Here is a 57671-nt window from a genome sequence, read left to right as displayed (position 1 = left end):
GCGCCACCGACTTGGAGACGATGTTGGAGGAGGTGTTCGGGGCCATGTGGACCATCTTGGCGCCGGCGTCCTGGTGCTGGCCCTCGCCCGCGAAGGCGATGGACAGGGTCTCGCCCTTGGCGTGCTCGCCCATGAGGTAGACGGCCGGGTACTTCATGGTGACCTTGGAGCCGATGTTGCCGTCGACCCACTCCATGGTCGCGCCCTCGTACGCCACGGCGCGCTTGGTGACCAGGTTGTAGACGTTGTTCGACCAGTTCTGGATCGTCGTGTAGCGGCAGCGGCCGCCCTTCTTGACGATGATCTCGACGACGGCGCTGTGCAGCGAGTCCGAGGAGTAGATCGGGGCGGTACAGCCCTCGACGTAGTGGACGTAGGCGTCCTCGTCGACGATGATCAGCGTCCGCTCGAACTGGCCCATGTTCTCCGTGTTGATACGGAAGTAGGCCTGCAGCGGGATGTCGACGCGCACGCCCTTCGGCACGTAGATGAACGAGCCGCCGGACCACACGGCGGAGTTCAGCGAGGCGAACTTGTTGTCGCCGACCGGGATGACGGTGCCGAAGTACTCCTGGAAGAGCTCCGGGTGCTGCTTCAGCGCGGTGTCCGTGTCGAGGAAGATGACGCCCTGCTCCTCCAGGTCCTCACGGATCTGGTGGTAGACGACCTCGGACTCGTACTGGGCGGCGACACCGGCGACCAGGCGCTGCTTCTCCGCCTCCGGGATGCCGAGCTTGTCGTACGTGTTCTTGATGTCCTCGGGCAGGTCCTCCCAGGACTCCGCCTGCTTCTCCGTGGACCGCACGAAGTACTTGATGTTGTCGAAGTCGATGCCCGACAGGTCCGAGCCCCAGCTCGGCATGGGCTTCTTGCCGAACAGCCGCAGGCCCTTCAGGCGCAGCTTCAGCATCCACTCCGGCTCGTTCTTCTTCGCCGAGATGTCGCGGACGACTGCCTCGGAGAGGCCGCGCTTGGCAGCGGCACCCGCCGCGTCGGAGTCGGCCCAGCCGAATTCGTACGTACCCAGGCCCTCGAGTTCGGGGTGGGCAGTCTCCGTGGGGAGAGTCATGCGGGGTTCCTCCCGGCCGTGCTTGTGGATGCTGATTCTGTGGTGGTCTGTGGGGCGCTGTGCGGGATGAACGTGGTGCAGACGCCGTCACCGTGGGCGATGGTGGCCAGACGCTGCACATGCGTGCCCAAGAGGCGGGAGAAGACCTCGGTCTCCGCCTCGCACAGCTGGGGGTACTGCTCGGCGACATGGGCGACCGGGCAGTGGTGCTGGCAGAGCTGTTCGCCGACCGGTGCGCTACGCGCCGTAGCAGCGTACCCGTCGGCACTCAAGGCCTTGGCCAGGGCTTCGGTGCGTTCCTCGGGGGGAGCGGCGTCGACCGCCGTGCGATAGGCCTCGGCCTGCGCTTCGAGCCGGTCCCGGGCGAAGGCGGAGACGGCCGCCTCGCCTGCCGCTCCTCCACCTGCGGTCCGCTCTATCCAGCGGAGCGCGTCGACGGCCAGCGTGTCGTACGACTGGTCGAAGGCGTCCCGGCCGCAGTCGGTCAGGGCGAACACCTTCGCGGGCCGCCCGCGCGTGCGCGCGCCGTAGACCCGCTGCTCACGGGCTTCGATGACGTTCTCGTGGACGAGCGAGTCGAGATGGCGGCGGACGGCTGCCTGGGTGAGGCCCAGGCGTCCCGCGAGATCGGCCACGGTGGACGGGCCGTGGTCCAGGATGGAGCGCGCGACCCGGTTGCGCGTAGAGCGCTCTCCGGTCGCGAGTTCCTCCTGCGGAGCCTCGCCAACGTTTTTCACAACGCCATTGTTGCGTAATTCCTCTGAGCGTGACAACTGCCGTCCAAGGCGTGAGCCGGTGCGCTTCATCACTAAGGGTCACCTAAGAACAGTGCCCGCCCGGCTGCTGCCGAACGGGCCCTGACCAGGCAATTCCCGAGAATTTAGCCTGCAAGATCGGGACGGTCGCCGACCCTGATCGAATGCACCAGAGTCCTGCCGGAATTCGCCACGAAATCTGAAGTTGAGCCGGCCGTCCGTGCCCTGAACCGTGAAGGCCCGGTCGTGGGCGGTGCGGACGCCCGCCTCCAGGGCCCCGCGATCTGCCCGTTGCGCCACTCGACGACGATTTTCCGGTGCGAGGCGGTGAGGGTGCTGTTGCTGCCGGATACGCCTCAGGCGCCAGTTCAGGCCATTCACGTCACGGCCGTCCCATGGGTCTCGGCCCCCGCTCCCGGGGGTCCTCCACCCCCGCCTAGACTCCTCGGCATGCGAAGCGAGTCCGTCGTCCAGATCCGGCGCCTGGTGAAGCGGTACGGATCCAAGACGGCCGTGAACGGCCTCGACCTCGAGGTCCCCCGGGGCTCCGTGACCGCCGTCCTCGGCCCCAACGGAGCCGGTAAGACCACCACGGTCGAGACCTGCGAGGGCTACCGCCGCGCCGACGCGGGCACAGTGCGCGTCCTCGGGCTCGACCCGGTCGCCGACGCCGCGAAGCTGCGACCGAGGATCGGCGTGATGCTCCAGTCCGGCGGCGTGTACTCGGGCGCCCGCGCGGAGGAGATGCTGCGCCACATGGCGAAACTCCACGCCCACCCGCTGGACGTGGACGCACTCATCGAGCGCCTCGGCCTCGGCAACTGCGGCCGCACCACCTACCGGCGCCTGTCCGGCGGCCAGCAGCAGCGCCTCGCGCTGGCCATGGCCGTCGTCGGCCGCCCCGAACTGGTCTTCCTCGACGAGCCGACCGCCGGTCTCGACCCGCAGGCCCGGCGCTCCACCTGGGAGCTCGTACGCGAACTCCGCCAGGACGGCGTCTCCACCGTCCTGACCACGCACTTCATGGACGAGGCCGAAGCGCTCGCCGACGATGTCGCGATCATCGACGCGGGCAAGGTCATCGCCCAGGGCAGCCCGGAACAGCTCTGCCGCGGCGGCGCCGAGAACACCCTGCGCTTCACCGGGCGGCCCGGCCTCGACGTCGGCTCGCTGCTCAAGGCACTGCCCGACGGGACGGAGGCGGTCGAGCTCACCCCGGGCGCGTACCGCATCACCGGCCAGGTCGACCCGCAGCTGCTGGCGACCGTGACCTCCTGGTGCGCGCAGCACGGCGTGATGCCCGACGGCATCTCGGTCGAGCGCCACACCCTGGAGGACGTGTTTTTGGAGCTGACCGGCAAGGAGCTGCGCTGATGAGCGCCGGTACGTACACACCGCGGCCCGGCGCCGCTCCGGTCGGGCGGATGATCGCGGCGCAGGCCGCGTTCGAGACGAAGATGCTGCTGCGCAACGGCGAGCAGCTGCTGCTCACCGTGATCATCCCGTCGCTGCTGCTCGTCCTCTTCTCGACGGTCGATGTCGTCGACACAGGCAGTGGCGAGCCCGTCGACTTCCTGGCCCCGGGCGTCCTCGCGCTGGCCGTGATGTCCACCGCCTTCACCGGCCAGGCCATCGCGACCGGCTTCGAGCGGCGGTACGGAGTCCTCAAGAGGCTCGGCGCGTCGCCGCTCCCCCGCTGGGCGCTGATGGCCGCGAAGACCCTCTCCGTACTGGTCACCGAAGTGCTGCAGATCGTCCTGCTGACGGTCATCGCCTTCGGGCTCGGCTGGTCGCCGCACGGAAACCCCTTCGCCGTCCTGCTGCTGCTCGTCCTCGGCACCGCCGCCTTCTCCGGCCTTGGTCTGCTGATGGCCGGAACGCTCAAGGCAGAGGCGACGCTCGCCGCGGCCAACCTGGTCTTTCTGCTGCTCCTGGTGGGCGGCGGGGTGATCGTGCCGCTGGACAGGTTCCCGGACGGGGTCGAGTCGGTGCTCGCGCTGCTGCCGATCTCGGCGCTCTCGGACGGACTGCGCGATGTGCTCCAGCACGGCGCGGGAGTGCCGTGGGGCGATCTGGGCATCCTCGCCCTCTGGGCGGTGCTCGGACTCGGGGCCGCCGCCCGGCTGTTCCGCTGGGAGTAGCTCACGCGGCATCCGCCGACTCACGCGTCTTCCGCCGGGACTGACTCACGGGCCAGTATGAGCCTGCCAAGATCCGCACGGTGGGAGGCGTCGATGGAGCGGACTGCCGCACTGCGAATGGACGCGGAATGGACCAAGATCAGGTCCCGCAGGGCCGGTGTCTCACCCCGCGAACGCGAGCGCATGCTGACGGATCTCATCGCGGCGCTCGCCCCGCACGCCGAGGACGACCTCTCGCTCACCGCGCGGCTCAGCCTGCGATACGGCGATCTCGCCCGGCACCACTTCGACACGGGCCGCCGCGCCGAGGCCCTGAAGGCGGTCCACGAGGCGGTCCGGCGCTGCGAGGAGCCCGCCGGGCACGACGCCGAGCACGCCCGCTGGTACGCCAGGGCGCTGATCAGCCAGGCCGTCTATCTCGCCGAGCCGCTCAGCGACGAGCTGGGCATGCCGCGGTACGCCTTCCAGCCGGGCGGTGAGCAGCCTCCCCCCGACGACCACGCGGACGGGCACGCCGCCCTCGCCGCCACCCTGCGGGCCATCGAGGTCTGGGAGCGCCTCGACCGGACCGAACCGCGCAACCGCGAGGGTCTGGCCCAGGCCCATGCCTTCCTCGGCGACCGTCTCGAGGAGCTGGGGCAGCCGGCGGACGCGGCGGCCTGGGCGGTGCGGGCGGAGCGTGAGTTCCACGCCCTGTGGTCGGCCCCCGACGCGCGCGAGCCGGCCCATGCCGCCGCGCTGGAGCACCTGAGCGACCAGTTGGAGCGCAGGCTGCGACGCTGCCCCTTCGACAGCGGGCTGACGCGGCTGCGCTCGGAGGGACTGCTTCCGCAGCGGCTGCTGCCGCTCGCGGTGGTGGCGGCGCGCATCGAGGGCATCGAGCCGGACGCGATCGCCGAGGGTCTCCAGCTGGACGGCACGGAGGTACGGCGGATCCTGCGGGCGCGTTCCTGGCGGGCGGTGTGGCGGTTCGACGTACGCGACGGAGCCGACGGGTCCTGGACCCCGATGAGGCACCCCTGGCGCGGCACGGACGCGGTGACGGACCGCAGCGCTGAGGCGGTCGCGGCCGAGCTGACGGATGCGTTTCTCGACTCGCCCGATCGCCCGCCGCCGTCGGTGCCGTGGCGGATCGCGGTGTGGTGGGAGGAGGAGGACCGCCTCGACGGCTCCCGCTACCGCCGGACGTACACCCCAGCACCCCCCTCGTGACTGTGCTTTCCCGGGGGACACCCCCGGACCCCCGGCATGCACAAGGCCCCGCCTACGATAGGGCGCGTGCAAACCCCCCTCGCCTCTATCGCCCAGCGCTGGACGCCCACCCCGCAGACCGTCCGGCGTGCCGCGCTCTCCGCCGTCGTGATGAGCGTGGTCATCATCGTCACCGGCGGCGCGGTCCGGCTGACCGGCTCCGGCCTCGGCTGCGACACCTGGCCCAAGTGCACGGACGACAGCCTCTTCGCCACGCCCGAGCAGGGCATCCACGGCGCGATCGAGTTCGGCAACCGGATGCTGACGTATGTCCTGTCGGCCGCGGTCGGCTGGGCGATCGTCGCGGCGAGCGCGGCGAAGCCGGTGCGCCGCGGGCTGTCCCGGCTGGCCTGGTCGCAGTTCTGGATCGTCATGGGCAACGCCGTCCTCGGCGGCATCACCGTGTGGGCGGGCCTCAACCCCTGGACCGTGGCGGGGCACTTCCTGCTCGCCACTGGGCTCCTCACGGTCGCCACGGTCACCTGGCAGCGGGCCGGCGAGGGTGACGGCGCAGCGCGCCCGCGCGTCCCGCGCCCGGTGCGCAAGCTGTCCTGGGCGATCGTCGTCACCTCCGCGCTGCTGATCGCGCTCGGCACCTCGGTGACCGGCTCCGGCAAGCACGCGGGCGACAGCAGCGATGTGCCGCGTATGCCCTGGGACTGGGCGAACGCCGCGCACGTCCACGCGATCGCCGCCTGGGTCGTCTGTGCGCTGGCCGTCGCGATGTGGCTGGTGCTGCGCGTGGTCGACGCCCCCGACGACACCCGGGCACGCGCCCGCGATCTGCTGATCGTGCTGCTCGCGCAGGGGGCGATCGGTTACGTCCAGTACTTCACGCATGTCCCCGAGGCCCTGGTCGCCGCCCATATGCTCGGCTCCGCGCTGATGTGGATCGCGGTGGTGCGGCTCGCGCTGAGCCTGCGCGAGCGTCCGGATACGACGGCGGCGGAGATCCCGGTCCAGGCCGACTCCGCGCTATCGAACGCCTGACAGCGCGTTGTCCGACAGTCCGTAGACGCGGCGGGCATTGCCCGCCGCGATCATCCCGGCGACCCGGTCCGCGTCCGTACGGGACCAGGCGCCGTCGCCGACCCAGCCGTCGAGCACCCGCGCCAGCGCCTCCTTGAAGATCCGCGCGCCCACCACATGCAGTTCGGGCAGCCCGCGCGCGCCGCTGGAGAAGAGCAGCTTCCCGAACGGCGCGAGCTCCAGGATCTCCGCGAGCACTGCCGCCGCCCGCGCCCCCGTATGCACGAGGGCGGGCCCCAGATCGGCGTACACATGCGGGAACACGCTCGCCAGATGTGCGGCGTGACGGTGGTACGGATAGCCGTGCAGCAGCACCAGATCGGTGCCCAGACCCGCCGAGGCGGCCGCGAAGCCGGTCATCAGCATCGGGTCCTCGACGCCGACGTGCAGCTGGAGGGGCAGTGCCGAGGCGACCGCGATCCACAGCAGATGCCGCACCAGCACCGGATCGGTGAGCCTGCCGCCGACCTGCCGTCCGGCCAGCCAGCGCCCCGCGGCCCCGCGTACCTCCCCCGGGCCCGGCGGTTCCGGGGCCAGGGCCAGCCCGTGCCCGACGGCCGCGACCGAGGTGAAGGCGACGGCGGAGGCGGCGGCCCCGTGCACGGCCTCGGCGAGGTTCGCGAGGAAGCTGTCGACGGTGCCGGAGGTGTCGGCGACCTGTTCGGCGAGCAGTTCGAGGCGCACGATCTCCCGCGCCTCGGCCGCGCCCGCGGCGGCGATCTCGGGTGGCCCGGTGAGATCCCCGGGCAGTCCCGTGTCCACCAGATAGGTGGAGATCCCGCTGCCCCTCAGCAGCCGTCTGCCCGCCTCCAGCACCCCCAGCTCGCGGCGGCGGGCGAGATAGTGGGCGGGCGGGCAGTGCGGCTCAAGATCCAGCAGCGGCGGGCACCAGCGCCGTACCGCGAAGCCGGTCTGGGTGTCGAAGAACGTGGTGCCGGGTGCGGGCGGCCCGGCGGTCCTGCCCAGGTGCGCCTCGAAGGTGCCGAGGCCCAGCTCCGTACGGAGCACGCCGTGGCAGTACTGGTCCACGAGGGTCGGGGTGTCGATCATCCGGGCTCCCAGTCATGGACCGTGTTTCCACAGTCCTAACGGGTGACACCCCGACGAGGTGTTGCTCAGCCGTTGGACGGACCGCCGAGCTGGATGCCTGCCATCCGGCTCCATTCGTACGGACCGGTGCGGACCTTCGCGGCGAACTCGCCGTCGAACGACTCGTGCAGCGTGATCCCGGCCTTCTCGGCCGCGGCCTCGGCGACGGAGTGGTTCGGCGCGACGAGGTCGCCCCAGCCGCCGTCCTCGCCGACGAGCACGATGCGGGTGCCCATCTGGCCCATGTACGCGAGCTGCCCCTCGGCGCCGCCGTGCGCCTTGGAGAAGGCGCCGATCTGCTTGGCGAGCCTGGCCGCCTTGCGCTCTGCCTGCTTCGCCTGCTTGGTGTCTGCCATGCCGCGATGCTACTCGCCGGTACGGCGGATGTGCCAGCGCCGGTATCAGCTCAGGAAGGGGTCGATCGCGACGGCGACGAAGAGCAGCGACACATAGGTGATGGACCAGTGGAAGAGCCGCATCTCCTTGAGCTTGCCGCCCGTCTCGCCGGCTTTGGCGCGGTTCTGCAGGGAGTGCGCCTCCCACAGCCACCAGCCGCCCGACGCCAGTGCCACCGCGGTGTAGAACCAGCCGGTGTAGCCGAGCGGCGTGAGCAGCAGCGAGACCGCGACCATCACCCAGCTGTAGAAGACGATCTGGCGGGCGACGACCCGGTTGGAGGCGACGACGGGGAGCATCGGAACGCCCACGCGCGCGTAGTCCTCCTTGACCTTCATCGACAGCGGCCAGTAGTGCGGCGGCGTCCAGAAGAAGATGACGAGGAAGAGGATGACCGCGGCCCACGACACCGAGTCGGTGACGGCGGACCAGCCGATCAGGACCGGCATACAGCCCGCGATGCCGCCCCAGACGATGTTCTGTGCGGTGCGGCGCTTGAGGATCATCGTGTAGACGATGACGTAGAAGAGCAGGGCGCCGAGCGACAGGGCGGCGGACAGCCAGTTGACCAGCAGCCCGAACCAGAGCGTGGAGACGACGGCGAGTACGAGGCCGAAGACCAGGCCCTCGCGCGGCGACACCATTCCGGTGACCAGCGGGCGCTGGTTCGTACGGTCCATCAGCGCGTCGATGTCGCGGTCGATGTACATGTTCAGCGCGTTGGCACCACCCGCCGACAGGTAGCCGCCCACGCACGTCGTGAGCACGAGCCAGAGGTCGGGCACATCCTGCGCGGCCAGGAACATCACCGGAACGGTGGTGATCAGCAGCAGTTCGATGATCCGCGGCTTGGTCAGCGCCACGAATGCCTTGACGCGGGCCCCGAACGGCCGATGGCCCCCCGGGCTGAGAGTCAAGACGACCCCTGCGGGTCGGGACTCGACGGCCGTCACGCACACCCCTGACAGAGAAAATCCCAGCAAGCTCCCGGAGTGCATACCGGGCAAAGACTTGCGCGTACCACGCCACTCTAGACGTTGCCCAGATGCCGATCTTCGCGGGGGTGGCCTCGTGTTGAGCGGTGACCGGGCGGCGCGCGTATACATCGCCGACAGGCGGGGACCCGGCTGTCGCGGCACCCTGGCTGTGTCCGGCGTTTTGAATGGCGAGCACTCGAAAAGCCGGGCGTTGCTCCGGGGGTAGGCTCGACATCGGTCGCCCGGTGTCAGGAAGCGCGGGAGAAGGAGCGGGTCGAGGGCCGAGCATGGCAAGGCGGAGGAGCCGAGCGCAGCGGCGCTGCGCGCGGCGACGACTCGCAGCCAGGCGACAGCCGTCGGCACGCGATGCCGCGGGTCCTGAGACCGGGTGGCCGCAAGCCCGGTGCTTCCGTCGTCACCGGATATGAACATGTGGAGAGGAGCCCTGACCCAGGGTGAGCACCAAGCCGACGACCACAGACCTCGAGTGGACCGATCTGGACCAGCGGGCCGTCGATACCGTCCGCGTCCTGGCCATGGATTCCGTACAGAAGGTCGGCAACGGCCACCCCGGTACGGCCATGAGCCTCGCGCCCGCCGCGTACGTGCTGTTCCAGAAGCTGATGCGGCACGACCCCGCCGACGCGGACTGGACCGGCCGCGACCGCTTCGTGCTGTCCGCCGGGCACTCGTCGCTGACGCTCTACATCCAGCTCTACCTGGCCGGGTACGGCCTGGAGCTCGACGACCTGAAGGCCTTCAGGACCTGGGGCTCCAAGACCCCGGGCCACCCGGAGTACGGGCACACGACGGGCGTCGAGACGACGACCGGCCCGCTCGGCCAGGGTGTCGCCAACGCGGTGGGCATGGCCATGGCCTCCCGCTACGAGCGCGGCCTGTTCGACCCGGAAGCCGCCGCGGGCACCTCCCCGTTCGACCACACCATCTGGGCCATCGCCGGTGACGGCTGCCTCCAGGAGGGCATCTCCGCTGAGGCGTCCTCGCTGGCCGGGCACCAGAAGCTGGGCAACCTGGTGCTGCTGTGGGACGACAACCACATCTCCATCGAGGGCGACACGGAGACGGCCGTCTCCGAGGACACCCTCAAGCGGTACGAGGCGTACGGCTGGCACGTCCAGCGCGTCGAGCAGCTGCCGAGCGGCGACCTCGACCCGGCCGGTCTCTACCGGGCCCTGAAGGCGGCGCAGGCCGAGACGGAGCGCCCCTCCTTCATCGCGGCCCGCTCGATCATCGCCTGGCCCGCCCCGCACGCGCAGAACACCGAGGCCGCGCACGGCTCGGCGCTCGGCGACGAGGAGGTCGCGGCCACCAAGCGCGTCCTGGGCTTCGACCCGGACAAGAGCTTCGAGGTCTCCGAGTCCGTCCTCGCGCACACCCGCGAGGCGCTCGACCGCGGCCGTGAGGCGCGGGGCGAGTGGGAGAAGACCTTCGCCGCGTGGCGTACCGCCAACCCGCAGCGCGCCGCCGAGTTCGACCGGATCCGCGCGGGCGAGCTGCCCGCGGGCTGGGAGGAGAAGCTGCCGGAGTTCGAGACCGGCAAGGGTGTGGCCACCCGCGCCGCCTCCGGCAAGATCCTCCAGGCGCTGGGCGCGGTCATCCCCGAGCTGTGGGGCGGCTCCGCCGACCTGGCGGGCTCGAACAACACGACGATCGACAAGACGTCCTCGTTCCTGCCCGACGGCAACCCGCTGCCGGGCGCGGACAAGTACGGCCGCACGATCCACTTCGGCATCCGCGAGCACGCCATGGCCGCGACCATGAACGGCATCGCGCTGCACGGCAACACCCGTATCTACGGCGGCACTTTCCTGGTGTTCTCCGACTACATGCGCAATGCCGTGCGGCTCGCCGCGCTGATGCACCTGCCCGTGACGCACGTGTGGACGCACGACTCGATCGGCCTCGGCGAGGACGGCCCGACCCACCAGCCCATCGAGCACCTGGCCTCGCTGCGCGCCATCCCGGGCCTGAACGTCGTCCGCCCGGCCGACGCGAACGAGACCGCGATCGCCTGGCGCGAGATCCTCAAGCGCTACACCAAGGAGTTCGGTGTGGGCGCCCCGCACGGTCTCGCGCTGACCCGCCAGGGTGTGCCGACGTACGAGCGCAACGAGGAAGCCGCAAAGGGCGGTTACGTGATGTTCGACGCCGAGGGCGGCAAGCCCGAGGTGGTCCTCATCGGTACCGGCTCCGAGGTGCAGCTCGCCGTCGAGGCGCGCGAGCAGCTGCAGGCCGCGGGCATCCCGACCCGGGTCGTCTCGATGCCGTGCGTCGAGTGGTTCGAGCAGCAGGACCAGCAGTACCGCGACTCGGTGCTGCCGCCGGCCGTGAAGGCGCGCGTGGCGGTCGAGGCAGGTATCGGTCTGACCTGGCACCGTTTCGTCGGTGACGCCGGTCGCATCGTTTCGCTGGAGCACTTCGGCGCTTCGGCCGACGGCAAGGTTCTCTTCCGTGAGTTCGGCTTCACTGGCGACGCGGTGGCCGCCGCCGCGCGGGAATCTCTTGAGGCCGCGGCGCGCTGACGCCCGTATACGACAAGTAGGAGATGCAACTCTCATGACAGACGCACTCAAGCGCCTCTCCGACGAAGGCGTCGCGATCTGGCTCGACGACCTGTCCCGCAAGCGGATCACGTCCGGCAATCTCGCCGAACTGATCGACCAGCAGCACGTCGTGGGCGTCACCACCAACCCCTCGATCTTCCAGAAGGCGATCTCGCACGGTGACGGTTACGAGCAGCAGCTCACCGACCTCGCCGTGCGCAAGGTGACAGTCGAGGAAGCCGTACGCATGATCACGACGGCGGACGTCCGCGACGCCGCCGACATCCTGCGCCCGGTCTTCGACGCCACCGGCGGCCAGGACGGCCGGGTCTCCATCGAGGTCGACCCGCGCCTGGCGCACAACACCCCGGCGACCATCGCCGAGGCCAAGCAGCTCGCCTGGCTGGTGGACCGTCCCAACACCCTCATCAAGATCCCGGCGACGAAGGCCGGTCTGCCGGCGATCACCGAGGTCATCGGCAAGGGCATCAGCGTCAATGTCACGCTGATCTTCTCGCTGGAGCGCTACCGCGAGGTCATGGACGCCTACCTGGCCGGTCTGGAGAAGGCCAAGGCCGCCGGCCTGGAGCTGTCCAAGATCCAGTCCGTCGCCTCCTTCTTCGTGTCCCGCGTGGACACCGAGATCGACAAGCGCCTGGACGCCCTGGGCACGCCCGAGGCCAAGGAGGCCCGCGGCAAGGCGGCCGTCGCCAACGCCCGTCTGGCGTACGAGGCGTACGAGGAGGTCTTCTCGTCGGACCGCTGGGCCGCGCTCGACAAGGCGCAGGCCAATAAGCAGCGTCCGCTGTGGGCCTCGACCGGCGTCAAGGACCCGGCGTACAAGGACACGCTGTACGTCGACGACCTGGTCGCGCCCGGCACGGTGAACACCATGCCGGAGGCCACCCTCGACGCCACCGCCGACCACGGCGAGATCACTGGTGACACCGTGCGCGGCACCTACGAGCAGGCGCGCGCCGACCTCGACGCGGTCGCGAAGCTCGGGATCTCCTACGACGATGTCGTCCAGGTCCTCGAGGACGAGGGTGTCGACAAGTTCGCCGTGTCCTGGAACGACCTGCTCAAGTCGACCGAGGCCGAGCTCAAGCGCCTCGCTCCTTCGGAGGGCTGACCACCTTGTCCGGTACTGGCGGAGCCAACCCGCTCCGTGACGCCGCAGACCGACGGCTCCCGCGTATCGCGGGGCCGTCGGGCCTGGTCATCTTTGGCGTTACGGGCGATTTGTCACGTAAAAAGTTGATGCCCGCTATCTATGACCTGGCCAATCGCGGCCTGCTGCCGCCGGGCTTCTCGCTCGTCGGCTTCGCCCGCCGCGAGTGGCAGCACGAGGACTTCGCCCAGGAGGTCCACGACGCCGTCAAGGCCCATGCCCGTACGCCGTTCCGCGAGGAGGTCTGGCAGCAGCTCATCCAGGGGATGCGCTTCGTCCAGGGCGACTTCGACGACGACGACGCCTTCGAGACGCTGAAGTCCACCATCGAGGACCTCGACAAGGTCCAGGGAACCGGCGGCAATTTCGCCTTCTACCTCTCCGTGCCGCCGAAGTTCTTCCCCAAGGTCGTCCAGCAGCTCAAGAAGCACGGTCTGGCCGACCAGACGGACGGCTCCTGGCGCCGCGCCGTCATCGAGAAGCCCTTCGGCCACGACCTGGTCTCCGCCATGGAGCTCAACCAGGTGGTGCACGAGGTCTTCCCGGCCAACGAGGTCTTCCGGATCGACCACTACCTCGGCAAGGAGACGGTCCAGAACATCCTGGCGCTGCGCTTCGCCAACACGCTCTTCGAGCCGATCTGGAACCGCTCGTACGTCGACCATGTCCAGATCACCATGGCCGAGGACATCGGCATCGGCGGTCGCGCCGGCTACTACGACGGCATCGGCGCCGCCCGTGACGTCATCCAGAACCACCTGCTCCAACTGCTCGCACTGACCGCGATGGAGGAGCCCGCCTCCTTCGACGCGGACGCGCTCGCGGCCGAGAAGACCAAGGTGCTCGGCGCGGTGAAGCTGCCCAAGAACCTGGCCACCGGCACGGTGCGCGCGCAGTACGCCGCGGGCTGGCAGGGCGGCGAGAAGGCCGTCGGCTATCTCCAGGAAGACGGCATCGACCCCAAGTCGAAGACCGACACCTACGCGGCAATCAAGCTGGAGATCGACAACCGCCGCTGGGCGGGCGTCCCGTTCTACCTCCGTACGGGCAAGCGGCTCGGCCGCCGGGTCACCGAGATCGCGGTGATCTTCCAGCGCGCCCCGCACTCCCCCTTCGACCACACGGCCACCGAGGAGCTGGGGCAGAACGCCCTGGTGATCCGGGTCCAGCCGGACGAGGGTGTGACGATGCGGTTCGGCTCGAAGGTGCCGGGCACCTCGATGGAGGTCCGGGACGTCTCGATGGACTTCGCGTACGGCGAGTCCTTCACCGAATCAAGCCCCGAGGCGTACGAGCGCCTCATCCTCGACGTCCTGCTCGGTGACTCCAACCTCTTCCCGAGGCTGGCCGAGGTCGAGCTCTCCTGGAAGATCCTCGACCCGATCGAGCAGTTCTGGGACAGGCACGGCAAGCCCGCGCAGTACCAGGCCGGTACATGGGGCCCGGTCGAGGCGGACGAAATGCTCGCACGAGACGGACGGAGCTGGCGTCGGCCATGAAGATCGACCTTACGGACACCACCTCCAGCAAGATCAACAAGGCCCTGGTGCAGGGGCGCCGGGCGATCGGCACCCCGGCCGTCGGCATGGTGCTCACCCTTGTCATCGTCACCGACGAGGAGAACGCCTACGACGCGCTGAAGGCCGCCACCGAGGCCTCGCGCGAACACCCTTCGCGCACCCTCGTCGTCATCAAGCGCGTCTCGCGCTCGCCACGCGACCGGGCCAAGGCGCGCCTGGACGCCGAGGTGCGCGTCGGGGCGGACGCGGGCACCGGCGAGACGGTGGTGCTGCGGCTGTACGGCGAGGTGGTCAACCACGCCCAGTCGGTGGTCCTGCCGCTGCTGCTGCCCGACGCACCGGTCGTGGCCTGGTGGCCGGTGAACTCGCCGAGCGACCCGGCCAACGACCCGCTGGGCGCGCTGGCGCAGCGCCGGGTCACGGACACGTACGCCTCCGAGCAGCCGGTGCACGAACTGACGGCCCGCGCCGAGGCCTACACCCCGGGCGACACCGATCTGTCCTGGACCAGGATCACGCCGTGGCGCTCCATGCTCGCGGCCGCCCTGGACCAGGTGATGTGCGAGGTCACATCGGTCGAGGTGGAGGGCGAGGAGTTCAACCCGAGCTGCGAGCTGCTCGCCATGTGGCTGGCCGACCGGCTGCACGTACCGGTGAAGCGGTCGCAGTCCTCCGGTCCGGGCCTCACGGCCGTACGGATGGAGACCAGCACCGGGCAGATCGTGCTGGACCGGGCGGACGGCTCGCTCGCGACGCTGTCCATCGAGGGGCAGCCGGACCGGGCGGTGGCGCTCAAGCGGCGCGACACGGCCGAGCTGATCGCGGAGGAACTGCGGCGGCTCGACCCGGACGACACCTACGCCTCGGCGCTGCGGTTCGGCGTCCACCGGCTGGCCGGCGGGGGGGACGACGCGGCCGACGCGTCCAAGTCCGCCGAGAAGATCGCGCCCGCGAAGAAGGCCGCCCAGGCCAAGAAGGCGGCCGCGAAGTGAGTGCACCGCAGCTCGTCGTCCACCGTGACAAGGAGCTGATGGCACAGGCCGCGGCGGCGCGTCTGATCACCAAGATCGTGGACGCGCAGGCCGCACGCGGCTCGGCGTCGGTGGTCCTGACGGGCGGCCGCAACGGCAACGCCCTGCTGGCCGCGCTCGGGGCCTCCTCGGCCCGGGACGCGATCGACTGGCCACGGCTGGACCTGTGGTGGGGAGACGAGCGGTTCCTCCCGGAGGGCGACCCGGAGCGCAATGTCACACAGGCCCGTGAGGCCCTGCTCGACAGCGTGCCGGTGGATCCGGCGCGGGTGCACGCGATGCCCGCGTCGGACGGCCCGTACGGCAACGACGCGGATGCCGCGGCCGCCGCGTACGCCGCCGAACTCGCCGCGGCGGCGGGCCCGGAGGACCACGGTCCGGTGCCGACGTTCGACGTCCTCATGCTCGGCGTCGGACCCGACACGCATGTGGCGTCGCTCTTCCCCGAGCTGCCCGGGGTCCGCGAGTCCTCCCGCACCGTTGTCGGCGTCCACGGCGCGCCCAAGCCCCCGCCCACGCGTATCTCGCTCACGCTCCCGGCGATCCGGGCGGCACGCGAGGTCTGGCTGCTGGCGGCGGGCGAGGACAAGGCGAAGGCGGTGACGATAGCCCTCTCGGGGGCGGGGGAGGTCCAGGCACCGGCCGCGGGGGCGCATGGGCGAAGCCGGACGCTGTGGCTGCTGGACGCGGCGGCGGCGTCGGGGTTGCCGCGGGGGTTGTACCCGCCGGCGTCGCCCTGACGGGGGGTCCTCCCCCACCCCGCCCTCCCCCTACGGCCTGGCGGCCGTGGGAGGTACCCCCATCCCGTAACTGGGGGCAAGCCCCCAGACCCCCGTACGCCCTTCTGGGGGTCCCCCCACGCCCGCAGGGCGTAGGGGGAGTGTCCTCAAACGCCGGACGGGCTGGATGTGCGGCCGAGCCGCACATCAGCCCCGTGGGGGTCCCCCCGGACGAAGTCTGGGGGAGCTTAAGGCGGGGGTCTGGGGCGGAGCCCCAGTTCGGGAAAGGGCGGGTAGGGGAACAGCCCCGCCGCAGGCGACGAGAAACGGCTCAAGCACCCCCGGCACCGCCTCCGCGGCGAAGGCCAGGCCCTCGTCCTCCGCCGCGTCGTAGACCGAGTACGCGCCCGCCCCCGCGGCCGTCGTCGCCGTCAGCGTCAGCACTCCGGCCCGGCGCTGGAAGACCGACTGCTTCACGGTCCAGCCGATGACTCCACCCCGCTGCAGCGCGACCGTCGCGCGGCGGACGGTGCCGGAGCGGGCCACCAGATACGCGCCGCTGATGCCGTGCCCCAAAGCGCGGTACGCGTCCAGGGCGAGGACCACCGAGACCGGCAGCCCCACCACCGCGCCCGCCGCCGCGATGTACAGCAGGACGGGCGTGAGCCAGGCACCGAGGACCGTCAGCACCAGCAGGGGCAGCAGCACCGCCGTCAGCGCCCATCTCAGCCTGCGGGTGCGCGCGGCCCGCGGGTGGGCGGTCAGTGGGGCCGCGGTCGTCGGGGCGACGGATTCGCGCAGCACCCGTGCTGCCACCTCGTCCGCCACCGCCCGCGGCGCCGGCGGCAGCAGCACCTTCAGGTCGGCGTGTTTGTCCTGCTCGTCGTCGACGAGCCCCGTGGCGATCGCGTCGACACGGGCCGCGCCGAACAGCCTGACGCCGAGCGGCTCGATCAGTTCCACACCGCGCAGCCTGCGCTCCTCTATGGAGATCGAGCGGGCGGTGAACAGGCCCCTGCGCACCCGCAGTGTGCCGCCGGGCTCCCGCTCCAGGCGGTAGTTCCACCACATCTCGATCCAGAGGCCGAGCGCGCCGAGGATCCCGGCGACCAGGAACGCGCCGACAAGAACCAGGACCGTCCAGAGGACGGAGGTGTCCCGGAAACGGTCCCCCACCCAGTCGATGACCTTGCCCTGTGCCCCGAACCATTCGCTGACCTGCATCACACCGCCGGCGGCCGCGCCGCCGAGCAGCGGGGCGACGAAGGAGACAGGGGCGTAGCGGAGCCAGGCCGGGTCGAGTGCGGCGAGTTCGCCCTCGCCTATGCCTGGTTCGGACGCCGCCCGGGCCAGCAGTTCCCTGCGCAGCCGCTCACCCTCGGCCTTGCCCACAGCGTCGAGCTCCAGCGTGGACTCGCCGTCGCTGTGTTCGCCGGTGCCGATGCGCACCTTGACCAGGCCGAGGACGCGCAGCAGTGGATTGGCGGCCAGGTCGACGCTGCGGATGCGTTCGCGTGCCAGCGAGCGACGTCTGACCAGCAGCAGTCCGGTGTGGAGTTCGGCGCGCTCGGGTCCTATGCGGTAGCGGGTGCGGCGCCACCGTACATAGTCCGCGCCCGTGCCCGCCGCGATCAGCGGCACGGCCCCGGCCAGTACCCAGGCGAACGCCTGCCACAGCGGCATGCCACCCGCGAGTCCGAGGGCGGTGGGCAGCCCGGCGCCCGCGGCCACGCCCGCCATGACGAGCGCGGCGACCAGGACCGTACGCCGTTCGAGCCGCTGCCAGTCCCCGTCCGGGGAGCTCATGTCGCGTCCCCGGGTGTGGCCTGGGTGATCCGGGTTAGCTGCTCGGCGAGTTGGGAGGCGAGCTCATGGTCGAGCCCCCCGATCTTGATCGCGCCTTTGGAGGACGCGGTCGTGACGACGACCGTGGCGAGCCGGAAGGCCTGTTCCAGCGGTCCGCGCACCGTGTCGACGGTCTGGATCCGGGACATGGGCGCGATCCGCCACTCCTGCCAGAGCGCTCCCGTACGGACGAAGACGGCCTCGTCCGTGACCTCCCAGCGGTGCACCCGGAACCACCAGGCGGGGAAGAAGGCGGTGCCGGCCAGACCCAGCACCGCCACCACCGCGGCGACCGTCAGCAGTGGTGGCCGCGCAGGCGCGATGAACGCGCCCAGCACGGCCAGTACCACCACCGGGACCGCCGTTGCCAGCAGCCACTGGACCCGCCACCAGCCGACGACCCGCTCGTCGAGCGTATTGTTCGGCGGCCTCAGCCGCACCGCGCCCTCCCCCGTCATCGGCTCAGCGACCGCGCAGCGTGCGGTACTTGGCCACCAGCGTCGCGGTCGAGCTGTCCAGCTGCCCGCCGCCCGTCCCCGCGGTCAGTACCGGCTCGATCTTCTTGGCGAGGACCTTGCCGAGTTCGACGCCCCACTGGTCGAAGGAGTCGATGTTCCAGATGGCGCCCTGGACGAACACCTTGTGCTCGTACAGCGCGATGAGCTGGCCGAGGACGGACGGCGTGAGCTCGTCCGCGAGGATCGTCGTCGTCGGGTGGTTGCCCCGGAACGTCTTGTGCGCCACCAGCTCCTCGGGAACGCCCTCGGCCCGTACCTCGTCCGGCGTCTTGCCGAAGGCGAGCGCCTGGGTCTGCGCGAAGAAGTTGGCAATCAGCAGGTCGTGCTGGGCAACCAGACGCGGCGACAGATCCGCGACGGGCCTGGCGAAGCCGATGAAGTCCGCCGGGATGACCTTGGTGCCCTGGTGGATCAACTGGTAGTACGCGTGCTGCCCGTTGGTGCCCGGCGTGCCCCAGACGACGGGTCCGGTCTGCCAGTCCACGCGGTTGCCCTCACGGTCCACGGACTTGCCGTTGGACTCCATGTCGAGCTGCTGCAGATACGCGGTGAACTTGGACAGGTAGTGGGAGTACGGCAGCACCGCATGCGACTGCGCGTCGAAGAAGGCGCCGTACCAGACGCCCAGCAGGCCGAGCAGCAGCGGGGCGTTGGTCTGAGGCGGTGCCGTACGGAAGTGCTCGTCGACGAGGTGGAAGCCGTCGAGCATCTCCCGGAAGCGGTCCGGGCCGATCGCGATCATCAGCGAGAGCCCGATGGCGGAGTCGTAGGAGTAGCGCCCGCCGACCCAGTCCCAGAACTCGAACATGTTGGCCGTGTCGATGCCGAACTCGCCGACCTTCTCGGCATTGGTCGACAGTGCGACGAAGTGCTTGGCGACGGCCTCCTGACCGGCGTTCAGCTCGGTGAGCAGCCAGTCGCGGGCGGAGGTGGCGTTGGTGATGGTCTCGATGGTGGTGAAGGTCTTGGAGGCGATGATGAACAGCGTCTCGGCCGCGTCCAGGTCCCGTACGGCCTCGTGCAGATCGGCCCCGTCGACGTTCGAGACGAAGTGGACCGTCAGATCGCGCGCGGTGAAGGAGCGCAGCACCTCGTAGGCCATGGCGGGGCCCAGATCGGAGCCGCCGATGCCGATGTTGACGATGTTCTTGATGGGCCTGCCGGTGTGGCCGGTCCACTCGCCGGAGCGGATCCGCTCCGAGAAGGCGGCCATCTTGTCGAGTACCGCGTGCACGGCGGGCACCACGTTCTCGCCGTCCACCTCGATCACGGCGTCGCGCGGGGCGCGCAGGGCCGTGTGCAGAACGGCCCGGTTCTCAGTGGTGTTGATCTTCTCGCCGCGGAACATCGCGTCCCGCAGGGCCCCGACGCCGGTGGCCGCGGCCAGCTCGCGCAGCAGCGCCAGCGTCTCGTCGGTCACCAGGTGCTTGGAGTAGTCGAGGTGGAGGTCCCCGACCTGGAGGGTGTAGCCGCTGCCGCGTGCCTCGTCGGCCGCGAACAGCTCCCGCAGATGTGTCTGTCCCAGCTGCTCGCGGTGCTTGCCGAGAGCGGCCCATTCGGGCGTCTGGTTGAGCCTCGTACGGCCTTCTGCGCTCATCTTGGACATCAGCCCACTTCTTCTCGTACCTGCCTGCGTGCCCCGCTGCGTCTCCAACCTAATTGATCAGCGGGGTGCCACGGCGTACGTCGAAGAGACGCATCGCTGAAGACGCGCCGAAGAAGCGGAGGACGCGTCAAAAAGAAATCCGGCCGGGCACCCAGGTGTCCGGCCGGACCGCAATCTCTAGATCTCGCCCCGCAGTTTGGCAAGCGCTTCGGCGAGAATCGCCTCACCGTCCGCGTCGCTGCGCCGCTCGCGCACATAGGCGAGGTGCGTCTTGTACGGCTCCGTACGCGGCGGGTCCGGTGGATTGTCCCGATCCTGACCGGCCGGGAACCCGCAGCGCGGGCAGTCCCACGTCTCGGGAACCTGTGCGTCGCTGGCGAAGCTCGGCTGCGTCTCGTGCCCGTTGGAGCACCAGAAGGAGATGCGCAGGCGCGGCGCGGACTCGCCCCGCTCGGCCTCACCCATCGGCCCCGCTCCGACCCGGCTTCCCCGGATCGCGTTGCCACTTGCCACGGTCGTAACTCCCTGCGTGATGGTGCTTCACAGCGTCTCACAGCGGCTGCGCCGCGGTGCCCCAGTCTACGTAAGGCCCAACGCTCGTCCAGTGATTGGAGTTACACCCCACCCCGGGACGTGGATGGCCTGGGTCAGCTGTCCAGCTTGATCAGCAGACCAAGTACGACAATGCAGGCAAACCACAGCAGACCGATCACCACGGTGATGCGGTCGAGGTTACGCTCGGCGACCGAGGAGCCACCCACCGAGGACTGCATTCCGCCACCGAACATGTCGGAGAGACCGCCGCCCTTCCCCTTGTGCATCAGCACCAGCAGCAGCAGCAAGCCACTGAAGATGATCAGGGCAATCGAGAACCCGACAATCACGGCTGGACCAACTTCCTAGGACTGAAATGGAGGACGGGGGCCGGGTGGCATTTCCATGCTGCCTACTCGGCCCCCGCAAGGGTACGACGGATCCGCGCTACCGCATACTCACTGGTCGCGGAACCGGACGATCTTGACGAACTCCTCGGCGTCCAGCGCCGCACCGCCCACCAGGGCACCGTCCACATCGGGCTGCGCCATGATGGCGGCGACGTTCCCGGCCTTCACCGAGCCGCCGTACTGGATGCGGACCTTGCCGGCCAGCTCCTGGGAGTACAGCTCCGCCAGACGCCCGCGGATCGCACCGCAGACCTCCTGAGCGTCCTCGGGGGTCGCGACCTCGCCGGTGCCGATGGCCCACACCGGCTCGTACGCGATCACGATCGACTCGGCCTGCTCGGCCGGGACGTCCCTCAGGCCACCGTCGAGCTGCGCGAGCGTGTACTCGACCTGGTTGCCCGCCTTGCGGATGTCCAGGCCCTCGCCGACGCAGAGGATCGGGGTCAGGCCGTGCTTGAAGGCGGCCTTGACCTTGGCGTTGCAGAGCTCATCCGACTCGGCGTGGTACTGGCGGCGCTCGGAGTGGCCCACGGCGACGTAGGTGCACTTCAGCTTTGCCAGCATCGGGCCCGAGATCTCGCCGGTGTACGCACCGGAGTCGTGCGCCGAGATGTCCTGGGCGCCGTACTTGATCTTGAGCTTGTCGCCGTCGACCAGGGTCTGTACGGACCGCAGGTCGGTGAAGGGCGGCAGGACGGCGACCTCGACGGCCTCGTAGTCCTTGTCCGCCAGGGCGAAGGCGAGCTTCTGGACGTGTGCGATGGCCTCGAGGTGGTTGAGGTTCATCTTCCAGTTGCCCGCCATCAGCGGGATACGGTCACTCACGGTTTTCAGTCCTCCAGTGCGGCGAGGCCGGGGAGCGTCTTGCCCTCGAGGTATTCGAGGCTGGCGCCACCGCCGGTGGAAATGTGGCCGAATGCGTTCTCGTCGAAACCGAGCGTGCGCACGGCGGCTGCCGAGTCGCCGCCGCCGACGACGGTGAAGCCCTTGCTGCCGAGCAGCGCCTCGGCGACGGCCTTGGTGCCCTCGGCGTAGTCGGGGTGCTCGAAGACGCCCACCGGGCCGTTCCAGAAGACGGTCTCGGCATCGGCGATCTTGGACGCGAACAGCTCGCGCGACTTCGGGCCGATGTCCAGGCCCTCCTTGTCGGCGGGGATCTTGTCGGCGTCGACGGTGATGAAGTCGGCCGGGGCCTTGGTCTTCAGGTCGGGGAACTCGCCCGCGGCGAGGATGTCGACCGGCAGGACGAGCTCGACGCCGTTCTTCTCGGCGCGCTCCATGTACTCGGTGACGGTCGGGATCTGGTCCTCCTGGAGGAGGGAGATGCCGACCTCGTGGCCCTTGGCCTTGAGGAAGGTGTAGGCCATGCCGCCGCCGATGAGGATGCGGTCGGCCTTGCCGAGCAGCTCGTCGATGACACCGAGCTTGTCGGAGACCTTGGCGCCGCCGAGGATCACGACGTACGGGCGCTGCACCTCCTCGGTGAGCTTCTTCAGGACGCCGACCTCGGTGGCGATGAGGTAGCCGGCGGCGTGCGGCAGCCGGGCCGGGAGGTCGTACACCGAGGCGTGCTTGCGGTGCACGGCCCCGAAGCCGTCGCCGACGTACACATCGGCGAGGGCGGCCAGCTGGTCCGCGAACGCGCCGCGCTCTGCGTCGTCCTTGCTCGTCTCGCCGGCGTTGAAGCGGAGGTTCTCGATGACGGCGACCTGGCCGTCGGCGAGGCCCGCGACGACGGCCTTGGCCGATTCACCGACGGTGTCGGTCGCGAAGGCGACATCGGCGCGGAGCAGCTCACCGAGGCGCCCCGCCGCCGGGGCGAGCGAGAAGGCCGGGTCCGGGGCGCCCTTGGGGCGGCCCAGGTGCGAGGCGACGACGACGCGCGCGCCCGCCTCGGCGAGCTTGGCGACGGTCGGCAGGACCGCGCGGATGCGGCCGTCGTCGGTGATCGTGGTGCCGTCGAGCGGCACATTGAGGTCGGCGCGGACGAATACCCGCTTGCCCGCGACCCCTTCGGTGAGAAGTTGGTCGATCGTCTTCATGAAAATGCGGCTCCTCGTACGGCTGGTACGTGCGACAGGGCCTGGGCGGCGCTTCGTTGCGCGGCCCAAGCCCTGTCGCTCACATCGTGGTGCTCTCTTTGCAGATCAGCTTGCAGATCAGAGCTGGCCGCCGACGAAGACCGTGAGGTCCACGAGGCGGTTGGAGTAGCCCCACTCGTTGTCGTACCAGCCGAGGATCTTCACCGACTTGCCCTCCTGGACCATGGTCAGGGAGGAGTCGAAGGTGCAGGATGCCGGGTCGCCGACGATGTCCGAGGAGACGATCGGGTCCTCGGTGTAGAAGAGAACGCCCTGCAGGTCGCCGGAGTCGGCCGCCTTCTTGAACGCGGCGTTGACCTCGTCCTTGGTGACCTCGCGCTGCAGCTCCACGACAAGGTCGGTGGCCGAACCGGTCGGGACCGGAACGCGCATCGCGATGCCGTCGAGCTTGCCCTTGAGCTGCGGGAGGACCAGCGCGGTGGCCTTCGCGGCACCGGTGGTGGTCGGGATGATGTTCTCGGCGGCGGCGCGGGCGCGGCGCAGGTCCGAGTGCGGGAAGTCAAGGATGCGCTGGTCGTTCGTGTACGCGTGGACCGTGGTCATCAGCCCCTTGACGATGCCGAAGTTCTCGTCGAGAACCTTGGCCATCGGCGCCACACAGTTGGTGGTGCAGGAGGCATTGGAGATGACGTGGTGGTTGGCCGCGTCGTACTTGTCCTGGTTGACGCCCATCACGATGGTGATGTCCTCGTCCTTGGCCGGAGCCGAGATGAGGACCTTCTTGGCGCCGCCGGCGATGTGCTTCGCGGCGTCGGCCTTCTTCGTGAAGATGCCGGTGGACTCGATGACGATGTCGACGCCCAGCTCGCCCCACGGAATATCGGCGGGGTTGCGCTCGGACAGCACCTTGATGGTGCGGCCGTCGACGGTGATCGTGTCGGCGGTGTGGGTCACCTCGGCCTTGAGGCGGCCCAGGATGGTGTCGTACTTCAGAAGGTGGGCGGTGGTCGCAGTGTCACCAAGGTCGTTGACAGCCACGATCTCGATGTCAGCACCCTGCTCCAGCAGCGCGCGGAAGTAGTTACGACCGATGCGGCCAAAGCCGTTGATGCCTACGCGGATCGTCACGAACCGATCTCCTCGTTGGTACGCCGGGTTTCGACGCCGGCGAGCTGTATGGGATGTCCCCGACCGCCTACGACCCTACCCCCCTGGCGGCCTGCGAGTGACATCGAGAGTGCCGGTGCGCGCCACGGCGACTCCTACCCCTCAGTAGGGTTTCGGCAGGGGCAGGAGCCGCCGTGGCGTGCTTCGCGGTGTCAGCTGCCGAGGGCCGTCAGCGCCTTCCCGATGACGTTCTTGCGGTCGCCCGGAGCGGGCACGTGCTCGAGGCCGAAGCCGATCAGCACGCTGTCCTCGGTGGTGACGGCGGCCTGGGAGTGGAAGAGCGCCTGGGCCCGCGCCCAGTCGCCCGTGTTCCCCGGGCTGCCGGCCGGCGGTCCTGGCACGGCCCACGGGCCGAGCGCGGTCTCGAAGCCCTCGGGACCCTGCGGGGTGCCGGAGACGACGAGCCTGGTGTCGTCGACGAAGGCGCCGACTCCGCCGGTGCCCGGGTCGGAGACGTACGAGATCGAGAGCTCGACCTGCTTTCCGGCGTAGGCGCTGAGGTCCACGGAGACCTGCTGCCAGCCGTTGGAGGAGCCCGTGAAGCGGTTCCACGCGCCGCTGGTGCCGGTCGCCGTGCAGCCGGAGGCCGCGACCGTCAGGTAGTGGGCGAGGAACGGGTGGCCATTGACGTAGTAGCCCTCCTCGCACTGGACGGGCACCTCGTTGGTGGTGCCGCCGTTGGCGTCCGGCAGGGTCGTCCAGTCGTCCTGGCCCACCGTGTGCGCCTCGACGACGACATTGTCGAAGCCTCGCTCGGTGTCGTAGCTGAGCTGGAACTGCAGGCTCGGCTTGGCCGTGGCCGCCGTGCCGGACAGATCCACCGTGCGCGCCAGGCGCATGTACGCGTCGTCCTGGTGCTTCGCCGCGGCGAACCAGTCGCCCGCGGCGGGCTCGAAGGGCGTGCGGGTCCCCGGATAGGTGCCCGCTGACGCGCTCTCGAACTGCGGGAACCGGTCGGGCTTCAGGGTGTCCGACGTGATGGTGTACGCCCCGGCCAGGTCGAGCGGATTGCCGCTCGCGTCGCCGAGTGTCGCCGTCGCGCCCGCGAGCGTCCCGGAACCGGCGAAGGAGGGCGGGGACTTGAGCCCGACGCGGTTGTACGCGCCGAGGTAGTACTGGGCGAAGTCGTTGGAGTCCGCGCCGCCCAGGTCGATGGTGCCTCCGGCCTGCTCACCGGCGTTGATCAGCTTGCCGCCCTCGTTGAGGTAGTCCCGTACGACGCCGGTGGTCGCCGCGGAGGGCTGGTCCGCGCCGGTGTACCAGACGACGGTCTTGAAGTGGCCGAGCACGCCCAGCGCGCTGGGGACGCCCTGCGTCGCGACGTCCCAGACCGCGGCCCGGCGGCCGTTGTCCGCGAGGGCCTTGGTGTACGCGGCGATGTTCTTCGCCGGGGTGGTGCCGCCCTCTTCCGCGATCACCAGTGTGTCGGCGCGCGGCCGTTCGGCGATCGTGTAGGTGAAGTGCTCGCTGGCGGTGGGCTCTCCGGCCCGGGTCTCGCCGGTGAACCAGACTTCGACCTTGTCGCCGACGTCCCCGTCCTGGACCTTGGCGCGGTACTCGTCGAAGCGGATGTTGTCGTCGCCGCCGTACGTCTCGCCGCCCTTCCAGCGCTTGAGCGCCTGGTCGTGGGTACGGCCGCCGTTGACGCGGTACTTGAGCTCCTTGTCGCGTACGGACTTACGGGCGACGACGGAGACTTCCTGGTCGCCGCGGCGCGCGTAGGAGGTGGTGAAGGCGTCGGGGGTGAAGTCCGCGGCCTTCAGACCGAGCGAGGAGGAGGGCTGGTCGGGATGGGCCGCGGTCTCTGCGACGGAGAGCGCGAAGGGGATGTTCTTGGCGAACTCCTGCTGGATCAGCTTCTCGTCGTCGGGGAAGGTGAACACCGATGCGCAGTCGGCCGGGTTCCAGGGGTCGTTGGGGTCGATGCGCGAGGCGGTCCCGCAGGTCGACATCTCCGGGGTGTACATCATCATCCCGTTGGCGTTGGCCGCGTGGCCGTCGGCCTCGCCGTTGGTGGTGTAGAGCTCGGAGGAGACCTGGGGGCGGTAGCCGGGGATCGCGGAGTTCTGCGGCGTACCGGCGAGGGACTGGTAGAGCACGTCGTCCGGTGTCGGGGTGGCCACCTGCCAGCCGACTCCGTACAGGAGCAGCTGGGCCGCGGAGTGGTAGTTGATGCCGTACTCGAAGCCGATGCGCTTCTCGAAGGCGTCGAGCGCCCTGGTCTCGGGCTCGGAGGCCGGGCCCGTGCCGCGGTAGGTCTCGGAGGCCTGGTCGGGGGACGAACCCTCGTTGTCGTAGCCCCACTTGTAGGCGAAGTTACGGTTGAGGTCGACGCCGTCGCCCGGGGCGATCTTGCCGTCGCCGTTGTTGTCGTGGAGGTTCTTGCGCCACTGGCGCTCGTCGGTGCCGGTGAACGTGTAGTCATAGCCGTCGGGGTTGGCGGAGATGACGAACCACAGTTCGGTGGAGTCGACGATCTTCGTGATCCGTGGGTCCTTGCCGTAGTTCGCCAGGTAGTAGTGCATCAGCCGCCGGGTCATCTCCGGGGTGATCCACTCACGCGCGTGCTGGTTGGACACATACAGCGTGGAGGGCTTGGAGCCGTCCCGGTACTTCTTGGCGCCCTTGCTGACCTTGAGGGCGAGGATGTCCTGGCCCTTGATGGTTCTGCCGATGCTGACGACCTTGGTGAGGGCGGGATTGGCCTGCGCGGTGGCGAGGATCTCGCGCTTCAGGCCGTTCTCCCCGCCATACGGGCGGAAGACGCCGTCGCCCGCTGCCGCCACCCGCTTCTCGGCCGAGGAGGAGACGGTGTGCTCGGTGACCTCGATGCCCTGCTTGCGCAGAGCGGCGGCCTGCTTGTCGGTGAGGTAGAGCTCCACGGTGGCGGCGCCCTTGTCGGGCACCTGCTCGGTCAGTTCGTGACCGTCGGCGCCCGCCGCGAGAATCAGCGGGAGCTGGGTCTTGGTGACTTGGGCGCGCCATACGGACAGTCCGTCGCCGTCGCCTCCGGGTTGTGCCTGGGCGAGCGGCGCGGCCGCGAGTCCGGCTGTCAGGAGTGATACGGCGGCGAGGATCGATCTCGCTCTTCGTCTCATTGGCCCCCCTTGCTGGTGTCTGCCAGGAAAGTGAACAGACGCCAGACTCATCACACCCCATGGCCATGTCAAGACAGCCACGCCGTCCGAAGGGGTGCACAAAAAACCGCTGTCGGCGTTCGGGTGAACGCCGACAGCGGTCGGTGGAGCGAGTGGTGACGGTGGATCAGCCCACGAGGCCGTCCGCCATCTCCTCGGTGAGGTTGGACTCCGTGCCCGGAATTCCGAGATCCTGGGCCCGCTTGTCGGCCATCGCGAGCAGTCGGCGGATACGGCCCGCGACGGCGTCCTTCGTCAGCGGCGGGTCGGCGAGCGCGCCCAACTCCTCCAGGGATGCCTGCTTGTGCTCCATGCGCAGCCGTCCGGCCGCCGCGAGGTGCTCGGGCACCTCCTCGCCGAGGATCTCCAGCGCGCGCTGGACGCGGGCGCCCGCGGCGACCGCGGCGCGCGCCGAGCGGCGCAGATTGGCGTCGTCGAAGTTGGCGAGGCGGTTGGCGGTGGCGCGCACCTCGCGCCGCATCCGCCGTTCCTCCCAGGCGAGCACGGACTCGTGGGCGCCGAGGCGGGTCAGCAGCGCGCCGATCGCGTCCCCGTCGCGCACGACGACGCGGTCGACACCGCGCACCTCGCGCGCCTTGGCGGCGATGGAGAGCCGGCGGGCAGCGCCGACCAGCGCGAGAGCGGCCTCCGGGCCCGGGCAGGTGACCTCCAGCGAGGAGGAGCGGCCCGGTTCGGTGAGCGAACCGTGTGCCAGGAACGCGCCGCGCCAGGCGGCCTCCGCGTCACACGTGGCGCCCGAGACGACCTGCGGCGGCAGTCCCCGGATCGGGCGGCCCCTGCCGTCGACCAGACCGGTCTGGCGGGCCAGCTGGTCGCCGCCCGCCACCACCCGTACGACATAGCGCGAGCCGCGGCGCAGTCCCCCCGGCGCCATCACCATGAGCTCGGAGCTGTGGCCGAAGATCTCCAGGATGTCCCGCTTCAGCCGGCGTGCCGCGATGCCGGTGTCCAGCTCCGCCTCGATCACAATGCGGCCGCTGACCAGATGCAGCCCGCCCGCGAACCGAAGGATCGCCGAGACCTCCGCCTTTCTGCAGCAGGTCCGGGTGACGGGAAGCCGGGAGATTTCGTCCTTCACCGCTGCCGTCATCGCCATGGGCCGATCCTTCCATGCATCCGAAAAATACGGTCGTACGCGGCGGCCAACAGCTCCGGATCATGCTTCGGAACTCCATTGGGCGAGGCCACGGGCGCCAGCTCGACCGCGGCACCGAACCGCTTGGCGGCATCGGCGAGGGACTCGCGGTCGGGCACAGCGGCCTCGTCGGCCAGCACCACGTCCAGGGCGAGTTTAGGCGCGTGTCGTCCCAAAACCTCCAAATGACGCTGCGGTGAGAAGCCATCTGTTTCACCGGGCTGAGGCGCGAGGTTGAGCGAGAGGACCCGGCGGGCCCTGGTCTCGATCAGCGCGTCCAGCAGTTCGGGCACCAGCAGATGCGGGATTACCGAGGAGAACCAGGAACCGGGGCCGAGGACCACCCAGTCGGCGTCCAGGACCGCTTCGACGGCCTCCGGGACGGCGGGCGGGTCGTGCGGGACCAGGTGCACGGACTGCACCTCGCCCGGGGTGAGCGCGACGGTGGCCTGGCCACGGACCGTGTCCACCTCGTCCGGGCGGGCCGGGTCGTGGCCCCGTACCAGCGCCTGGAGCTCCAGCGGCACGGCGGACATCGGCAGCACCCGGCCGTGCGCGCCCAGCAGCTTGCCGACCAGGTCCAGCGCCAGGACATGGTCGCCCAGCTGCTCCCACAAGGCGACGATCAGCAGATTGCCGACCGCGTGTTCGTGCAGGTCGCCCTGGGACTGGAAGCGGTGCTGGATGACGCGGGCCCAGGTCTGGCCCCAGTCGTCGTCGCCGCACAGTGCCGCCAGGGCCTTGCGCAGATCGCCGGGGGGCAGCACGCCCAGCTCGTCGCGGAGCCGGCCGCTGGAGCCGCCGTCGTCGGCGACGGTGACGACCGCGGTGAGGTCGCCGGTGATACGGCGCAGAGCCGTGAGCGACGCGGACAGGCCCATGCCGCCGCCGAGCGCGACGACCTTGGGCTGCGCGCCGCGTTTCCGTCCCGTCGGCGCGTGCGTGGCCCTGCGCAGCCGCCTCAGACGAAGGTTGCGTCCGGTCACTCGCGCCCCATGTCCCGGTGGACGACGACGGTCTCGATCCCGGCCGAGGAGAGCCGGGCGGCCAGCTTCTCGGACGTGGCGACGGAGCGGTGCTTGCCACCGGTGCAGCCGACGGCGATGGTGACGTACCGCTTGCCCTCGCGGCGGTAGCCGGCGGCGATCAGCTGGAGCAGCTCGGTGTAGCGGTCGAGGAACTCCTTGGCGCCGGGCTGGTTGAAGACGTAGTTCGACACCTCCTCGTTCAGGCCGGTGAAGGGGCGCAGCTCGGGGACCCAGTGCGGGTTCGGCAGGAAGCGCATGTCGACGACGAGATCCGCGTCGACGGGCAGTCCGTACTTGAACCCGAACGACATCACCGTGGCGCGCAGCTCCGGCTTCTCGTCGCCCGCGAACTGGGCGTCCATCTTGGCGCGCAGCTCGTGCACGTTGAGGCTGGAAGTGTCGATCACCAGGTCGGCGTCGCCGCGCAGCTCGCGCAGCAGATCACGCTCGGCGGCGATGCCGTCGACGATCCGGCCGTCGCCCTGCAGCGGGTGCGGACGGCGGACCGACTCGAAACGGCGGACCAGGGCCTCGTCGGAGGACTCGAGGAAGACGATCCGCCGCGTGACCTGCTTGGAGTCCAGGTCGGCGAGGGATTCACGAAGGTTGTCGAAGAACCGCCTGCCGCGTACGTCGACGACGACGGCGATCCGGGCGACATTGCCCTGCGAGCGGGCGCCGAGCTCCACCATCGTGGGGATCAGCGCGGGCGGCAGGTTGTCGACGACGAACCAGCCGAGGTCTTCCAGACACTTCGCGGCCGTGCTGCGCCCGGCACCCGACATACCGGAGATGATGACCAGCTCGGGGATGGCCGCCTCCGCGGCTCCGCCGGGCTCGATCGTGGTGCCCGTACTCACGTCTGCTGCTCCGTCTCCGTCGTGCTCAGTCATGTCGTGCTTCCCCCGTCGTTCTCTTCAATGATCTCTCCTGTTGCCGTATTCACGGCAGGGGCGGCCACAGCCGCCTGGGCAAGGGCCACGACCACGGACTCCGCGGTCTTGCGGCCCATGCCGGGAACCTCGCAGATCTGCTCGATTGTCGCCTGCTTCAGCCGCTTCACCGAGCCGAAATGCTTGATCAGCGCCTGCTTACGGGTCTCGCCGAGACCTGGCACGGAGTCGAGCGGGCTGGTCCTGATGCGCTTGGTCCGCTTGGAGCGCTGATAGCGGATGGCGAAGTCGTGAGCTGTGTCACGGACCCGCTGCAGGAGATACAGCCCCTCGCTGGAGCGCGGCAGGACCACCGGGTCGTCGTCGTGCGGCAGCCAGACCTCCTCCAGGCGCTTGGCCAGTCCGCAGACGGCGACATCGTCGATGCCGAGTTCGTCGAGTGCGCGCTGGGCGGCGGCCACCTGGGGCCGGCCGCCGTCGACCACGACGAGCTGCGGCGGATAGGCGAAACGCTTGCGCCTGCCGTCGTCCTCCGGGGCGTCTTCGGGGGCGTCCTCGCCGATCCACTCCCCCGTCCTGTCCTTCTCGGCCAGATAGCGCTTGAAGCGGCGGCTGATGACCTCGTGCATGGACCGGACGTCGTCCTGTCCCTCGAAGCCCTTGATCTGGAAGCGGCGGTACTCGCTCTTGCGGGCCAGGCCGTCCTCGAAGACCACCATGGACGCCACGACGTCCTCGCCCTGGAGATGGGAGATGTCGAAGCACTCGATCCGCAGCGGCGCCGAGTCGAGGCCGAGGGCCTCCGCGATCTCCTCCAGGGCGCGCGAGCGGGTCGTCAGGTCGCTGGCGCGCTTGGTCTTGTGCAGTGCGAGGGCCTGCTGGGCATTGCGCTGGACCGTCTCCATCAGGTCTTTCTTGTCGCCGCGCTGGGGGATGCGCAGTGAGACGTTCGAGCCGCGGCGGTCGCTCAGCCACTGGCTGACCGCGCCGGTGTCCTCGGGCAGCGCCGGGACGAGGACTTCCTTGGGGACCGCGTCGCCCTTCTCCTCGCCGTACAGCTGCTGCAGCGCGTGCTCGACTAGGCCCGCGGTGTCGACGGCCTCGACCTTGTCGGTGACCCAGCCGCGCTGGCCGCGGACGCGTCCGCCGCGGACATGAAAGATCTGCACGGCGGCTTCCAGCTCGTCCTCGGCGACGGCGATCAGGTCGGCGTCGGTGGCGTCCGCGAGCACGACCGCGTTCTTCTCCAGGGCCCGCTTGAGCGCACCTATGTCGTCGCGCAGCCTGGCCGCCTTCTCGTACTCCATCTCCTCGGCGGCCGCCGTCATCTGCTTCTCGAGGCGGCGGATGTAGGTGCCGGTGCGGCCGGCCATGAAGTCGCAGAACTCCTCGGCCAGTTCGCGGTGCTCCTCGGGGGTGACCCGGCCGACACAAGGTGCGGAACACTTGCCGATGTAGCCGAGCAGACAGGGGCGTCCCTTCTGCTGGTGGTTCCTCAGGACGCCCGCGGAGCACGTACGGACGGGAAAGACGCGCAGCATCAGGTCGACGGTCTCGCGGATCGCCCAGGCATGGCCGTACGGACCGAAGTAGCGCACGCCCTTCTTCTTGGCACCGCGCATCACCTGGACCCGCGGAAACTCCTCATTGAGGGTGACCGCGAGGTACGGATAGCTCTTGTCGTCCCGGTACTTGACGTTGAACCTGGGGTCGAACTCCTTGATCCAGGAGTACTCCAGCTGGAGCGCCTCGACCTCGGTGGAGACGACGGTCCACTCGACGGAGGCGGCCGTGGTGACCATGGTGCGGGTGCGCGGGTGCAGACTCGCCAGGTCCTGGAAGTAGTTGGCGAGGCGCTGGCGCAGGCTTTTCGCCTTGCCGACGTAGATCACCCGGCGGTGCTCGTCGCGGAACTTGTAGACCCCCGGCGAGTCGGGGATCTGTCCCGGCTTGGGGCGGTAGCTGGAGGGGTCTGCCATGCGCTCCACCCTACTGGCGGGCGGTGACAGTGCGGGCCCGTGGTGTATGCCGGGACCCCGCCCCGGAACCCCATGCGCGGGGTCCGGGGCGGAGCCCAGGGACGTCAGGCGCGGCGGCGGTGCCAGGCCGCCGTGACGATCAGCGCCAGCGTCGCGAGGGCGCCCGCGCCGGCGGCCGTCGAGCCGACGGAGGCCGCGTCGGCGGAGGGCGCATCGGCGGAGGGCACGGACGACCGGCCATAACCGCCCGCGCCGCCCTTCCTCGCGTACGCCGAGCCTGGCAGCTTGTCCCCGTACGCCGACCCGACCCGGTGCTGGTAGGCCGCGAGCGTCGTGCCACGGCTGCCCACCGCCCGTATCGCGTCCTCGTCCAGCGGGAGCACCGTGCTGCCCCTGCTGACGTACCAGGCGTCGATCTGCGGTTCCCGGAAGACCGTGCCGCCGGGAAGCCTGCGAGCGCCCAGCCCCGCGTAGCGGAACTCGTCGTCGCCGGTGGCGATGTTGACCACCTGCCACCGGCCGCCCTGGCGGGCCGTCCACAGCGAGGCCTCCCGGCCGTCCGATGAGACGGCCCTGGCGGCGAGGAACTCGAGACGGGCGACGGGCGCACCCGCCTTTCCGGCCACGAACTCGGGCGTGAGCGTGTAGACGGGGACGGTGGCACCGTCGACGACGCGGGGAGCGGCCGCCGCCCTGGTGACGGCCCCGTCGCGGGCGAAGAAGCGGGACAGGGTCTCCAGCGTGGCGGGCGCCGTGGCGGCGCGCCCCGCCTCGGCCCGGTCCGCCCGGGAGGGGCCGTCGGCCGCGGTGGCCGTGCCGATGGCACCGAGACAGAAGCAGGCCACCACGGCGGCGGTGACCGAGGCCCGGGTGGTCGCTCGTGCGGTTGTCCTCATCGCGCTCACGCCCCGATCCGGTAGAGCGAGTGGGTCCAGGAGAAGGAGCTGTTGTCGACGTACCAGGCGTGGGAGGCCCAGTTGTAGCGGTCGCTGGAGGGCCAGGGATCGCCCCAGTAGACCCAGTCGTCGGCGGTGTCGTAGCCGTAGATCACATGCATGTGCCCGCCGCCGCTCGACCACTGGATACGGGTCTCGACGGGGCGGTTCGCGTCGATCTCGGTCTGGACGGTGGAGTAGCGCAGCCAGCCGGTGACGTACGAACCGGCGTTGATGCCCGCCCAGCGCAGGCCGTTTTGGACATTGCCTAGCGTGGCCTGCGAGTTGGGGCACTCGCTGCCCTGCTGGCGGTTGAAGGCGGCGTTGCAGAACTGGTTCTGGGAGTAGTTCCTGCCGAAGTACGCGGCGATGGTGTTGCCACCGGCAGCCCAGCACCAGTTGGTCTGCTGCTGCGCCTGCATGGTGATGTCCAGGCGCTTCCAGGCGAGGGCGGCAGGGGGTGTGGGGGTGTCGGCGTGCGGCGCGGCGGTCGCCGTCGGCGCGGGCCAGATGAACAGTGCGGCAAGGACGGCCGCTGCGGCAGGCAGCCGTCTCTTGGTGTTGCGCATCGCGATCCTCCCGATGGGGGGTGGGGATGGAGGAGCGCGTCCGGACGCTGCGGTTGAGCATCAGTCCTTGTCGAGGGCAGGTCAACACGCTTCAATGCGGGGTGACACGGCGCTGTGAATGCCACGGCCGGGATGTGAACACCTCCGTCCCGTTCCACCTGGACGCCCGTCGCCGCCCACCCTCAGCGGCTCACCCCCCACCGTGAACGTTCACTCGCTTCCCAAAAGCCGCTGGAGGCACCATGGGGCACACCGAGGCCGATCTGGCACAGGTGCTGCACACCGGCCCCTTCCATCTGGCGCTGCGCGCCGCGCTCGCGGTGCGCGGACTGCCGCTCCAGCGCGTCCAGCACCATCTCGCGCACCGCGGCATCAAGGTCGGTGTGACCAGTCTGAGTTACTGGCAGCAGGGCGCGCGCCGTCCGCAGCGGCCCGAGTCACTGCGCGCCGTACGCGCCCTGGAGGACGTACTCGAACTGCCCGGCAACTCGCTGATCCGGCTGCTCGATGTCGGCGAGGGCGGCGCGCGCACGGACGTCGAGCGCCCCGCCGCGCGCTCATACCGCTCGCTGGTGGAGGCTTCCGGCGCCGTCGAGCAGCTGCTCGCCGATCTGGAGTCACCCGCCGACGGCGGGCTGCACACGGTGGGCCACCACGAGCGGGTGCGGATCGGGCCGGGGCGCGAGCTGCTGGGACGCGACTCGGCGCATGTCGTACGCGCCCACCGGGACGGGATCGACCGCTATCTGGCCATCCACTACGGCGACCCGGGCTGTGATCCGGCGCGGGTGGAGGTCAGCGCACTGGAGAACTGCCGCACGGGGCGAGTGCGCTGGCACCGCGAGACCGGGGTGCTCATCGCGGAGCTGCTCTTCGACGCCCGGCTGCGCGCGGGTGAGACGTACCTCTTCGGCTACGGCTTCGAGGACGGGACCGGCGGGCCGAGCGGCGAGTATGTGCGCGGCTTCAGCTTCGCGGGCGGGCAGTACGTGCTGCAGGTGCATTTCGACGAGGGCGCGCTGCCGGTGCGGTGCCGGAGATTCGCGCAGGCCACGACGGGTGCGCCGCGCGGGGCCCGGACGGATCTCACACTGAGCGGGCGCCATCGCACGGTGCATCTGGTGGAGCAGGGCGTACGGCCCGGAATCCTGGGGATCGACTGGGACTGGGAGTGAGTCCGGTCATGCGCTCGGACCGGCGACGAGCTTGCCGCCCTCGGCCCTGATCGGGACCTCGGGAAGCGGCACGGTCGCCGGGCCCTGGACCGCCTTGCCGGTCGTCACATCGAAACGGCTGCCGTGGCAGGGACAGTTGCCCTCGGTGCCCTCCACCTTCTCCAGGACGCAGCCGGCGTGCGTGCACTGCGCGCTGAAGGCCTTGTACTGGCCCTTGGCCGGGCAGCTGACGACGAGCCGCTGCTCGCGGTAGAGCTTGGCACCGCCGACCGGGACGGCATCGGCCGCACCGAGCTCGACGGGCGCCGTCGGCGTGGGGTTCTCGGCGTGCCCGAGCTTCGACTCGGTGGAGCAGGCCGCGACCCCCAGCCCGGCTGCGCCGGCGAGGGCGGCGCCTTTCAGCACGGTACGGCGGGCGGCGGACTGGCCGGACATGAAAACTCCACAGGCATCGGTCGATCGGGGTCGGTGACAGACCCGAAGATACCGGCGGAGATCGGCGGCCCCGTGGGCGGGCCCCTGCTCGTCCCCGCAGGTGATGGGTTACGTTCGGGCCGTGATCGTCGTCGCCGGAGAGTCCTTGATCGATCTGGTCCCGCAGGGGGACGGCGCACCCCTGCCCGCGCTGCTGCCGCGGCTCGGGGGCGGACCGTACAACACGGCTGTCGCGCTCGGGCGGCTCGGCGCATCGGTCGGCTTCTGCTCGCGGGTCTCGACGGACGGCTTCGGCGATGCGCTGCTGGACGGACTGCATGCGGCGGGGGTCAGGACGTCCCTCGTACAGCGTGGCCCCGAGCCCACGACGCTGGCCGTCGCGACGATAGGCGCGGACGGCTCCGCCCACTACGGCTTCTATGCGCAGGGCAGCGCCGACCGGCTCTTCGAGCTGCCGCCGCAGCTGCCCGATTCGGTACGGGCCCTGGCGTTCGGGGCCTGCTCGCTGGTGCTTGAGCCGGGCGCGAGTGCGTACGAGGCGCTGCTGCGGCGGGAGGCGGGGCGCGGGGTCTTCACCCTGCTCGACCCGAACATCAGGGCCGGTCTGATCCCGGATGCGGATGCGTACCGGGCGCGGTTCGCCGGATGGCTGCCGTCCGTGTCGCTGCTGAAGCTGTCGGAGGACGACGCCGAGTGGCTCGGCGGTGTGCCGCAGGGGCCAGGGGCAGTGGTGCTGACGGCGGGCTCGGAGGGTCTGACGGTACGGACGAGGTCCGGCCTGGAGGTCTCGGTCCCGGCCGTGCCGGTGACCGTCGCGGACACCATCGGCGCGGGCGACACGGTGAGCGCCGCGCTGCTGCACGGCCTGGCGACCCGGGACGCCCTCACCGCGGACGCGATGGCGGCGCTGGACGCGGACGGCTGGCGCGAGGTCCTGCACTTCGCGGCCCGGGCGTCAGCGGTGACCTGCTCCCGCACGGGCGCGGAGCCGCCGTACGCGTCGGAGCTGACCTAGCCCCCACCCCGCCCTCCCCCAGACTTCGTCCGGGGGACCCCCAACCTCCTCGCGCTTCAAACGCCGGGGGCTGAAATGTGCGGCAGGGCCGCACATCCAGCCCGTCCGGCGTTTGAGGACATGCGGCCGAAGGTCGCATACGGGGTCTGGGGGCTTGCCCCCAGTTCGGGAAGGGGCGGGTAGGGGAACAGGCCCGCCGCAGGCGCCCGCCCGCCCCCGCGGTCAGGCCTTGCGCGCCCTCGCCGTCCGCGCCGTCGCCGTCTTCTTCACCGGAGCCGACTTCGCCGCCACCGCGTTCTTCTTCACAGCGACCGCGTTCTTCGCTGCGGCGGCCTTCTTCGCCGCCGTCTTCGGTGCCCTGCGCGCCGCGGGCACTACCGCGTCGCTGATCCGCTCCACATCCAGGATGTCCCGCAGGAACTTGCCGGTGTGGCTGGTCGGCACTCCCGCGACCTGCTCCGGGCTGCCCTCGGCGATGACCAGGCCACCGCCGCTGCCGCCCTCGGGGCCCATGTCGACAACCCAGTCCGCGGTCTTGATGACGTCCAGGTTGTGCTCGATGACGATGACCGTGTTGCCCTTGTCGACCAGGTTGGACAGCACCTTGATCAGCTTGCTGATGTCCTCGAAGTGCAGACCGGTCGTCGGCTCGTCCAGGACGTAGACCGTGCGCCCGGTGGAGCGCTTCTGGAGCTCGCTCGCCAGTTTGACGCGCTGTGCCTCGCCGCCGGACAGCGTCGGCGCCGACTGGCCGAGGCGGACATAGCCGAGGCCCACCTCGTTGAGCGTCCTCAGATGACGCGAGATCGTAGGAACGGCCTCGAAGAAGTCCAGCGCCTCCTCGATCGGCATGTCCAGCACCTCGGCGATGGACTTGCCCTTGTAGTGGACCTCCAGGGTCTCCCGGTTGTAGCGCGCTCCGTGGCAGACCTCGCACGGGACGTACACATCGGGAAGGAAGTTCATCTCGATCTTGATGGTGCCGTCGCCCGAGCAGTTCTCACAGCGGCCGCCCTTGACGTTGAAGGAGAAGCGGCCGGGAAGGTAGCCCCGGACCTTGGCCTCCATCGTCTCCGCGAAGAGCTTGCGGACATGATCGAAGACACCGGTGTACGTCGCCGGGTTGGAGCGCGGCGTACGGCCGATGGGCGACTGGTCGACATGCACCACCTTGTCGACGAGGTCGTCGCCGTCGACCCGGGTGTGGCGGCCCGGCACCGACTTCGCGCCGTTCAGCTCGCGGGCGAGGTGGGTGTAGAGGATGTCGTTGACCAGCGTCGACTTGCCGGAGCCGGAGACTCCGGTGACCGCCGTGAACACGCCGAGCGGAAAGGAGACGTCGATGTCGCGCAGGTTGTTCTCCCGGGCGCCGTGGACGGTGAGCAGCCGTCCCGGATCCATGGGCCTGCGGATGTCGGGCGTCGGGATGGACCGCTTCTTGGCGAGGTACTGACCGGTGATCGAGGCCTTGTTGGCCAGCAGGTCCTTCAGCGAGCCGGAGTGCACGACCTTGCCGCCGTGCTCACCGGCGCCGGGGCCGATGTCGACGACCCAGTCGGCCACCTTGATGGTGTCCTCGTCGTGCTCGACGACGATGAGGGTGTTACCCATGTCGCGGAGCCGTACGAGGGTCTCGATGAGCCGGTGGTTGTCGCGCTGGTGGAGTCCGATCGACGGCTCGTCCAGGACGTACAGCACGCCGACCAGGCCGGAGCCGATCTGGGTGGCGAGCCGGATGCGCTGGGCCTCGCCGCCGGAGAGCGTGCCGGCCGCACGGTTCAGCGAGAGGTAGTCGAGGCCGACGTCGACGAGGAATCTCAGCCGTTCGTTGACCTCCTTGAGGACCCGTTCGGCGATCTTCTTGTCCCGGGCGTTCAGCGTCAGCCGGCCGAGGAAGTCGGCGCATTCGCTGATGGACATGGCGGAGACCTCGGCGATGGACTTCTCCATCACCGTGACGGCGAGGACGATCGGCTTGAGCCGGGTGCCCTCACAGGTCGGGCAGGGCACTTCGCGCATATAGCCCTCGAAGCGCTCCCTGCTGGCGTCGCTCTCGGCCTCGGTGTGCCGCCGCTTGACAAACTGCACGGCACCCTCGAATGCGGGCGTGGTGTACGCCCGCTCCCGGCCGTAGCGGTTGCGGTAGCGGACCTCGACCTGGGTCTTGTGGCCGAACAGCAGGGCCTTCTTGGCGCGCTGCGGAAGCCCGGCCCAGGGCATGTCCGTGGAGAAGCCGAGGGCCTGGGCGAGCCCGCCGATCAGCCGCCCGAAGTACTCCTTGGTGTGGCCGTGGGACCAGGGGTGGATCGCGCCCTCGTCGAGGGACTTCTCCTCGTCCGGGACGATCAGCTCGGGGTCCACCTCCATGCGCGTGCCGATGCCGGTGCAGTCGGGGCAGGCGCCGAAGGGCGAGTTGAAGGAGAAGGAGCGGGGCTCCAGCTCCTCGAAGGACAGGTCGTCGTACGGGCAGTACAGATGCTCGGAGTACATCCGCTCGCGCTCGGGATCGTCCTCCGGAAGGTCGACGAAGTCGAGCACGATCATGCCGCCGGAGAGCCCGAGCGCGGTCTCGACCGAGTCGGTCAGCCGGCGCTTGGCGCTTTCCTTGACGGTGAGGCGGTCGACGACCACCTCGATGGTGTGCTTCTCCTGCTTCTTCAGGGTCGGAGGCTCGGCGAGCTGGATCGTCTGTCCGTCGACCCGCGCCCGGCTGTACCCCTTGGTCTGGAGGTCGGCGAACAGGTCGACGAACTCTCCCTTGCGCTCGCGCACGAGGGGCGAGAGGACCTGGAAGCGGCTGCCCTCGGGCAGCTCCAGCACCCTGTCGACGATGGCCTGCGGCGACTGGCGCGAGATGGGACGGCCGCACTCGGGGCAGTGGGGCTTGCCGATACGGGCGAAGAGGAGGCGGAGGTAGTCGTAGACCTCGGTGATGGTGCCGACCGTCGAGCGCGGGTTGCGCGAGGTCGATTTCTGGTCGATCGAGACGGCCGGGGAGAGGCCCTCGATGAAGTCGACGTCCGGCTTGTCCATCTGACCGAGGAACTGCCGGGCGTACGAGGAGAGCGATTCGACGTACCGGCGCTGCCCCTCGGCGAAGATCGTGTCGAACGCGAGAGACGACTTGCCCGACCCCGAGAGCCCGGTGAAGACGATGAGTGAGTCACGCGGGAGGTCGAGCGAGACGTTCTTGAGATTGTGCTCGCGAGCGCCACGGACGATGAGACGGTCGGCCACGCCGGTCCGCACCTTTCTTGAGAGAAGCGGGGGCACAGCCCCCGTCGCCAGACTATGGGGGCCGCCGGAACGTTTGGATTCCAAGCTGTGAAATGACTGCACCAACCAGGATGCCTCCACCGAGCCTATAGCACGCGCATTCGATTTACGGCCACGCTCCGACACCTTCACCCGATCGAGTGGCCGGGCTATCGTCGGCCCCATGATCGATCCCTTGCGCGACCTGGCCTCTGTACGCGAAGCCACCGATCGGCTCCTCACCGCAGCCGCCGGGCTCGACGACGCAGCGGTAGCCGGACCGTCCCGGCTCCCGGGCTGGAGCCGCGGCCATGTACTGGCCCACCTGTCCCGTAACGCCGAAGCGCTCGTAAATGTTCTCGAAGCCCGCCCGATGTATGTCAGCGGCGAGGCGCGCGAGGCGGACATCGAGCGCGACGCGCCCCGCCCGCCCGCCGTTCAGCTCGCGGACGTTCGCGACACCGCCGCCGCCTTCCAGGCCGCCGGCGAGGTCCCCGCCGACTGGAGCCGAACCGTCGAGCTGCGCAACGGCGTCACCGACGCCGCGGCCCGCGTCCCCTTCCGCCGTCTCGTCGAGGTCGAGCTGCACCATGTCGATCTGGGCATCGGCTACGAGCTGGAGGATCTGCCCGAGAACTTCACCGACCGGGAGATCTCCTTCCTCAGCGAGCGCTTCTCCGGCCGCCCGGACGTCCCGCCGACCCGGATCGTCGCGAGCGACAGGAAACCGGGCGCGAAGGACGCGGGCGAGTGGCACACGGGCGGAACGGAAGGGGCTCCCGTCACGGTCACCGGCCCCGCCGCCGCCCTGCTCGGCTGGCTCGCGGGACGGCGCGACGGGACGGGCCTGGACACAGCTGGAGCCCTGCTGCCGAAGCTGCCCCCGCTATAGGCTGATTCCATGACGTACAGCGGAGTGGTGAAGGTCGGCGGCCGGGCTGATGTGCACGAGTTGACGGACCTGATGATCTCCAAGGTCGCGGTCGGCCCGATGGACAACAACAGCTATCTGTTGCGCTGCCGGACCACCGGTGAGCAGCTGCTGATCGACGCGGCCAACGAGCCCGAGACCCTGCTCCATCTGATCGGCGACGACTCCATCGCGTCCGTCGTCACCACCCACCGCCACGCCGACCACTGGCAGGCACTGGCCCAGGTCGTCGAGGCGACCGGCGCCCGCACCTATGCCGGACGGTACGACGCGGAGGGCATCCCCGTCCCGACCGATGTACCGGTCGAGGACGGGGACACGATCAAGGTCGGCCGCGTCGAACTGACGGCCCGCCGACTCGTCGGCCACACCCCGGGCTCCATCGCCCTGATCTACGACGACCCGCACGGCCCCCCGCACCTGTTCACTGGCGACTGTCTCTTCCCTGGTGGCGTCGGCAACACCCACCAGGACCCCGAGGCCTTCGCCAGTCTGATCAACGACGTCCAGACCAAGCTCTTCGACCGGCTGCCGGACGAGACCTGGGTCTACCCGGGCCACGGCAAGGACACGACACTGGGCGACGAGCGGCCGCAGCTGCCTCAGTGGCGCGAGCGCGGCTGGTAGCTGGACACCCCCCTACGGGGTGCCGAAGCTGTCCGCTACGGGGTGCCGAAGCTGTCCGCCACCGTCGGCGGCAGTGGGCCGAGGCGCAGCAGCCCGGTGACCAGACGCGCGGCGAGCGTGTGCCAAGTGCGGGCTCCGCGGAGCATGGCGTGGTCGCCGCCGGGCATCCGCAGTGCGCAGGACTCGGCTCCGGCGGCGCGCGCCCTGTCCGCGAGTTGCCAGGAGTCACGCGGGTCCGTCACACGATCGCGGTCACCGTGCACCAGGACGACGCGCTTCCCGGCCAGGTGCTCCACCGGTTCTCCCTCCGGGCACCACGGAGCGAGCCCGATCACGGCCTCCACCAGGGGATGGCCCGCGGCATGCAGGGCTGCCCGCCCGCCCATCGAGTGGCCGACGAGGACGACGGGCACGGGACCGGTCAGGAAAGCCAGTTCGTCCAGAGCGCGCAGTGCGTCATGCCCGGCGTCGGCGCGCGTTCCGTTCCAGCCGCGGTGGCGGTAGCGGACCTGTCCGAGCACGACGTCGTGGCCGTCAGTGGCACGCGCGATCGCCCGGGCGAAGGGGCGCATCCGGGCCCCGGGCGGATTCCATGCCGGGGGCGGCTCCAGGCCGTCGGCACGGCCGCCGTGCAGCAGCAGTACGGCGGCCCGCGGCGGCTCCGCGGCCCGGTCGAGCCGCAGCGCGGGTGCGGACGACCACTCGGTCCGTGTGCCTCTGGGTCTCACATGATCCTCGTCGGTCGCGGTCCGTAAACCGATGTCCTGGGGCGTCTCCGCCCGATTACCCTCCCGATCATGACGGAGCCCACCTGTCCCCCGAAACCCCGTCCCGGCGACCGCATCGCCGTGATCTCGCCGTCCAGCGGGCTGCCGGGGCTGCTGCCCCTTCCGTACGAGCTCGGACTCGAGCGGCTGGAGCAGGACTTCGGGCTCATACCGGTGGAGTTCCCGGTGACCCGGAAGATGGGGTCGACACCGCAGGAACGGGCCGACGACATCCATGCCGCCTTCAGGGACCCCGCCATCCGCGCGGTGATGGCGTCCATCGGCGGAGACGACCAGATCACCGTGCTGCCGCTCCTGGACCGGGAGTTGATCCGCGACAACCCCAAGCCCTTCTTCGGCTTCAGCGACAACACGAATCTGCTGGCCTGGCTGTGGAACACCGGGATCGTCGGCTACCACGGCGCGTGCGTGATGACGGAGCTGGGGCGGCCCGGAGCGATGGCTCCGCTGACGGCCGAGTCACTGCGGGCCGCGCTGTTCACTTCGGGGCCCTACGAGCTGCGCCCCGCCGAGCGGTTCGGCGATGTCAATCGCGACTGGGCCGATCCGGCGACCTTCACCGCGGAGCCGGAGACCCGGCCCGGGAGCGGCTGGAGCTGGCACGGGCCGCAGCAGGTGGTGGAAGGCCGGAGCTGGGGCGGCAATCTGGAGATCCTTTCCTGGTTGCTGATGGCGGACCGGGAGATCCTGGCCGACCCCTCTGCCTACGAGGGATGTGTGCTGTTCCTGGAGACGTCGGAGGAACTGCCGCGCGCCGAGGAGGTGTTCTGGATTCTTCGGAACATGGGCGAGCGCGGCCTGCTGCGGCAGTTCCCCGCGCTGCTGATGGGCCGCCCCAAGACCTGGTCGTTCGCGCAGCCGAACGACCCGGCCGCAGCGGCGCGTTACGCCTCCGAGCAGCGCGAGGCGGTACTGCGGGCGCTGGCCGCGTACGCCCCGCGGACGATGGCCGTTTTCGACGTGGATCTCGGGCACACGGACCCGCAGCTCGTCATCCCTTACGGCGGGTCGGTCCGCGTGGACGGTCCTGCCCGCCGGATCACCGTCACGTACTGAGATCCGGCGAACCCTGCGGGTACGGAACGGCGTTGGCCGTCCACAGCCGCCGGGCGAGAGCCACCGGGCGAGAGGCGTCAGGCCTCGACGCTGTCCTTCTGCTTCGCTTCGCCCCCCTGGGCCGACTCCGCCGCGTCCCGCTCCGCCTGCCTCTTGGAGGCAATCAGGCTCGTTATCGTAGTGACGATCAGCACGCCGCAGATGACCGCCAGCGAGAACGGAATCGAGATCTCGGGGACATGCACGCCGCCCTCGTGCAGGGCATGGAGCACCAGCTTGACCCCGATGAAGCCGAGGATCACCGACAGGCCGTAGCTGAGGTGGACCAGCTTCCGGAGCAGTCCGCCGATGAGGAAGTACAGCTGGCGCAGGCCCATCAGCGCGAAGGCGTTCGCCGTGAAGACGATGTACGGGTCCTGCGTCAGGCCGAAGATCGCGGGTATGGAGTCCAGCGCGAACAGCACATCGGTGGTGCCGATGGCGAGCATGACCACCATCAGCGGGGTCAGCACCCGCTTGCCGTTGTTGCGGATGAAGAGCTTGGTGCCGTGGTACTTGTCGGCCACACCGAAGCGGTTCTCGATGGACTTCAGCAGACGGTTCTCCTCGAACTCCTCCTCGTCGTCGTCCGAGCGCGCCTCCTGGATGAGCTTCCAGGCCGTATAGATCAGGAACGCGCCGAAGATGTAGAAGACCCACGCGAAGCTGGCGATGATCGCGGCGCCCCCGGCGATGAAGATGGCGCGCAGGACGAGGGCGATCAGCACACCCACGAGCAGTACGCGCTGTTGGAGGTGGGACGGCACCGAGAACTTCGCCATGATCAGGACGAAGACGAAGAGATTGTCGACGCTGAGCGACTTCTCGGTGATGAAGCCCGCGAAGAACTCGCCGGACGCCTGGCTCTCGCCGAACACCAGCAGGCCGAGGCCGAAGAGGGCGGCCAGGACGACCCAGACGACGGTCCAGATCCCGGCTTCCTTGATCGACACGTCATGCGGCTTGCGCCCGATGAAGAAGTCGATTGCGATCAGGGCGCTCAGACCAAGAATGGTCAGCACCCACAGGGTCAATGAAACGTCCACTGCGCCTCCGGCGTCGTACGGCTACTGATCAGCGTCGTCGCTGCCGGAGGTCTCCTCCGCCCGGGCGGTCTCTCCCGCCGCGGGCCGGCGCCCCGGGACCGATACCGGTCCGTATTGACGGGAACGCCGCATCCGGGAGTACTCCCCTCCGCCCAAAGGAGAGTACAGGAATCCCCAAGGAAAGGTAAAGGGCTCGGTAAAGCGAGCTTCAAGTACGCAGGTCAGCGCCCCCAGTCGCGGCGGGCGGCGGACACCTGGCCCAGCACCTGACGCAGCACATCGCTGCCCGGCGGGACCATCAGCGGTTCATACGTCCAGGCGTGCCGGACCCAGGGATCGGCCAGGTGGTCGTCCGGGACCGGGGTGATGCGCAGCAGGGAGCGCCAGAGCGGGTCGAGGACCGGGCCGTACGCGCTCGCGTCCTCGCGGTCCGCGACCATCAGCAGATGGACGCCGACGGCCGGGCCCTCGTCGGCGAGATAGCGGAGCTGGGTCACCGCGCGGTCGTCGAAGCCGTGCGGGAAGTCGTTGACGATCAGCAGCTGCTCCGCCGTGTCCAGCTCGGGCGGGAGCGCGTCGGCCGCGCCGCCGCGGACCGCCATGGTCACCAGGTCCACCCGCTGGGTGAGCGTGGCCAGCGTGGCGCTCACACCCTGGGCGCCGGCCGCCGGCGGCCCGGCGAGGACCCCGGAGTCGACCAGCGGGGCGAGCGAGGCGGTCGCCGCGCCCGCCGGGTCGATGACATGGACCGTGAAGTCGCCGGGCGGATAGACCGCGAGCAGCCGGGCCGCGTGCGCGACCGCACTGTCCATGGCGAGCCTGCGCAGTTGCCCCTCGTCCAGCGTCATCGCGGCCTCGGAACCGGTGCGTCCGCTGTCCATCCACAGCCCGCGCTCCAGCGGCAGCCGCACCAGGAGCGGAATACGCAACTCCGGGCTCTCGGGCAGCCGGAGATCGCCGAGGCGCAGCGCCATCGGAACCTCCATCGGGACGCGGTACGCGTGCCAGGCGGGGTTGTCCCAGCGGGCGAAGGCGGGCGGCAGCGCCGGCTCGACGACATCGGACTCGGCGCTGAGCTGGGCCAGGTCGCGGTCGAGGGCCTGGCGGGCCTGATCGGTCAGCTGCTCGCACTTGGCGCGGGCCGCCTCACGGGCCGCGTCCCCGGCGCCGCCGATACGGCTGCGCGGGTCGGACAGCACCTGGTCGAGCTCCTGGTCCATCCGGGACTCGGCGAAGTCGACGGCGCTGCGATACGCGGCCACGCTGCGGGCCATGTCCTCGAACATGCCCCAGATCTGGTTGTAGAGCCGCTCCTCCATGGACCAGCCGGTGGCATCGCCCGCGACGGGCGCGGCGGGCTGCCCGGGCCGGGCGGGCGGGGCGGCCGGGGGCGGCGGCGGGGGCGCGACCGACTGGCGGCGCGGGTGCGCGTAGTTGATGGGCCCGCCCGGTGTCTGCGGGGCGTCGGGTGTGGGCGTCTGCTGGGGGCCCGTGGATGCCGGCTGCCGGCCGGGGGCCGTGAGGCCGTCGGGGAGCGTGGCGTCGGGGCCCGGCGCGGGCGCCTGGTCGGGCCGCGGCAGGTCGGGCCTGAAATACGCGCCGTCGGCGGCGCTCGTCCGCAACTGCGCCGGTTCGGCCAGGGGCGCGCGTTGTGCGCCCGCCGACCCCTGGATGTCCGCGGCCGTCTCAAGAGCCTTGGCCAGCCCCTGGTCGGCCAGCAGCTGCGCGAGCCCGCCGGCGTATCCCTGGCCCACCGCGCGGACCTTCCAGGCGCCCTGGCGCCGGTACAACTCGACGGCGACGAGCGCGGTCTCGATGTCCAGACCGGTGATGGTGAAGCTGGCCAGCTCGGCGTCGCCCCGGCCGGTGACGGCAAGGAAGGGGGCCGCGGTGGCGCCGAAATGGGCCGGGCCGCCTGCCCCTTCGGGAAGCGCGAGCAGCACGTTGACCTGGTGCACCGCTTCTGGCACCGCGTCCAGGTCGACCGTGAACCGCGGTGCCTCGGTGGCACTTCGGGGCACCTCGACCCCGGGCACGGTGGGTACGCCGGGGTGCGCTATCCATTCGTCGCGTACGGTCCCCTGCGCGTCCGAGCAGGTGGCGCAGGCGACGACCGGGTGGCCGGCCGACACCCGGATCTCCAGGCGGGTGTCGGGCAAGGGGTGGTTCTGCCCCCGGACCAGCTCGGCCGTCATCGCTCTGTCCCCTCAGTGCTGTGCGGTGGTGGTGGTAAGTGTGCAGCTCCCGGCGGCCTGTTGCCTCCGGGAGCTGCGAGTCTTGCGTACGCGACTTCCGTACGTCTTGCGTACGAGCCGTGCCTACAGGTGCGGCAGGATCGACGGCATCAGGTCCTGGAAGGTACGGCCGTTGGCCGGGTTGCCGAGAGCCGTCATCTGCCAGCCGCCGCCGGCCCGGTGCACCTTCGCCATGATCTGCGCGGTGTACTGGCCGCCGCCGTCGAGCGTGTAGCGGGCGAGCTCCTGGCCGTTGGTCTCGTCGACGATGCGGCAGAAGGCGTTCTGCACCTCCTGGAACGTCTGGCCGGTGAAGGAGTTCACCGTGAAGACGATCTGGTCGATGTGGACCGGCACCCGCTGCAGGTCGACGAGGATCGCCTCGTCGTCGCCGCCCGAGCCCGCGCCGCCGACCAGGTTGTCGCCGGTGTGCTTGACCGAACCGTCGTCGCTGACGAGGTGGCGGAAGAAGACCACGTCCACCGGCTGCTTGTCGGCGAACAGCACCGCCGACGCGTCCAGGTCGATCTCGCGCGTGCGCGAGCCGAACAGACCGCGGCGCGGCGCCGCCTGCCAGCCGAGCCCCATCCGCACCGCGGTGAGGGTGCCCCCGTCGCTCTTCTGCAGGCTGATGGCCTGACCCTTGGTCATGTTGACCGTCACGCGCTGTCCCCTTCTCCCGAATAGCTGCCGCCCATATGTGCGGTTGTTGAGCACCCTACGCAAGGGCGCGATGGGCGCATCACAATTGGCTCGTTTTTGTGTCGCTCTTGAAACACACACCGGGTGCGGAGGTCAGACAAGGCCCGCCTCCTTCATCTGGCGCAGCTCCTTCTTCAGCTCGCCCACCTCGTCGCGCAGCCGGGCGGCGATCTCGAACTGCAGGTCGGCGGCCGCCGCCCGCATCCGGTCGGTCATCTCCTCGATGATTCCGGCCAGTTCGGCAGCGGGGCGGTCGGTGAGGACCTCGCCCTTCCTGCCCGCGCTCTTGCCGAGTGCCGGGACGGGGGCCTTGGCGCCCTTGCCGGGCTTCTCGGCCTTCGCCTGCCGGTAGCCGGTGCCGAGCAGCTCCTCGGTGTCGATCTCCTCGCGCGCGATGGTCGCGACGATGTCGTTGATCTTCTTACGGAGCGGCTGCGGGTCGATGCCGCGCTCGGTGTTGTACGCGACCTGCTTCTCCCGGCGGCGGTTGGTCTCGTCGATCGCCTGCGCCATCGCCGGGGTGATGGTGTCCGCGTACATATGGACCTGGCCGGAAACATTGCGCGCCGCGCGGCCGATGGTCTGGATCAGCGAGGTGCCGGAGCGCAGGAAACCCTGCTTGTCGGCGTCGAGAATGGCCACCAGGGAGACCTCGGGAAGGTCGAGGCCCTCACGCAGCAGGTTGATGCCGACCAGGACGTCGTACTCACCGGAGCGCAGTTCACGCAGCAGCTCGACGCGGCGCAGGGTGTCGACGTCGCTGTGCAGATACCTGACCTGGATGCCCAGTTCGAGGAAGTAGTCGGTGAGGTCCTCGGCCATCTTCTTGGTGAGGGTGGTCACCAGGACGCGCTCGTCCTTCTCGGTGCGCTCGCGGATCTCGTGCACAAGGTCGTCGATCTGACCCTCGGTGGGCTTGACGACCACCTCCGGGTCGATCAGGCCCGTGGGGCGGATGATCTGCTCCACAAAGCCGTCGCCGCGCGAGAGTTCGTACTTGCCGGGGGTCGCCGAGAGATAGACGCTCTGGCCGATCCGCTGCTGGAACTCCTCCCACTTCAGCGGGCGGTTGTCGAGCGCGGAGGGCAGCCGGAAGCCGTGGTCGACGAGGGTGCGCTTGCGGGAGGCGTCGCCCTCGTACATCGCGCCGATCTGGGGGACGGTCACATGCGACTCGTCGATGACCAGCAGGAAGTCCTCGGGGAAGTAGTCGAGGAGGGTGTTGGGCGCGGTGCCGGGCTCGCGGTCGTCGAAGTGCATCGAGTAGTTCTCGACTCCGGAGCAGGAGCCGATCTGGCGCAGCATCTCGATGTCGTACGTGGTGCGCATCCGCAGCCGCTGGGACTCCAGCAGCTTGCCCTGCTTGTCCAGCTCGGCGAGGCGCTCCTCGAGCTCCTTCTCGATGCCGTTGACGGCCTTCTCCATGCGCTCCGGGCCCGCCACGTAGTGGCTGGCCGGGAAGACGTACAGCGACTGGTCCTCGCTGATGATCTCGCCGGTGAGCGGATGGAGGGTGGACAGCGCTTCGATCTCGTCGCCGAACATCTCGATGCGGACGGCGAGCTCCTCGTAGACCGGGAAGATCTCGATGGTGTCGCCGCGGACCCGGAAGGTGCCGCGCGCGAACGCCACGTCGTTGCGCGTGTACTGGATGTCGACGAAGCGGCGCAGCAGCTGGTCGCGGTCGATCTCGTCGCCGACCTTGAGGGGCACCATCCGGTCGACGTACTCCTGCGGGGTGCCGAGGCCGTAGATGCAGGAGACGGAGGCGACCACGATCACGTCGCGCCGGGTGAGCAGGGAGTTCGTCGCGGAGTGGCGCAGCCGCTCGACCTCCTCGTTGATCGAGGAGTCCTTCTCGATGTAGGTGTCCGACTGCGGGACGTACGCCTCGGGCTGGTAGTAGTCGTAGTACGAGACGAAGTACTCCACCGCGTTGTTCGGAAGGAGCTCGCGAAACTCGTTCGCCAACTGGGCGGCCAGCGTCTTGTTCGGCGCCATCACCAGCGTGGGGCGCTGAAGCCTCTCGATCATCCAGGCGGTGGTCGCCGACTTTCCGGTGCCGGTCGCGCCGAGCAGGACGACATCCTTCTCACCTGCGCGGATACGCCGCTCCAGGTCGTCGATGGCCGTCGGCTGGTCACCGCTGGGCTGGTAGGAACTGACGACCTCGAAGGGCGCCACCGTGCGTTCGATCTGGGAAACGGGCCGCATGGAACCACCGTACGACCCACCACTGACAGCCGGGAGCGGATCAGGCGCTCAGCGGGTCACCGGGACCATCGGTCGCGGGAGCCCTGGCGGGAGCGCGAGGGCTCCCGGCGCGGGGAACGGTCGGCGGCCCAGCCGGTGGGCTGCCCGTTCGCCGTCCTGGTGCGCTGGGCGGGGACTCCCGGGCGCATGGCGGCCGCGTCGACAGGCCGCCAGTCCGGCTCGCCCATCACCAGCAGCGGGTCGAACATCACCACCACTCCGGCGAGGAGCAGGAAGACGACCGGGCCGACGAGCATGGGCGCGAGCAGCGTGGCATGCTCGTCGCCGCCGCCCGCGGAGCCGGCCGCCGTGTGCAGGTGGACACTGACCGCCGCCATCCCCGTGTAGTGCATGCCGCTCACGGCGATGCCCATCACGAGGCTGGCGCCGAGGCTCGCCGGGAAGCCATGGACCGACACGGCCGCCCAGAGGGCGGAGGTGGCGGCGACGACGGCGATCACCACGGAGAGGGCGACGGTCACGGTGTCGTACTCAAGCTGCCCGTCCAGGCGCATACCCGCCATGCCGAGGTAGTGCATGGTGGCCACCCCGAGGCCGGTTATCGTGCCCCCGGTGACCAGCGCCATCGGGGTCGCGCCGCGGTATCCCACGATGAAGATCCCGATGCCCACCATGACGATCGCGACGGCGAGGCTGGCGAATGTCGTCGTTCTGTCGTAGCTGATGGGGGCCTCGGCGACGGTGAAGCCCATCATCGCGACGAAGTGCATGGTCCAGATGCCCGAGCCGATCGCGGTGGCGCCCAGCGCGAGCCAGCCCGGTTTGAAGGAGCGCCGGTTGCGGACGGATCTGGTGGTGCAGCGCAGGCCGAGGGCCCCGCCGAGGCACGCCATGAGGTAGGCCGCCACGGGTGTGACGAGGCCATAGCTGAATCCGTCGACAGTCCCCTGCATCCGGTTACGCCCTTCGCTCCTTGTGATCCCCGCGATCCCTGACGGAACGTCCGGTCCGGGGGCGAGAGTAGGGCTCCCGCGATGGTTAGCAAACATTTGAACAGAGATTTGTCGACACGGAAACTGTCACCTGATGCGTTCTGGGTGGATCCGTTCAGGTTCTGACGGTGGGTGCGGACGCGCAGGACCGAACCGGCGTTGTCAGTGGCCGGTCGTACGGTGGTCGGCATGAAGAGCTTCGAGTGGACCGTCGTGGACACGGACATCGGACCGCTGCTGCTCGCCGCGACCGACGAGGGCCTGGTGAGCGTGGTCTTCCATGCGGACCCGGCGGTACGGGACAGAGCGCTCGCGCGGCTGGCGGGGCGGCTGGCCGCCGAGCCGGCCGAGGACGCGACGGGCCTGCTGGCCGAGCCGATACGTCAGCTCGAGGCATATTTCGCGGGCGGGCTGCGGGAGTTCGATCTGCCGCTGGACTGGTCGCTGTCCGGCGGCTTCAACCGGAAGGTGCTGCGGGAGCTGGCCAAGAGCGTGCCGTGCGGCGCGGTCGTCGGGTACGGCGACCTGGCGGCCCGGGTGGGCGAGCCGGGCGCGGCGCAGGCGGTGGGCGCGGCGATGGGGTCCAATCCGCTGCCGGTCGTGGTGCCGTGCCACCGGGTGGTGGAGACGGGCGGGGGGCTCGGCGGCTTCGGGGGCGGCCTGGAGACCAAGCGGAGGCTGCTGGCACTGGAGGGCGTACTGCCCGAGCCGCTGTTCTGAGCCGGCGGGCAGCGCGCGCCCTGCCGTCGGCGGCCGAGGCGGGCCGGGGGAAACGCGGTTTCGCACGTGCGTACGGGCTGGCACACTGCGCCAGTGACCACCAGCCCTGACGCACCCGTCATATCCGAAGCACCGGACGTTTTCGCTCACGCTTCCCAACCCGGACGTGTGCGGTGACGGCGCTCGACAAGGCCGCCGCGCCCGCACCGGTGACGGCGGACGAGCTGCCCGCGCTGCGGCGGCGTATCACCGCCGTGCTCATAACCAGCCAGATACTGGGCGGGCTCGGCGTCGCGACCGGCATAGCGCTGGCCACCGTGCTGGCGCAGCAGGTGAGCGGCACCGAGACGCTGTCCGGTCTCGCGCCGACCGCGACCGTGGCCGGGACCGCGGTGCTGTCCATGCCGCTGGCCGCGCTGATGACGGCCCGCGGGCGACGGCCAGGGCTCGTACTGGCGTATCTGCTGGGCGCGTTGGGCGCGGGCGTGGTCGTGCTGGGCGCGGTCGTCGACAACTTTCCGCTGCTGCTGCTCGGCATGGCCGCCTTCGGCGCAGGTTCGTCGGCGAATCTTCAGGCGCGCTTCGCCGCCGCCGACCTGGCCGAGCCCGAGCGGCGGGCCCGGGCCATCTCCAATGTCGTCTGGGCGACCACGATCGGCGCGGTGCTCGGCCCCAATATCGCCGCGCCCGCGGGCCGCAGCGTCTCGGGGCTCGGCATACCGGCGGCCGCGGGACCCTTCGTCTGGGCGGCGGGGGTGTTCCTCGTCTCCGCGGTTGTGGTGCTCGTCCTGCTGCGCCCCGATCCGCTGCTGACGGCGCGGGCGCTGTCCCCGGCCGACCGCTCCCCCGAGGGGCGTTCACTGCGGGCGGGGATGAGGGCGGTCCGTGAGTCGCCGATGGCACGGCTCGCGCTGGTCACCGTCGCCGCCTCGCACACCGCGATGGTGTCGATCATGTCGATGACTCCGGTGGCGCTCAGCCACCACGGCGCGGGCATCGAGCTGATCGGCCTGGTGATCAGCGGCCATATCGCGGGCATGTACGCGTTCTCACCGGTCATGGGCTGGCTGGCGGACCGTATCGGCAGGCTCGCCGTGATCGGTCTGGCGGCCGGGCTGCTCTCCTTGGCCGCACTGCTCGCCGGCACGGCGGGGGCGAGCCATGGCCAGACCGCCGCCGGGCTCTTCGTCCTCGGCCTCGGCTGGTCCGCGGGCCTGGTCTCCGGCTCCACGCTGCTCACCGATTCGGTGCCGCAGCCCGCCCGTGCCGCCGTGCAGGGCCTGTCCGACCTGACCATGAACACCTCGGCGGGCATCGGCGGCGCGGCGGCCGGGCTGATCGTCGCGCAGGCGAGCTACGGCTGGCTGAACGTGGTCGGCGCCTGCCTGCTGCTGCCGATGGCGGCCCTGGCCGTACGCAGGGCGCTCAGCTGACCGAGCCGGGAAACGAGGCGCCGGGCTCCGGCAGCCGGGGCTCAGCAGCTGACAGGGAACCTTCCCATAGCGAGCCTCCCGGCCGCGGGTTTGGACGCCGCACTCCTGTGCCAGGGATTGGGACATGCTGCTGACCGAAGTGACCGAGGAAGTACAGGAAGCGCTCGCCGCGCACCGGCCCGTCGTGGCCCTGGAGTCGACGATCATCGCGCACGGGCTGCCGCGTCCGCGCAATCTGGCCGTCGCCGAGGAGCTTGAGGGGCTCCTACGCTCCGAGGGCGCCGTCCCCGCGACGGTCGCCGTGCTCGACGGCACAGTCCATATCGGCCTGGACAAAAGACAGTTGGAGCGGGTCGCGGGAGACGAGGACGTGCGCAAGCTGGGGCACCGGGATCTTGCGCCGGCGTTGGCTGCGGGAGTGAGCGGGGCGACGACCGTCTCGGCGACGGCGTTCCTCGCGGCGCGGGCCGGGATCCGGGTCTTCGCGACCGGCGGCCTGGGTGGCGTGCACCGCGAGTGGACCGAGACGCAGGACGAGTCGGCGGATCTGCGGCTGCTCGCACAGACCCGGATCGCGGTGGTGTGCGCGGGCGTGAAGTCGGTGCTTGACGTTCCTGCGACGCTGCAGCGGCTGGAGACGCTGGGAGTCGGGATTCTCGGATATGGCACGCGGGAGTTCCCCGGCTTCTATCTGACCTCCTCCGGCCAGCAGGTCGAATGGACCGTCGGCACACCGCAGGAGGTGGCCGAGGTGATCCGGGCCGGGGACGCGCTCGGCGGGCCGGACACCGCGCTGATCGTCGCGAATCCGGTCCCGGAGACGGAGCAGCTGGATCCGGCGCTGCACGACCGGGTGCTGGCCGAGGCGCTCGACGAGTGCCGGGAGCGCGGCATCGAGGGCCAGGCCGTGACGCCCTTCCTGCTCGACTATCTGATGCGGCGCACGGAGGGGGCCTCGCTGGAGGCGAATGTGGCGGCAGTACGCGGGAATGTGCGGCTGGCGGCGCGAATCGCGGCGGCGCTGTGACGGTCCCAGGGGCGGCGGGCGCGGATGCCCTGCTCGTCATCGGCGATGTGGTCACCGACGTGGTGGCACGGCATCGGGAGCCGCTCGCCAAGGGGACGGACACGGCGGCCGCGATCCGTATCCTGCCGGGCGGTGCGGGGGCCAACGTGGCCTGCTGGGCGGCGCGTTGGGGCTGCCGGGACGTACGGCTGCTGGCGCGGGTCGGCCAGGAGGAGGCGGGCTGGCACGACGCGCGGCTGCGGGCCGCCGGCGTAGGGCCGCTCCTCGTCCCGGACGCCGAGGCCCCGACGGCCACGGTCATCGCCCTCGTCGACGAGAGCGCCGAGCGGACCTTCCTCACCGACAGCGGCGCGGTGCTGCGCCTGTCCCCCGCCGACTGGTCTCCGTCGCTGCTCGGCGAGGTCGGTCATCTGCATCTGTCCGGCTATCTCCTCTTCGCCGACACCAGCCGCCAACTGGCCCTACTCGCCCTGGAGTCGGCACGGGCGCTCGGCATTCCGGTGAGCGTGGACCCGGCATCGGCGGGCTTCATCTCCGTGCTGGGCGTGGACCGGATGCTGGCGGCTCTCTCCGGCGCGGACATCCTCGTTCCCAACGCCGACGAGGCGCGCCTGCTGACCGGCCTGCCGGACCCGGCAGACGCCGCCGCGAAGCTGAGCCGCCATGTCCCGCTCACGGTCGTGACACTGGGTGCCGGAGGTGCCCTGATCGCGGAGTCGGGCACCGTCACGGCCCATGTCCCGTCCGTCCCTGCCGAAGCGGTGGACTCGACGGGCGCGGGCGACGCCTTCACGGGCGCGTTCCTCGCCGCCCGGCTCGCGGGCGCGGACGCGGCGACGGCCGCGGCCGAAGGCTGCCGGGCAGGCGCGGATGCGGTGACGCTGACCGGCGGCCGGCCGGGTCAGCGCAGGCCGCCCCATGCGGGGTGACGCGGATCATCGGCCCGTACGAGCACATCGGCCACGTCCCCGGGTCCCACCTCGTCCTCGTACCGCTCGAAGGCGGGCAGAGTCCAGCGCTCGCTCTCCTGCGTACGTCGCCGAAGGGCCGCGGTCGACAGCCGCAGATGCACGCTCAGATCGAACGGGAACCAGTGCCCGAGCAGGAAAGGACCGTGCAGCAACAGCACCCCGCCGGGCGGGAGTTCGACGTGCGCGCTGCGGGTGGCCCGGTCGCTCACGGGGTCCCACAGATCGGGCAGCACCCGCCCGCTGCCGCCAGCCTCCAGCGACCCGAAGACCTCCCGCCACAGCGCCCCGGTGTCGTACCAGCCGCTGTAGTACGTCTCGGGGTCCTCGCGCCCGTACTCGAACCGCAGCGAGGCGGGCCGCAGAAACCCTTCGGTCCCGACGACGAGGACGCTGCGCCCGCGCACGCGCAGCGCCTCCCCGATCTGTCCGGCAAGCTCCCCGGTCTGCGCGGCGGGCGCCCCGTCGATGCCGATCCGCAGCCGGGAGATGCCGTCCTCGGCCTTGACCTCCACGGCCTTGTCGGCGATGGCCCCGGCCAGCCGTTCCCAGGTGATCGCCTCGAATCTCATGGCCTACTTACCGGCGCACGGCGGCGCGTCCGCGTCGTTCGACAACGGGCTGCCCTTGGGCAGCAGATAGGTCGCATACAGCACCAGCGGCTCGCTGCCCAGGTTGCGCCCGATGTGCCGGTGCCGCGGCCCGGACGGCTCGACGAAGGCCTTGCCGGCGGTGGTGACCTCCACGGAGCAGTCGTCCAGAGTCCGGGTCAGCGTCCCGGACTTGACGACGGCGAGAACCTGCCCGGCGTGCGAGTGCCAGCCGGTGGAGCCGCCCGGGGCGATCGTGATCGTCCGTACGACCACGTCCGTCTTCCCCTTGGCCTTCAGCTTGAGGGTCCCCTCCGAGACGCCCTGCGCGAGGATCGTGCCCGAAACGCCGCTGCCGGGCGTGGCGTTCGCCGCGGACGGCACCGTCGCGAGCGCCGCGAGGCACCCGACCAGGACCATCGCGGTGCGCGTTCTGTCCTTGAAGCCCATGGAATCCTCCAGTCAGCCAGGTCGCCAAAACGGCCCCAACGTACCGGAAACGGGAGCGGGCCCGGGGGCGTAGCCGGCCCCCGAGCCCTGTGATGCCGCCCATGTCGCACGCCGGCACGCTTGAGAACCCAGGTCAGTCATCATGTCGCCGCGTCCTGCCTTTGGACCACCGCACATCGAGCTGCGCGGGCCGGACTTGAACCGGCATTTCGACGCACCGGGGCCTGGGCCCGGTCGATCCGGCGATCGGCGGCGAATGCTGAGTCTGGAGCAATAGTCTGAGATTGATCGCGGTCTGCCTCTGCCGAGTTGGGCTACCGCGGCCCGTCGTTACGGAAAATGCCGCGGGGAGGACTCGAACCTCCACTGGAACCGCGCAGTCACGACAAGCTTCAGTTTCAGCTTGCGCTCCTCGCGCACCCCGCCCGCACACAGGCGGACGGGGAGTCATTGAGGCTACCCGAACAGGTAGCCGAACACCGCGTCACCCACCCGCTGGTCGGTGACCTCCGCGCCGTTGGCCTCCTCGCGGGCGAACTTCACGGCCTGCTGGAGCTTCTCCACCCGCTCCAGCAACTCGTTCACCCGCCGGGCCGGCAGCGCTCCGGAGAACTTCACCGTCGTCCAGTAACCGACCGGTATGTCCTCGTAGTACACCTCGACCTGCGCCGGGTGCTTCTCCGTCGCCTCGGCCTTCACATGGTTGCGCGGCACCTTCTTCGTACGGAGCGTGCGCACCGCCTCCGTCTTCCAGGCGTCCGTCGACGGGTCCTGCGTCCAGGACTCCGAGGCGTCGAGCACCGGGAGCTTGCGCACAAAGGTGTTGATGTCGGTGAGCTGCTTCTCCAGGAAGAGGAGATAGGCGACCGGCACATCGCTCACCAGAACGCGCCCGTCCACGGTCACATCGGCACGCGCCGCGCAGTTGGCCCAGTCCTTCGTGGCGGTCACGTCGAACAGCCGGGTCAGCGTCTTCGCGGTCTCGCGCAGCACGTCCTCGGCCTTGACCTGGACTCGCGTGGACTCGGGCGGCAGCTGCTCGCCCTCCTCGTCCTTGGCCTGGTACGTACGCGAGATTCCGGCCAGCAGCGCGGGCTTCTGGAGCCCGTGATGGGCGGCCGTCAGGTCCTGATGCGCCTTGGACTTGACGCCTTTCTCGACTGCGATGATCTGATTGAGTTTCGCCACGTCGATCAAGGTATCAAGACGGCTCACGCACACTCGAACGATTATTCATCCCTCACCTCCGTCACCGGCTCAGATCCCTCGGGGAGTACGCACCATGGAGACAGCCGTCATCGCGGTCATCGGCACGCTGCTCGGCTCGGTGGCCACCCATTTCTTCCAGCGCCATACGGCCGAGCGCACCGCCGCCCTCAGCCGCGCCGAACAGCTGCGCCAGGAGCGGATCTCCGCCTACAGCGCCTTCGCCGGCGCGCTCGTCGACTATCGGCGCGGCCAGAACGACCGCTGGCACCGGGCACATGAGTCACCGGGCAGCGCGGTGGCCGAGGGGGCGCGCATCGACTCCTACCGGCTGCGCTCCACCGCCCATCAGGCGCTGATCCGCGTCCAGTTGGTCTGCGACGACGCCCAGACGCTCGAACTGGCCGCCTCCGCCTTCGAGGTGACGAACTGCATGCACGAGGCACCGGACGAGGCGGACCGCTCGCAGCGTTCGGAGCAGGCCCGCGAGACGCTGTCCGAGTTCATCGGGGCTGCGGCGCCGGGCGTGCGCTGAGCATCCGGACGGGCCGGCCTGCGAGATGGGCCTCGATGTCCTCGACGGCCCCCTGGAAGTACCCCTCGTAGTTGCGCCGGGTGACATAGCCGAGGTGCGGCAGGCCGAGGAAGTTCGGCGCGGTGCGCAGCGGGTCGTCGGCGGGCAGCGGCTCGTGCTCGAAGACGTCCGAGCCCGCTCCGGCGATCCAGCCGTCGTGCAGCGCCCGGACGAGCGCCGCCTGGTCGACGATCGCGGCCCGCGAGGTGTTGACGAGAAGGGCCGTACGCCGCATCCGCTTGAGCTCGCTCGCGCCGATCAGCCCGCGGGTGCGGTCGCTGAGCTGCAGATGTACGGAGACGACGTCACCGGCTTCGAGCAACTCGTCCAGGGAACGGGCGCGTACGACTCCGGTCTCGGCGGCCCGCTCCTGGTTGAGGTTCTGGCTCCAGGCCATGACGTCCATGCCGAAGGCCTGTCCGACGCGGGCGACTTTCGCGCCGATCTTTCCGAGGCCGAGGAGGGCGAGGCGGCGGCCGTGCAGATCGGTGCCGATCGTGGACTGCCAGGGGCCGCCCTCCCGAAGGGCCGAGCCCTCTTCCACCACATGGCGCGCCAGACCGAGAATCAGCGCCCAGGTCAGCTCGGCGGGCGGTTCGGAGCTGCTGGCGGTCCCGCACACGGTGACACCGTGCCGGGCGGCGGCGTCGAGGTCGATCGACG

General features: G+C 70.1%; 51 protein-coding genes (2 of these 51 running past the window's edge). 19 read left to right on the top strand and 32 right to left on the bottom strand.

Annotated elements, in window-relative coordinates:
* Positions 1 to 1069: the 5' portion of a Fe-S cluster assembly protein SufB gene (sufB, locus tag OG905_RS31090; protein ID WP_328679248.1), read on the bottom strand. 353 nt of this gene lie to the left of the window's left edge; the window shows 1069 of its 1422 coding nt (coding positions 1-1069); the start codon lies at positions 1067 to 1069; its stop codon lies beyond the left edge, outside the window.
* Positions 1066 to 1806 (bottom strand): helix-turn-helix transcriptional regulator, encoded by a 741-nt coding sequence (locus OG905_RS31085; RefSeq protein WP_328679247.1) that lies wholly within the window; start codon positions 1804 to 1806, stop codon positions 1066 to 1068. The genes sufB and OG905_RS31085 overlap by 4 nt, the downstream gene beginning before the upstream one ends.
* 468 nt (positions 1807 to 2274) lie before the next feature.
* Here OG905_RS31085 and OG905_RS31080 point away from each other — a divergent pair, with 468 nt between their 5' ends.
* The 4 genes from OG905_RS31080 to OG905_RS31065 all read left to right on the top strand — a co-directional run bounded on the left by OG905_RS31080 (position 2275) and on the right by OG905_RS31065 (position 6206).
* Positions 2275 to 3198 carry an ABC transporter ATP-binding protein gene (locus tag OG905_RS31080; RefSeq protein ID WP_328679246.1) on the top strand — a complete coding sequence of 308 codons (924 nt, stop codon included), beginning with the start codon at positions 2275 to 2277 and terminating at the stop codon, positions 3196 to 3198.
* Complete coding sequence (locus OG905_RS31075; RefSeq protein WP_328679245.1) at positions 3198 to 3965, top strand: ABC transporter permease; 768 nt, start codon at positions 3198 to 3200, stop codon at positions 3963 to 3965. Before OG905_RS31080 ends, OG905_RS31075 begins: the two co-directional genes overlap by 1 nt.
* A 93-nt stretch (positions 3966 to 4058) precedes the next feature.
* The gene (locus tag OG905_RS31070) at positions 4059 to 5177 is read left to right on the top strand and encodes a hypothetical protein (RefSeq protein ID WP_328679244.1); all 1119 of its coding nucleotides are present in this window, start codon (positions 4059 to 4061) and stop codon (positions 5175 to 5177) included.
* A 36-nt stretch (positions 5178 to 5213) separates the two neighbouring features.
* Positions 5214 to 6206, top strand: coding sequence for a COX15/CtaA family protein (locus OG905_RS31065; RefSeq protein ID WP_328679243.1), 993 nt, complete (start codon positions 5214 to 5216; stop codon positions 6204 to 6206).
* Here the strand turns inward: OG905_RS31065 and OG905_RS31060 are convergent.
* The 3 genes from OG905_RS31060 to OG905_RS31050 all read right to left on the bottom strand — a co-directional run bounded on the left by OG905_RS31060 (position 6192) and on the right by OG905_RS31050 (position 8683).
* On the bottom strand, positions 6192 to 7295 hold the full coding sequence (locus tag OG905_RS31060; RefSeq protein ID WP_328679241.1) for an amidohydrolase: 1104 nt from the start codon (positions 7293 to 7295) through the stop codon (positions 6192 to 6194). The genes OG905_RS31065 and OG905_RS31060 overlap by 15 nt on opposite strands.
* Before the next feature lie 65 nt (positions 7296 to 7360).
* Positions 7361 to 7690, bottom strand: a complete 330-nt coding sequence (locus tag OG905_RS31055; RefSeq protein ID WP_328679239.1) for a hypothetical protein — start codon at positions 7688 to 7690, stop codon at positions 7361 to 7363.
* A 45-nt stretch (positions 7691 to 7735) separates the two neighbouring features.
* Positions 7736 to 8683: a heme o synthase gene (locus tag OG905_RS31050; protein ID WP_328679237.1), complete on the bottom strand. Its 948-nt coding sequence runs from the start codon at positions 8681 to 8683 to the stop codon at positions 7736 to 7738.
* Positions 8684 to 9162: 479 nt separating this feature from the next.
* Here OG905_RS31050 and tkt point away from each other — a divergent pair, with 479 nt between their 5' ends.
* Genes tkt through pgl form a run of 5 tightly spaced genes read left to right on the top strand, consistent with a single transcriptional unit; the run spans position 9163 to position 15733 of the window.
* Positions 9163 to 11250, top strand: a complete 2088-nt coding sequence (gene tkt, locus OG905_RS31045) for a transketolase (protein WP_328679235.1) — start codon at positions 9163 to 9165, stop codon at positions 11248 to 11250.
* A gap of 34 nt (positions 11251 to 11284) precedes the next feature.
* A complete protein-coding gene (tal, locus tag OG905_RS31040) occupies positions 11285 to 12403 on the top strand; it encodes a transaldolase (protein ID WP_328679233.1) in 1119 nt (372 codons plus the stop codon).
* Between the two features lie 5 nt (positions 12404 to 12408).
* The gene (gene zwf / locus OG905_RS31035) at positions 12409 to 13941 is read left to right on the top strand and encodes a glucose-6-phosphate dehydrogenase (RefSeq protein WP_328679231.1); all 1533 of its coding nucleotides are present in this window, start codon (positions 12409 to 12411) and stop codon (positions 13939 to 13941) included.
* The gene (opcA, locus tag OG905_RS31030; protein WP_328679228.1) at positions 13938 to 14954 is read left to right on the top strand and encodes a glucose-6-phosphate dehydrogenase assembly protein OpcA; all 1017 of its coding nucleotides are present in this window, start codon (positions 13938 to 13940) and stop codon (positions 14952 to 14954) included. The genes zwf and opcA overlap by 4 nt, the downstream gene beginning before the upstream one ends.
* The gene (pgl, locus tag OG905_RS31025) at positions 14951 to 15733 is read left to right on the top strand and encodes a 6-phosphogluconolactonase (protein WP_328679226.1); all 783 of its coding nucleotides are present in this window, start codon (positions 14951 to 14953) and stop codon (positions 15731 to 15733) included. Before opcA ends, pgl begins: the two co-directional genes overlap by 4 nt.
* Before the next feature lie 186 nt (positions 15734 to 15919).
* On the opposite strand, the gene OG905_RS31020 is transcribed toward pgl, so the two are convergent.
* The 15 genes from OG905_RS31020 to OG905_RS30950 form a co-directional block, all read right to left on the bottom strand.
* Complete coding sequence (locus OG905_RS31020) at positions 15920 to 17518, bottom strand: PH domain-containing protein (RefSeq protein ID WP_328679224.1); 1599 nt, start codon at positions 17516 to 17518, stop codon at positions 15920 to 15922.
* Positions 17515 to 18015: a PH domain-containing protein gene (locus OG905_RS31015; protein ID WP_328679222.1), complete on the bottom strand. Its 501-nt coding sequence runs from the start codon at positions 18013 to 18015 to the stop codon at positions 17515 to 17517. Before OG905_RS31015 ends, OG905_RS31020 begins: the two co-directional genes overlap by 4 nt.
* A 4-nt stretch (positions 18016 to 18019) precedes the next feature.
* Entirely contained in the window at positions 18020 to 19672 is a 1653-nt protein-coding gene (gene pgi, locus OG905_RS31010; RefSeq protein WP_328682695.1) for a glucose-6-phosphate isomerase, read from the bottom strand.
* A gap of 186 nt (positions 19673 to 19858) precedes the next feature.
* Positions 19859 to 20194: an RNA polymerase-binding protein RbpA gene (locus tag OG905_RS31005; protein WP_003976875.1), complete on the bottom strand. Its 336-nt coding sequence runs from the start codon at positions 20192 to 20194 to the stop codon at positions 19859 to 19861.
* A gap of 134 nt (positions 20195 to 20328) precedes the next feature.
* Positions 20329 to 20565, bottom strand: coding sequence for a preprotein translocase subunit SecG (gene secG / locus OG905_RS31000; RefSeq protein ID WP_186357070.1), 237 nt, complete (start codon positions 20563 to 20565; stop codon positions 20329 to 20331).
* A gap of 108 nt (positions 20566 to 20673) precedes the next feature.
* Complete coding sequence (gene tpiA / locus OG905_RS30995) at positions 20674 to 21450, bottom strand: triose-phosphate isomerase (protein WP_328679143.1); 777 nt, start codon at positions 21448 to 21450, stop codon at positions 20674 to 20676.
* 5 nt (positions 21451 to 21455) lie between these two features.
* Complete coding sequence (locus OG905_RS30990) at positions 21456 to 22667, bottom strand: phosphoglycerate kinase (RefSeq protein ID WP_328679142.1); 1212 nt, start codon at positions 22665 to 22667, stop codon at positions 21456 to 21458.
* A gap of 117 nt (positions 22668 to 22784) precedes the next feature.
* Positions 22785 to 23795 carry a type I glyceraldehyde-3-phosphate dehydrogenase gene (gene gap, locus OG905_RS30985; RefSeq protein WP_266477587.1) on the bottom strand — a complete coding sequence of 337 codons (1011 nt, stop codon included), beginning with the start codon at positions 23793 to 23795 and terminating at the stop codon, positions 22785 to 22787.
* 191 nt (positions 23796 to 23986) lie between these two features.
* Positions 23987 to 26932, bottom strand: a complete 2946-nt coding sequence (locus OG905_RS30980; protein ID WP_328679140.1) for a M14 family metallopeptidase — start codon at positions 26930 to 26932, stop codon at positions 23987 to 23989.
* Between the two features lie 166 nt (positions 26933 to 27098).
* Positions 27099 to 28088 carry a DNA-binding protein WhiA gene (gene whiA / locus OG905_RS30975; RefSeq protein ID WP_215093490.1) on the bottom strand — a complete coding sequence of 330 codons (990 nt, stop codon included), beginning with the start codon at positions 28086 to 28088 and terminating at the stop codon, positions 27099 to 27101.
* Entirely contained in the window at positions 28079 to 29113 is a 1035-nt protein-coding gene (locus OG905_RS30970; protein ID WP_324986811.1) for a gluconeogenesis factor YvcK family protein, read from the bottom strand. Before OG905_RS30970 ends, whiA begins: the two co-directional genes overlap by 10 nt.
* Positions 29110 to 30048 carry an RNase adapter RapZ gene (rapZ, locus tag OG905_RS30965; RefSeq protein WP_324986807.1) on the bottom strand — a complete coding sequence of 313 codons (939 nt, stop codon included), beginning with the start codon at positions 30046 to 30048 and terminating at the stop codon, positions 29110 to 29112. Before rapZ ends, OG905_RS30970 begins: the two co-directional genes overlap by 4 nt.
* A complete protein-coding gene (uvrC, locus tag OG905_RS30960) occupies positions 30045 to 32027 on the bottom strand; it encodes an excinuclease ABC subunit UvrC (RefSeq protein WP_328679136.1) in 1983 nt (660 codons plus the stop codon). Before uvrC ends, rapZ begins: the two co-directional genes overlap by 4 nt.
* A gap of 104 nt (positions 32028 to 32131) precedes the next feature.
* Complete coding sequence (locus OG905_RS30955) at positions 32132 to 32923, bottom strand: hypothetical protein (RefSeq protein WP_328679135.1); 792 nt, start codon at positions 32921 to 32923, stop codon at positions 32132 to 32134.
* Between the two features lie 5 nt (positions 32924 to 32928).
* On the bottom strand, positions 32929 to 33531 hold the full coding sequence (locus tag OG905_RS30950) for a papain-like cysteine protease family protein (RefSeq protein ID WP_328679134.1): 603 nt from the start codon (positions 33529 to 33531) through the stop codon (positions 32929 to 32931).
* Positions 33532 to 33773: 242 nt separating this feature from the next.
* Here OG905_RS30950 and OG905_RS30945 point away from each other — a divergent pair, with 242 nt between their 5' ends.
* A complete protein-coding gene (locus tag OG905_RS30945) occupies positions 33774 to 34706 on the top strand; it encodes a hypothetical protein (protein WP_328679133.1) in 933 nt (310 codons plus the stop codon).
* 6 nt (positions 34707 to 34712) lie between these two features.
* Here OG905_RS30945 and OG905_RS30940 read toward each other — a convergent pair whose 3' ends face one another.
* Positions 34713 to 35141, bottom strand: a complete 429-nt coding sequence (locus OG905_RS30940) for a Rieske (2Fe-2S) protein (protein WP_328679132.1) — start codon at positions 35139 to 35141, stop codon at positions 34713 to 34715.
* A gap of 121 nt (positions 35142 to 35262) precedes the next feature.
* Here OG905_RS30940 and OG905_RS30935 point away from each other — a divergent pair, with 121 nt between their 5' ends.
* A complete protein-coding gene (locus OG905_RS30935) occupies positions 35263 to 36156 on the top strand; it encodes a carbohydrate kinase family protein (RefSeq protein WP_328679131.1) in 894 nt (297 codons plus the stop codon).
* Between the two features lie 222 nt (positions 36157 to 36378).
* Here the strand turns inward: OG905_RS30935 and uvrA are convergent, their stop codons facing one another.
* Complete coding sequence (gene uvrA, locus OG905_RS30930; RefSeq protein ID WP_328679130.1) at positions 36379 to 39393, bottom strand: excinuclease ABC subunit UvrA; 3015 nt, start codon at positions 39391 to 39393, stop codon at positions 36379 to 36381.
* 202 nt (positions 39394 to 39595) lie between these two features.
* Here uvrA and OG905_RS30925 point away from each other — a divergent pair, with 202 nt between their 5' ends.
* A complete protein-coding gene (locus OG905_RS30925; protein WP_328679129.1) occupies positions 39596 to 40303 on the top strand; it encodes a maleylpyruvate isomerase family mycothiol-dependent enzyme in 708 nt (235 codons plus the stop codon).
* Between the two features lie 9 nt (positions 40304 to 40312).
* Entirely contained in the window at positions 40313 to 40969 is a 657-nt protein-coding gene (locus OG905_RS30920) for an MBL fold metallo-hydrolase (protein WP_328679128.1), read from the top strand.
* 35 nt (positions 40970 to 41004) lie between these two features.
* On the opposite strand, the gene OG905_RS30915 is transcribed toward OG905_RS30920, so the two are convergent.
* Positions 41005 to 41697: an alpha/beta hydrolase gene (locus OG905_RS30915; protein WP_443044013.1), complete on the bottom strand. Its 693-nt coding sequence runs from the start codon at positions 41695 to 41697 to the stop codon at positions 41005 to 41007.
* A gap of 69 nt (positions 41698 to 41766) precedes the next feature.
* On the opposite strand from OG905_RS30915, the gene OG905_RS30910 reads away from it, so the two are divergent.
* On the top strand, positions 41767 to 42813 hold the full coding sequence (locus OG905_RS30910) for a S66 family peptidase (protein WP_328679127.1): 1047 nt from the start codon (positions 41767 to 41769) through the stop codon (positions 42811 to 42813).
* A 77-nt stretch (positions 42814 to 42890) separates the two neighbouring features.
* On the opposite strand, the gene OG905_RS30905 is transcribed toward OG905_RS30910, so the two are convergent.
* The 5 genes from OG905_RS30905 to OG905_RS30885 form a co-directional block, all read right to left on the bottom strand.
* Positions 42891 to 43898: a TerC family protein gene (locus tag OG905_RS30905; protein WP_328679126.1), complete on the bottom strand. Its 1008-nt coding sequence runs from the start codon at positions 43896 to 43898 to the stop codon at positions 42891 to 42893.
* Positions 43899 to 44119: 221 nt separating this feature from the next.
* Entirely contained in the window at positions 44120 to 46093 is a 1974-nt protein-coding gene (locus tag OG905_RS30900) for a TerD family protein (protein WP_328679125.1), read from the bottom strand.
* Positions 46094 to 46216: 123 nt separating this feature from the next.
* Complete coding sequence (locus OG905_RS30895; protein ID WP_026237542.1) at positions 46217 to 46795, bottom strand: TerD family protein; 579 nt, start codon at positions 46793 to 46795, stop codon at positions 46217 to 46219.
* Positions 46796 to 46927: 132 nt separating this feature from the next.
* A complete protein-coding gene (gene uvrB, locus OG905_RS30890) occupies positions 46928 to 49048 on the bottom strand; it encodes an excinuclease ABC subunit UvrB (protein ID WP_328679118.1) in 2121 nt (706 codons plus the stop codon).
* Positions 49049 to 49104: 56 nt separating this feature from the next.
* Positions 49105 to 50001, bottom strand: a complete 897-nt coding sequence (locus OG905_RS30885) for an MHYT domain-containing protein (protein WP_328679117.1) — start codon at positions 49999 to 50001, stop codon at positions 49105 to 49107.
* Between the two features lie 228 nt (positions 50002 to 50229).
* On the opposite strand from OG905_RS30885, the gene OG905_RS30880 reads away from it, so the two are divergent.
* The 4 genes from OG905_RS30880 (at position 50230) to OG905_RS30865 (ending at position 54149) form a co-directional block, all read left to right on the top strand.
* Positions 50230 to 50760, top strand: coding sequence for a methylated-DNA--[protein]-cysteine S-methyltransferase (locus OG905_RS30880; RefSeq protein ID WP_328679116.1), 531 nt, complete (start codon positions 50230 to 50232; stop codon positions 50758 to 50760).
* A 173-nt stretch (positions 50761 to 50933) separates the two neighbouring features.
* On the top strand, positions 50934 to 52193 hold the full coding sequence (locus tag OG905_RS30875; RefSeq protein WP_328679115.1) for an MFS transporter: 1260 nt from the start codon (positions 50934 to 50936) through the stop codon (positions 52191 to 52193).
* Positions 52194 to 52317: 124 nt separating this feature from the next.
* Positions 52318 to 53220, top strand: a complete 903-nt coding sequence (locus OG905_RS30870; protein WP_328679114.1) for a pseudouridine-5'-phosphate glycosidase — start codon at positions 52318 to 52320, stop codon at positions 53218 to 53220.
* On the top strand, positions 53217 to 54149 hold the full coding sequence (locus OG905_RS30865) for a carbohydrate kinase family protein (RefSeq protein WP_328679112.1): 933 nt from the start codon (positions 53217 to 53219) through the stop codon (positions 54147 to 54149). The genes OG905_RS30870 and OG905_RS30865 overlap by 4 nt, the downstream gene beginning before the upstream one ends.
* On the opposite strand, the gene OG905_RS30860 is transcribed toward OG905_RS30865, so the two are convergent.
* From OG905_RS30860 to OG905_RS30850, 3 genes are all read right to left on the bottom strand, one after another.
* Positions 54122 to 54760, bottom strand: a complete 639-nt coding sequence (locus tag OG905_RS30860) for a uridine kinase (RefSeq protein WP_328679110.1) — start codon at positions 54758 to 54760, stop codon at positions 54122 to 54124. The genes OG905_RS30865 and OG905_RS30860 overlap by 28 nt on opposite strands.
* Positions 54761 to 54763: 3 nt before the next feature.
* A complete protein-coding gene (locus OG905_RS30855) occupies positions 54764 to 55228 on the bottom strand; it encodes a cupin domain-containing protein (RefSeq protein ID WP_328679108.1) in 465 nt (154 codons plus the stop codon).
* A 456-nt stretch (positions 55229 to 55684) separates the two neighbouring features.
* Positions 55685 to 56416, bottom strand: a complete 732-nt coding sequence (locus tag OG905_RS30850; protein WP_266477544.1) for a DUF7873 family protein — start codon at positions 56414 to 56416, stop codon at positions 55685 to 55687.
* Positions 56417 to 56510: 94 nt separating this feature from the next.
* On the opposite strand from OG905_RS30850, the gene OG905_RS30845 reads away from it, so the two are divergent.
* Complete coding sequence (locus OG905_RS30845) at positions 56511 to 56969, top strand: hypothetical protein (RefSeq protein ID WP_328679103.1); 459 nt, start codon at positions 56511 to 56513, stop codon at positions 56967 to 56969.
* On the opposite strand, the gene OG905_RS30840 is transcribed toward OG905_RS30845, so the two are convergent.
* Positions 56938 to 57671, bottom strand: the 3' portion of a protein-coding gene (locus tag OG905_RS30840) for a D-2-hydroxyacid dehydrogenase family protein (RefSeq protein ID WP_328679101.1). It continues 250 nt past the right edge of the window; the window shows 734 of its 984 coding nt (coding positions 251-984); the start codon falls outside the window, past its right edge; its stop codon occupies positions 56938 to 56940. The genes OG905_RS30845 and OG905_RS30840 overlap by 32 nt on opposite strands.

This window comes from Streptomyces sp. NBC_00322 (assembly GCF_036147535.1).
Classification (GTDB): Bacteria; Actinomycetota; Actinomycetes; order Streptomycetales; family Streptomycetaceae; genus Streptomyces.
Note: the sequence above shows the minus strand (reverse complement) of the source record. Positions and strands in the feature narration are given on the sequence as shown.

What these genes read in the sequence shown, in the direction of transcription:
- OG905_RS30950 (WP_328679134.1), bottom strand. Translation starts at nt 33,531, where the DNA reads ATGCGCAACACCAAGAGACGGCTGCCTGCCGCAGCGGCCGTCCTTGCC.
- OG905_RS30945 (WP_328679133.1), top strand. Translation starts at nt 33,774, where the DNA reads ATGGGGCACACCGAGGCCGATCTGGCACAGGTGCTGCACACCGGCCCC.
- OG905_RS30980 (WP_328679140.1), bottom strand. Translation starts at nt 26,932, where the DNA reads ATGAGACGAAGAGCGAGATCGATCCTCGCCGCCGTATCACTCCTGACA.
- OG905_RS30845 (WP_328679103.1), top strand. Translation starts at nt 56,511, where the DNA reads ATGGAGACAGCCGTCATCGCGGTCATCGGCACGCTGCTCGGCTCGGTG.
- OG905_RS31075 (WP_328679245.1), top strand. Translation starts at nt 3,198, where the DNA reads ATGAGCGCCGGTACGTACACACCGCGGCCCGGCGCCGCTCCGGTCGGG.
- OG905_RS31070 (WP_328679244.1), top strand. Translation starts at nt 4,059, where the DNA reads ATGGAGCGGACTGCCGCACTGCGAATGGACGCGGAATGGACCAAGATC.
- OG905_RS31065 (WP_328679243.1), top strand. Translation starts at nt 5,214, where the DNA reads ATGCACAAGGCCCCGCCTACGATAGGGCGCGTGCAAACCCCCCTCGCC.
- OG905_RS30940 (WP_328679132.1), bottom strand. Translation starts at nt 35,141, where the DNA reads ATGTCCGGCCAGTCCGCCGCCCGCCGTACCGTGCTGAAAGGCGCCGCC.
- OG905_RS31080 (WP_328679246.1), top strand. Translation starts at nt 2,275, where the DNA reads ATGCGAAGCGAGTCCGTCGTCCAGATCCGGCGCCTGGTGAAGCGGTAC.
- OG905_RS31055 (WP_328679239.1), bottom strand. Translation starts at nt 7,690, where the DNA reads ATGGCAGACACCAAGCAGGCGAAGCAGGCAGAGCGCAAGGCGGCCAGG.
- tal (WP_328679233.1), top strand. Translation starts at nt 11,285, where the DNA reads ATGACAGACGCACTCAAGCGCCTCTCCGACGAAGGCGTCGCGATCTGG.
- OG905_RS30860 (WP_328679110.1), bottom strand. Translation starts at nt 54,760, where the DNA reads ATGAGATTCGAGGCGATCACCTGGGAACGGCTGGCCGGGGCCATCGCC.
- OG905_RS30880 (WP_328679116.1), top strand. Translation starts at nt 50,230, where the DNA reads ATGAAGAGCTTCGAGTGGACCGTCGTGGACACGGACATCGGACCGCTG.
- OG905_RS30920 (WP_328679128.1), top strand. Translation starts at nt 40,313, where the DNA reads ATGACGTACAGCGGAGTGGTGAAGGTCGGCGGCCGGGCTGATGTGCAC.
- OG905_RS30925 (WP_328679129.1), top strand. Translation starts at nt 39,596, where the DNA reads ATGATCGATCCCTTGCGCGACCTGGCCTCTGTACGCGAAGCCACCGAT.
- OG905_RS31015 (WP_328679222.1), bottom strand. Translation starts at nt 18,015, where the DNA reads ATGACGGGGGAGGGCGCGGTGCGGCTGAGGCCGCCGAACAATACGCTC.
- OG905_RS30955 (WP_328679135.1), bottom strand. Translation starts at nt 32,923, where the DNA reads ATGAGGACAACCGCACGAGCGACCACCCGGGCCTCGGTCACCGCCGCC.
- OG905_RS30910 (WP_328679127.1), top strand. Translation starts at nt 41,767, where the DNA reads ATGACGGAGCCCACCTGTCCCCCGAAACCCCGTCCCGGCGACCGCATC.
- uvrC (WP_328679136.1), bottom strand. Translation starts at nt 32,027, where the DNA reads ATGGCAGACCCCTCCAGCTACCGCCCCAAGCCGGGACAGATCCCCGAC.
- opcA (WP_328679228.1), top strand. Translation starts at nt 13,938, where the DNA reads ATGAAGATCGACCTTACGGACACCACCTCCAGCAAGATCAACAAGGCC.
- OG905_RS31020 (WP_328679224.1), bottom strand. Translation starts at nt 17,518, where the DNA reads ATGAGCTCCCCGGACGGGGACTGGCAGCGGCTCGAACGGCGTACGGTC.
- whiA (WP_215093490.1), bottom strand. Translation starts at nt 28,088, where the DNA reads ATGGCGATGACGGCAGCGGTGAAGGACGAAATCTCCCGGCTTCCCGTC.
- OG905_RS30870 (WP_328679114.1), top strand. Translation starts at nt 52,318, where the DNA reads ATGCTGCTGACCGAAGTGACCGAGGAAGTACAGGAAGCGCTCGCCGCG.
- OG905_RS30900 (WP_328679125.1), bottom strand. Translation starts at nt 46,093, where the DNA reads ATGACGGCCGAGCTGGTCCGGGGGCAGAACCACCCCTTGCCCGACACC.
- OG905_RS30855 (WP_328679108.1), bottom strand. Translation starts at nt 55,228, where the DNA reads ATGGGCTTCAAGGACAGAACGCGCACCGCGATGGTCCTGGTCGGGTGC.
- OG905_RS31060 (WP_328679241.1), bottom strand. Translation starts at nt 7,295, where the DNA reads ATGATCGACACCCCGACCCTCGTGGACCAGTACTGCCACGGCGTGCTC.
- uvrB (WP_328679118.1), bottom strand. Translation starts at nt 49,048, where the DNA reads ATGCGGCCCGTTTCCCAGATCGAACGCACGGTGGCGCCCTTCGAGGTC.
- OG905_RS30885 (WP_328679117.1), bottom strand. Translation starts at nt 50,001, where the DNA reads ATGCAGGGGACTGTCGACGGATTCAGCTATGGCCTCGTCACACCCGTG.
- rapZ (WP_324986807.1), bottom strand. Translation starts at nt 30,048, where the DNA reads ATGACTGAGCACGACGGAGACGGAGCAGCAGACGTGAGTACGGGCACC.
- pgi (WP_328682695.1), bottom strand. Translation starts at nt 19,672, where the DNA reads ATGAGCGCAGAAGGCCGTACGAGGCTCAACCAGACGCCCGAATGGGCC.
- OG905_RS30990 (WP_328679142.1), bottom strand. Translation starts at nt 22,667, where the DNA reads ATGAAGACGATCGACCAACTTCTCACCGAAGGGGTCGCGGGCAAGCGG.